The 54,779-nt window shown below is 71.3% G+C and carries 54 protein-coding genes, 1 tRNA gene and 1 pseudogene (1 of these 56 running past the window's edge); 27 read left to right on the forward strand and 29 right to left on the reverse strand.

Features of this window, described 5'->3' with window-relative positions; genetic code table 11:
- Positions 1 to 1,062: pseudogene (locus ABZ297_RS23300) on the forward strand (hypothetical protein); the annotation flags it as partial.
- Positions 1,063 to 1,139: 77 nt separating this feature from the next.
- On the opposite strand, the gene ABZ297_RS23305 reads toward ABZ297_RS23300, so the two are convergent.
- Positions 1,140 to 1,700 (reverse strand): TetR family transcriptional regulator C-terminal domain-containing protein, encoded by a 561-nt coding sequence (locus ABZ297_RS23305; protein WP_355349765.1) that lies wholly within the window; start codon positions 1,698 to 1,700, stop codon positions 1,140 to 1,142.
- Positions 1,701 to 1,887: 187 nt separating this feature from the next.
- Between ABZ297_RS23305 and ABZ297_RS23310 the strand changes: the two genes are divergently transcribed.
- Positions 1,888 to 3,048, forward strand: coding sequence for an FAD-dependent monooxygenase (locus ABZ297_RS23310; protein WP_355349768.1), 1,161 nt, complete (start codon positions 1,888 to 1,890; stop codon positions 3,046 to 3,048).
- Here ABZ297_RS23310 and ABZ297_RS23315 read toward each other — a convergent pair.
- Positions 2,951 to 3,835 (reverse strand): DMT family transporter, encoded by an 885-nt coding sequence (locus ABZ297_RS23315; protein ID WP_355349771.1) that lies wholly within the window; start codon positions 3,833 to 3,835, stop codon positions 2,951 to 2,953. The genes ABZ297_RS23310 and ABZ297_RS23315 overlap by 98 nt on opposite strands.
- Positions 3,836 to 3,962: 127 nt before the next feature.
- The gene (locus ABZ297_RS23320) at positions 3,963 to 4,337 is read right to left on the reverse strand and encodes a VOC family protein (RefSeq protein WP_355349774.1); all 375 of its coding nucleotides are present in this window, start codon (positions 4,335 to 4,337) and stop codon (positions 3,963 to 3,965) included.
- Between the two features lie 215 nt (positions 4,338 to 4,552).
- On the opposite strand from ABZ297_RS23320, the gene ABZ297_RS23325 reads away from it, so the two are divergent.
- Positions 4,553 to 5,482 carry an EamA family transporter gene (locus ABZ297_RS23325; RefSeq protein WP_355349777.1) on the forward strand — a complete coding sequence of 310 codons (930 nt, stop codon included), beginning with the start codon at positions 4,553 to 4,555 and terminating at the stop codon, positions 5,480 to 5,482.
- Positions 5,483 to 5,667: 185 nt separating this feature from the next.
- Positions 5,668 to 7,818 (forward strand): accessory Sec system translocase SecA2, encoded by a 2,151-nt coding sequence (secA2, locus tag ABZ297_RS23330; RefSeq protein WP_355349780.1) that lies wholly within the window; start codon positions 5,668 to 5,670, stop codon positions 7,816 to 7,818.
- Positions 7,819 to 7,916: 98 nt separating this feature from the next.
- Here the strand turns inward: secA2 and ABZ297_RS23335 are convergent, their stop codons facing one another.
- Positions 7,917 to 8,513 (reverse strand): nucleotidyltransferase, encoded by a 597-nt coding sequence (locus ABZ297_RS23335; RefSeq protein ID WP_355349783.1) that lies wholly within the window; start codon positions 8,511 to 8,513, stop codon positions 7,917 to 7,919.
- A gap of 231 nt (positions 8,514 to 8,744) precedes the next feature.
- On the opposite strand from ABZ297_RS23335, the gene ABZ297_RS23340 reads away from it, so the two are divergent.
- The 3 genes from ABZ297_RS23340 (at position 8,745) to ABZ297_RS23350 (ending at position 10,522) form a co-directional block, all read left to right on the forward strand.
- The gene (locus tag ABZ297_RS23340; RefSeq protein ID WP_355349786.1) at positions 8,745 to 8,969 is read left to right on the forward strand and encodes a type II toxin-antitoxin system VapB family antitoxin; all 225 of its coding nucleotides are present in this window, start codon (positions 8,745 to 8,747) and stop codon (positions 8,967 to 8,969) included.
- Complete coding sequence (locus tag ABZ297_RS23345) at positions 8,966 to 9,367, forward strand: PIN domain nuclease (protein WP_355349789.1); 402 nt, start codon at positions 8,966 to 8,968, stop codon at positions 9,365 to 9,367. Before ABZ297_RS23340 ends, ABZ297_RS23345 begins: the two co-directional genes overlap by 4 nt.
- A 135-nt stretch (positions 9,368 to 9,502) precedes the next feature.
- A complete protein-coding gene (locus ABZ297_RS23350; RefSeq protein WP_355349792.1) occupies positions 9,503 to 10,522 on the forward strand; it encodes an ABC transporter substrate-binding protein in 1,020 nt (339 codons plus the stop codon).
- Here the strand turns inward: ABZ297_RS23350 and ABZ297_RS23355 are convergent.
- On the reverse strand, positions 10,507 to 11,406 hold the full coding sequence (locus tag ABZ297_RS23355) for an NmrA/HSCARG family protein (RefSeq protein WP_355349795.1): 900 nt from the start codon (positions 11,404 to 11,406) through the stop codon (positions 10,507 to 10,509). The genes ABZ297_RS23350 and ABZ297_RS23355 overlap by 16 nt on opposite strands.
- Before the next feature lie 93 nt (positions 11,407 to 11,499).
- Between ABZ297_RS23355 and ABZ297_RS23360 the strand changes: the two genes are divergently transcribed.
- Complete coding sequence (locus tag ABZ297_RS23360) at positions 11,500 to 12,084, forward strand: helix-turn-helix domain-containing protein (protein ID WP_355349798.1); 585 nt, start codon at positions 11,500 to 11,502, stop codon at positions 12,082 to 12,084.
- A gap of 18 nt (positions 12,085 to 12,102) precedes the next feature.
- On the opposite strand, the gene ABZ297_RS23365 is transcribed toward ABZ297_RS23360, so the two are convergent.
- Together ABZ297_RS23365 and ABZ297_RS23370 are read right to left on the reverse strand one after the other, a co-directional pair.
- Positions 12,103 to 12,837 (reverse strand): metallophosphoesterase, encoded by a 735-nt coding sequence (locus tag ABZ297_RS23365; protein WP_355349801.1) that lies wholly within the window; start codon positions 12,835 to 12,837, stop codon positions 12,103 to 12,105.
- Positions 12,821 to 13,069, reverse strand: a complete 249-nt coding sequence (locus ABZ297_RS23370) for a BON domain-containing protein (protein ID WP_355349804.1) — start codon at positions 13,067 to 13,069, stop codon at positions 12,821 to 12,823. Before ABZ297_RS23370 ends, ABZ297_RS23365 begins: the two co-directional genes overlap by 17 nt.
- A gap of 111 nt (positions 13,070 to 13,180) precedes the next feature.
- Between ABZ297_RS23370 and ABZ297_RS23375 the strand changes: the two genes are divergently transcribed.
- Complete coding sequence (locus ABZ297_RS23375; protein WP_355349807.1) at positions 13,181 to 13,435, forward strand: hypothetical protein; 255 nt, start codon at positions 13,181 to 13,183, stop codon at positions 13,433 to 13,435.
- Positions 13,436 to 13,525: 90 nt separating this feature from the next.
- Positions 13,526 to 15,349: a transketolase gene (locus ABZ297_RS23380; RefSeq protein ID WP_355349810.1), complete on the forward strand. Its 1,824-nt coding sequence runs from the start codon at positions 13,526 to 13,528 to the stop codon at positions 15,347 to 15,349.
- A 9-nt stretch (positions 15,350 to 15,358) separates the two neighbouring features.
- Here the strand turns inward: ABZ297_RS23380 and ABZ297_RS23385 are convergent, their stop codons facing one another.
- Both ABZ297_RS23385 and ABZ297_RS23390 read right to left on the reverse strand, forming a co-directional pair.
- Complete coding sequence (locus ABZ297_RS23385; protein WP_355349813.1) at positions 15,359 to 15,745, reverse strand: ChaB family protein; 387 nt, start codon at positions 15,743 to 15,745, stop codon at positions 15,359 to 15,361.
- Between the two features lie 13 nt (positions 15,746 to 15,758).
- The gene (locus ABZ297_RS23390; RefSeq protein WP_355349815.1) at positions 15,759 to 16,040 is read right to left on the reverse strand and encodes a hypothetical protein; all 282 of its coding nucleotides are present in this window, start codon (positions 16,038 to 16,040) and stop codon (positions 15,759 to 15,761) included.
- A 117-nt stretch (positions 16,041 to 16,157) separates the two neighbouring features.
- Between ABZ297_RS23390 and ABZ297_RS23395 the strand changes: the two genes are divergently transcribed.
- From ABZ297_RS23395 to ABZ297_RS23415, 5 genes are all read left to right on the forward strand, one after another.
- A complete protein-coding gene (locus ABZ297_RS23395; RefSeq protein WP_355349818.1) occupies positions 16,158 to 16,712 on the forward strand; it encodes a GNAT family protein in 555 nt (184 codons plus the stop codon).
- A gap of 107 nt (positions 16,713 to 16,819) precedes the next feature.
- Positions 16,820 to 20,152 carry a WD40 repeat domain-containing serine/threonine-protein kinase gene (locus ABZ297_RS23400; RefSeq protein WP_355349821.1) on the forward strand — a complete coding sequence of 1,111 codons (3,333 nt, stop codon included), beginning with the start codon at positions 16,820 to 16,822 and terminating at the stop codon, positions 20,150 to 20,152.
- Positions 20,153 to 20,249: 97 nt separating this feature from the next.
- Positions 20,250 to 21,350 (forward strand): winged helix DNA-binding domain-containing protein, encoded by a 1,101-nt coding sequence (locus ABZ297_RS23405; RefSeq protein ID WP_355349824.1) that lies wholly within the window; start codon positions 20,250 to 20,252, stop codon positions 21,348 to 21,350.
- Positions 21,351 to 21,421: 71 nt separating this feature from the next.
- Positions 21,422 to 22,198 carry an IclR family transcriptional regulator gene (locus tag ABZ297_RS23410; RefSeq protein ID WP_355349827.1) on the forward strand — a complete coding sequence of 259 codons (777 nt, stop codon included), beginning with the start codon at positions 21,422 to 21,424 and terminating at the stop codon, positions 22,196 to 22,198.
- Positions 22,195 to 23,142: a sugar kinase gene (locus ABZ297_RS23415; RefSeq protein WP_355349830.1), complete on the forward strand. Its 948-nt coding sequence runs from the start codon at positions 22,195 to 22,197 to the stop codon at positions 23,140 to 23,142. The genes ABZ297_RS23410 and ABZ297_RS23415 overlap by 4 nt, the downstream gene beginning before the upstream one ends.
- Before the next feature lie 81 nt (positions 23,143 to 23,223).
- Here the strand turns inward: ABZ297_RS23415 and ABZ297_RS23420 are convergent, their stop codons facing one another.
- The 6 genes from ABZ297_RS23420 to ABZ297_RS23445 all read right to left on the reverse strand — a co-directional run bounded on the left by ABZ297_RS23420 (position 23,224) and on the right by ABZ297_RS23445 (position 30,230).
- Positions 23,224 to 23,697, reverse strand: coding sequence for a DUF4232 domain-containing protein (locus ABZ297_RS23420; RefSeq protein WP_355349833.1), 474 nt, complete (start codon positions 23,695 to 23,697; stop codon positions 23,224 to 23,226).
- Positions 23,698 to 23,835: 138 nt separating this feature from the next.
- Positions 23,836 to 24,741 carry a dihydrodipicolinate synthase family protein gene (locus tag ABZ297_RS23425; protein WP_355349836.1) on the reverse strand — a complete coding sequence of 302 codons (906 nt, stop codon included), beginning with the start codon at positions 24,739 to 24,741 and terminating at the stop codon, positions 23,836 to 23,838.
- A complete protein-coding gene (locus tag ABZ297_RS23430; protein ID WP_355349839.1) occupies positions 24,738 to 25,727 on the reverse strand; it encodes an ABC transporter ATP-binding protein in 990 nt (329 codons plus the stop codon). Before ABZ297_RS23430 ends, ABZ297_RS23425 begins: the two co-directional genes overlap by 4 nt.
- Positions 25,720 to 27,657: a dipeptide/oligopeptide/nickel ABC transporter permease/ATP-binding protein gene (locus ABZ297_RS23435; protein ID WP_355349842.1), complete on the reverse strand. Its 1,938-nt coding sequence runs from the start codon at positions 27,655 to 27,657 to the stop codon at positions 25,720 to 25,722. The genes ABZ297_RS23430 and ABZ297_RS23435 overlap by 8 nt, the downstream gene beginning before the upstream one ends.
- The gene (locus ABZ297_RS23440) at positions 27,657 to 28,616 is read right to left on the reverse strand and encodes an ABC transporter permease (protein WP_355349845.1); all 960 of its coding nucleotides are present in this window, start codon (positions 28,614 to 28,616) and stop codon (positions 27,657 to 27,659) included. The genes ABZ297_RS23435 and ABZ297_RS23440 overlap by 1 nt, the downstream gene beginning before the upstream one ends.
- A gap of 3 nt (positions 28,617 to 28,619) precedes the next feature.
- The gene (locus ABZ297_RS23445; RefSeq protein WP_355349848.1) at positions 28,620 to 30,230 is read right to left on the reverse strand and encodes an ABC transporter substrate-binding protein; all 1,611 of its coding nucleotides are present in this window, start codon (positions 30,228 to 30,230) and stop codon (positions 28,620 to 28,622) included.
- Between the two features lie 140 nt (positions 30,231 to 30,370).
- Here ABZ297_RS23445 and ABZ297_RS23450 point away from each other — a divergent pair, with 140 nt between their 5' ends.
- Positions 30,371 to 31,081 (forward strand): FadR/GntR family transcriptional regulator, encoded by a 711-nt coding sequence (locus tag ABZ297_RS23450; protein ID WP_355349851.1) that lies wholly within the window; start codon positions 30,371 to 30,373, stop codon positions 31,079 to 31,081.
- Between the two features lie 25 nt (positions 31,082 to 31,106).
- On the opposite strand, the gene ABZ297_RS23455 is transcribed toward ABZ297_RS23450, so the two are convergent.
- From ABZ297_RS23455 to fxsA, 4 genes are all read right to left on the reverse strand, one after another.
- Positions 31,107 to 33,611: an FxsB family cyclophane-forming radical SAM/SPASM peptide maturase gene (locus tag ABZ297_RS23455; RefSeq protein WP_355349854.1), complete on the reverse strand. Its 2,505-nt coding sequence runs from the start codon at positions 33,609 to 33,611 to the stop codon at positions 31,107 to 31,109.
- Positions 33,612 to 33,661: 50 nt separating this feature from the next.
- On the reverse strand, positions 33,662 to 35,311 hold the full coding sequence (locus tag ABZ297_RS23460; protein WP_355349857.1) for a hypothetical protein: 1,650 nt from the start codon (positions 35,309 to 35,311) through the stop codon (positions 33,662 to 33,664).
- 10 nt (positions 35,312 to 35,321) lie between these two features.
- On the reverse strand, positions 35,322 to 36,023 hold the full coding sequence (locus ABZ297_RS23465) for an SIR2 family protein (RefSeq protein ID WP_355349860.1): 702 nt from the start codon (positions 36,021 to 36,023) through the stop codon (positions 35,322 to 35,324).
- Between the two features lie 205 nt (positions 36,024 to 36,228).
- A complete protein-coding gene (gene fxsA / locus ABZ297_RS23470) occupies positions 36,229 to 36,393 on the reverse strand; it encodes an FxSxx-COOH cyclophane-containing RiPP peptide (protein WP_350808563.1) in 165 nt (54 codons plus the stop codon).
- Positions 36,394 to 36,580: 187 nt separating this feature from the next.
- On the opposite strand from fxsA, the gene fxsT reads away from it, so the two are divergent.
- From fxsT to ABZ297_RS23485, 3 genes are all read left to right on the forward strand, one after another.
- Positions 36,581 to 39,076 (forward strand): FxSxx-COOH system tetratricopeptide repeat protein, encoded by a 2,496-nt coding sequence (gene fxsT / locus ABZ297_RS23475; RefSeq protein ID WP_355349864.1) that lies wholly within the window; start codon positions 36,581 to 36,583, stop codon positions 39,074 to 39,076.
- Positions 39,077 to 39,097: 21 nt separating this feature from the next.
- A complete protein-coding gene (locus tag ABZ297_RS23480) occupies positions 39,098 to 39,613 on the forward strand; it encodes an N-acetyltransferase family protein (RefSeq protein WP_355349867.1) in 516 nt (171 codons plus the stop codon).
- A gap of 142 nt (positions 39,614 to 39,755) precedes the next feature.
- Entirely contained in the window at positions 39,756 to 40,517 is a 762-nt protein-coding gene (locus ABZ297_RS23485) for an alpha/beta hydrolase (protein ID WP_355349870.1), read from the forward strand.
- A gap of 14 nt (positions 40,518 to 40,531) precedes the next feature.
- Here the strand turns inward: ABZ297_RS23485 and ABZ297_RS23490 are convergent, their stop codons facing one another.
- From ABZ297_RS23490 to ABZ297_RS23510, 5 genes are all read right to left on the reverse strand, one after another.
- Entirely contained in the window at positions 40,532 to 41,449 is a 918-nt protein-coding gene (locus ABZ297_RS23490; RefSeq protein WP_355349873.1) for a 2'-5' RNA ligase family protein, read from the reverse strand.
- Between the two features lie 130 nt (positions 41,450 to 41,579).
- Positions 41,580 to 42,122 (reverse strand): RNA 2'-phosphotransferase, encoded by a 543-nt coding sequence (locus ABZ297_RS23495; RefSeq protein ID WP_355349876.1) that lies wholly within the window; start codon positions 42,120 to 42,122, stop codon positions 41,580 to 41,582.
- 291 nt (positions 42,123 to 42,413) lie between these two features.
- Positions 42,414 to 42,487: transfer RNA gene (locus ABZ297_RS23500), tRNA-Lys, on the reverse strand.
- A 46-nt stretch (positions 42,488 to 42,533) separates the two neighbouring features.
- Positions 42,534 to 43,454 carry a nucleoside hydrolase gene (locus tag ABZ297_RS23505; protein WP_355349879.1) on the reverse strand — a complete coding sequence of 307 codons (921 nt, stop codon included), beginning with the start codon at positions 43,452 to 43,454 and terminating at the stop codon, positions 42,534 to 42,536.
- Between the two features lie 341 nt (positions 43,455 to 43,795).
- Entirely contained in the window at positions 43,796 to 44,188 is a 393-nt protein-coding gene (locus ABZ297_RS23510; RefSeq protein ID WP_355349882.1) for an OsmC family protein, read from the reverse strand.
- Positions 44,189 to 44,240: 52 nt separating this feature from the next.
- Between ABZ297_RS23510 and ABZ297_RS23515 the strand changes: the two genes are divergently transcribed.
- Positions 44,241 to 44,939, forward strand: coding sequence for a hypothetical protein (locus ABZ297_RS23515; RefSeq protein WP_355349885.1), 699 nt, complete (start codon positions 44,241 to 44,243; stop codon positions 44,937 to 44,939).
- A gap of 106 nt (positions 44,940 to 45,045) precedes the next feature.
- Complete coding sequence (locus ABZ297_RS23520) at positions 45,046 to 45,813, forward strand: FAD:protein FMN transferase (RefSeq protein WP_355349888.1); 768 nt, start codon at positions 45,046 to 45,048, stop codon at positions 45,811 to 45,813.
- On the opposite strand, the gene ABZ297_RS23525 is transcribed toward ABZ297_RS23520, so the two are convergent.
- Entirely contained in the window at positions 45,810 to 46,085 is a 276-nt protein-coding gene (locus tag ABZ297_RS23525; protein ID WP_355349891.1) for a hypothetical protein, read from the reverse strand. The genes ABZ297_RS23520 and ABZ297_RS23525 overlap by 4 nt on opposite strands.
- Before the next feature lie 121 nt (positions 46,086 to 46,206).
- On the opposite strand from ABZ297_RS23525, the gene ABZ297_RS23530 reads away from it, so the two are divergent.
- Together ABZ297_RS23530 and ABZ297_RS23535 are read left to right on the forward strand one after the other, a co-directional pair.
- A complete protein-coding gene (locus ABZ297_RS23530) occupies positions 46,207 to 46,587 on the forward strand; it encodes a phage holin family protein (protein WP_355349894.1) in 381 nt (126 codons plus the stop codon).
- Positions 46,588 to 46,593: 6 nt separating this feature from the next.
- Entirely contained in the window at positions 46,594 to 47,925 is a 1,332-nt protein-coding gene (locus ABZ297_RS23535) for an aromatic amino acid ammonia-lyase (protein WP_355349897.1), read from the forward strand.
- Positions 47,926 to 47,932: 7 nt separating this feature from the next.
- On the opposite strand, the gene ABZ297_RS23540 is transcribed toward ABZ297_RS23535, so the two are convergent.
- Positions 47,933 to 48,775 (reverse strand): alpha/beta hydrolase, encoded by an 843-nt coding sequence (locus ABZ297_RS23540; protein WP_355349900.1) that lies wholly within the window; start codon positions 48,773 to 48,775, stop codon positions 47,933 to 47,935.
- 65 nt (positions 48,776 to 48,840) lie between these two features.
- Here ABZ297_RS23540 and ABZ297_RS23545 point away from each other — a divergent pair, with 65 nt between their 5' ends.
- A complete protein-coding gene (locus ABZ297_RS23545) occupies positions 48,841 to 49,437 on the forward strand; it encodes a TetR/AcrR family transcriptional regulator (RefSeq protein WP_355349903.1) in 597 nt (198 codons plus the stop codon).
- Here the strand turns inward: ABZ297_RS23545 and ABZ297_RS23550 are convergent.
- Positions 49,403 to 50,392: a LacI family DNA-binding transcriptional regulator gene (locus ABZ297_RS23550; protein WP_355349906.1), complete on the reverse strand. Its 990-nt coding sequence runs from the start codon at positions 50,390 to 50,392 to the stop codon at positions 49,403 to 49,405. The genes ABZ297_RS23545 and ABZ297_RS23550 overlap by 35 nt on opposite strands.
- A 169-nt stretch (positions 50,393 to 50,561) precedes the next feature.
- On the opposite strand from ABZ297_RS23550, the gene ABZ297_RS23555 reads away from it, so the two are divergent.
- Together ABZ297_RS23555 and ABZ297_RS23560 are read left to right on the forward strand one after the other, a co-directional pair.
- A complete protein-coding gene (locus ABZ297_RS23555; RefSeq protein WP_355349909.1) occupies positions 50,562 to 51,422 on the forward strand; it encodes an amidohydrolase in 861 nt (286 codons plus the stop codon).
- On the forward strand, positions 51,419 to 51,949 hold the full coding sequence (locus ABZ297_RS23560; RefSeq protein WP_355349912.1) for a cysteine dioxygenase family protein: 531 nt from the start codon (positions 51,419 to 51,421) through the stop codon (positions 51,947 to 51,949). Before ABZ297_RS23555 ends, ABZ297_RS23560 begins: the two co-directional genes overlap by 4 nt.
- On the opposite strand, the gene ABZ297_RS23565 is transcribed toward ABZ297_RS23560, so the two are convergent.
- Together ABZ297_RS23565 and ABZ297_RS23570 are read right to left on the reverse strand one after the other, a co-directional pair.
- Positions 51,927 to 52,574 (reverse strand): (2Fe-2S)-binding protein, encoded by a 648-nt coding sequence (locus tag ABZ297_RS23565; RefSeq protein WP_355349916.1) that lies wholly within the window; start codon positions 52,572 to 52,574, stop codon positions 51,927 to 51,929. The genes ABZ297_RS23560 and ABZ297_RS23565 overlap by 23 nt on opposite strands.
- 27 nt (positions 52,575 to 52,601) lie before the next feature.
- Positions 52,602 to 53,774: an MFS transporter gene (locus ABZ297_RS23570; protein ID WP_355349919.1), complete on the reverse strand. Its 1,173-nt coding sequence runs from the start codon at positions 53,772 to 53,774 to the stop codon at positions 52,602 to 52,604.
- Positions 53,775 to 53,855: 81 nt separating this feature from the next.
- Between ABZ297_RS23570 and ABZ297_RS23575 the strand changes: the two genes are divergently transcribed.
- Positions 53,856 to 54,779 carry the 5' portion of a LacI family DNA-binding transcriptional regulator gene (locus tag ABZ297_RS23575; RefSeq protein WP_355349922.1) on the forward strand. 45 nt of this gene lie beyond the right edge of the window, so only the first 924 of its 969 coding nucleotides appear in the window; its start codon is at positions 53,856 to 53,858; its stop codon lies off the right edge, out of view.

The raw sequence follows: 54,779 nt of genomic DNA on the forward strand, positions 1-54,779 counted from the left end.
GCCGACCCGGTGCTCGCGCGCAGGCTGGCCCTGGCGGCCTGGCGGCTGTCGCCCGTCCCGGAGGCTCGGCGCGCGCTGGCGGACACGGCGGGCGACCCGGCCGTGGACGTCTTCACCGACCCGTACGCGGGAGACCGCTCGGTCCACGCCCTCAGCGACGACGGCACCCGGCTCGCGTCCCTGACCGACGGGACGCTGCGCGTGTTCGACGTGGTCCGGCGACGGCAGCTCGCCCAGACGCCGGGGCCGGCGCAGAGCGTCCGGGCCATGGCCTGGGCACCGGACGGCCGGACGCTGGCCCTCGTCGGGGTCGACCGCTCGTACCTGTGGGACACGGCCTCGGGCGCCGGAGTCGGCCCGCCCTTCGGCAGGGGGCTCGGCGCGCCGGGCCAGCAGTCCGCCTGGTTCAGCCCCGGTGGCGGCCTGCTGTTCGCGGCGGCCAGGCAGTCGGGCGAGCGTTGGGCGTGGGACCTGCGGGCACGGCGGGCCGCCTTCGCGGGCGAGTACGCCGTCGTCGGGCCCGGCGACCGGGTGGCGCTGGTGTTCGCGGGCGCCCACTCGCAGGCCACAAGCGGCGGGACGAGCACCAGGAAACCCTGGCTGGACCGGATGCCCTGGGAGTACACCACCTTCAGCCCGGACGGCAGGCGGGTCGCGATCGCCGAGGAGACGGGCATCCAGATCTACGACCTCGACGGCGTCCCAACGCTGCCCTCGCGCCTGCGGCCGTCCCCGGGCAGCCTGCGTTTCAGCCCCGACGGCCGGCTCCTGACCAGCACGGACAGCGACCGCGTCCGCGTGTGGCGGGTCGCCGACGGCACGCTGCTCGCCGACCGCCAGGTTCCCTCGGCGGGGGGCGACCGCCCGGTCCGCGCCACGCTCGGCCAGGACGGCCGCTGGGTGCGCGTCCTGGCCGGGCGGGGCACCGTCCTGACGATCGACCTGGCGCACGCGGGTGCCCCGGCGGACCCGGCGACGTCCCTCTGCGGCCGGTACGGCGGGCTGTCCCGCGCGGAGTGGAACCGCCACCTCCCGGAGATCCCCTACCGCGACCTCTGCTGACCGAGCGCCCGCCGACCCCGCCGGGCCCAGGACCCGCCCGACCCCGCCGAGCCCCGCCAGGCCCTGGGCCCGCGCGGTCAGGCCAGCATGCCGCGGAGCATGTCGCCGAACGCCTGGCGCAGGTCGTCGAGGGTGGGCTCCTTGCCCGCTCCGGCGATCGCGTCGAACATGAGCCCCTCACTGAAGGCGACGAGCTGCCACGCGTGCCGTTCCGGGTCGCGCGACCCGGCGGCGGCCAGGATGGCGGCGGCGGGGTCGCGGAAGCGGCGGCCCGCCTCGTCGTAGATCGTGCGCAGCTCCGGCCGCCTGGTCGCCTCCAGGGCCAGCTCGTAGCGGGCCAGCGTGCGCCTGCGGTCTCCGAGCTGCGTGAGCACCGCCTCGGCCAGCTGCCCGGGCAGGTCGGCGTGCTCGGGCGGCAGCTCCCGGTAGGCGGGCGCCAGCGCCCGCTCCTCCAGCTCGGTCAACCGCGACAGCGCCAGTTCGAGCAGCGCCGCCCGGGTGCGGGCCAGGTTGGACGTGGACCCGGGAGGCAGTCCGGCGGCCTCGTCGACGGCGCGGTGCGTCAGCCCGCGCATGCCCCGCTCCACCAGCAGGCTGATCGCCGCGTCGGCGACGGCCTCGGATCGCTTCACGACCATCGAGACTACCTCCGTAGTGCAACCTTCCAGGCAGCCGGCCGCGGCGCAGCCCCATGCCGTCCCGCAGGTCAACCGGCGAGCCCCGCGGACTCGCCGGAGCGCCGACACAGAAAGACTACACCCGTAGTGCCACCGAACTACAGGCGTAGTACAGTGAAAACTACAGGCGTAGTAAAGGAGGCCGAACATGAGGAAGGCCGTGGTGATCGGCGGCGGCATCGGCGGGCTGACCGCCGGGATCGCGCTGGGCCGCGAGGGCTGGGACGTGACCGTGCTGGAGCGCACCGAACGGCTGGAGGCCGTCGGCTCCGGGCTCGCGATCGCGGCCAACGCACTGAAGGCGCTCGACACCCTCGACCTCGGCGACCAGGTGCGCGAGCTGTCCCGGATCCAGGGGCAGCTCGGAATCCGCAGGCCGGACGGGCGATGGCTGGTGCACACCACCGAGGACAATGCGCAGGCCCGGTACGGCGACTCGGTCGTCATCATGCTCCGCGCCACCCTGCTCGACGTGCTCGCCCAGGCCCTCGGCCACGGCCGGCTGCGCCTGGGAACCAAGGTGACCGGCGTGGACCCCGCGACCGGCGTGGTGCGTACGGACTCAGGCGACCTGGAGGCCGATCTGGTGGTGGCGGCCGACGGCATCCACTCGGCGACGCGGGCCGCGCTCTTCCCCGAGCACCCCAGCCCGGCCTACTCGGGGGTGACGGCGTGGCGGGGGCTCGTCCCGTGGCCGGGTCCGGCCGTCCAGAGCCAGGAGAGCTGGGGCCGGGGCAAGGTGTTCGGCGTCCACCAGCTCGCCGACGACATCGTCTACTTCTACGCCACGGACGTGCTGCCCGCCGGGGCCACACTCGGCGACGAGCGCGAGGAGCTGCTGCGCAGGTTCGGCGACTGGCACAGCCCGATCCCCGAGCTGCTGCGAGCCTCGGAGCCCGGGCGGATCCTGCGCAACGACGTCTACTACGTCGACACGCCGCTGCCGGCCTTTCACCAGGGCAGGGTGGCGCTGCTGGGAGACGCGGCCCACCCGATGACGCCGAACCTGGGGCAGGGCGCCTGCCAGGCGATCGAGGACGCCGTCGTGCTCGCGCACATCGCCGGAGGGGACCTGGCCGCCTACACCGAGGCCCGCCTGGAACGGACGTCGAAGATCGTGCGCAGGGGGATGTCGATCTGCAGGGCGACCAAGATCCGCAACCCGGTCGCGGTGCGGCTGCGCGACTTCGGGATGGCGATGGCCGGGAGGCTCAGTTCAGATCTGATGTTGCGGTCAATGGACGAGACGCTGAGCTGGCGTCCACCGGTGCGGCCCGGGAGTGGTCAGGGGCCAGCCGCCCGAGTGTGATCGTCCCGCCGATGGTCAGAGCGCCCGCGAGGACGGCGGGGATCGCGGTGGACGGGCTCGTCGGCAGCGCCTCGCCGAGCAGCAGCGCCCCAGCGAGGACGGATGTGATCGGGTCCACGACCTGCACGCCCGCGTAGGCGATGCCGAAGTACCCGACCGCGTACGAGTGTTGCAGCAGCACCACCGCGCAGACCAGGAGCACCGGCACGGCGAGGGTGAACCAGTGCAGCAACCGGCTCCAGTCGCCCTCCATGCCGCCGCCGACCACGCGGACGAACGTCGACACGCTCGCGGTCACCGCCCCCGCCCCCACCGACAGGAGCAGCGCCTTGGTCGGGCCGCCGGCCCGGTTCGCGAGGAGCCGCGTGACCAGCACCACGACCCCGATCACGGCGATGAACCCGATGGCGGCGCCGTTGCCGAGATGCGGGGTCACCTTGTGCTCCGGCACCAGGAGCGTGAGCCAGAGCAGCCCCACGGCCACCGCGATCGAGCCGAAGATCTCACCCTTGTGCGGCCTGCGCCCGTGCATCAGCGCGGCCAGCGGCACCGCGAACACCAGCGTGGCGACGCTGATCGGCTGCACCGCGACGAGCGGCGCGAAGCTGAGCGCCACGGCGTGCAGGCACGCCCCGGTGAACCCGATGATGCCCCCGATCCACCATCGGGGGCGTCTCACCAGTCTGAGCGAGGCTCCCTCGGCCACGGCCTCGTACTGCTGCAGTGCCGCGCCGAGCGCGTATCCGAACGCCCCCGCCAGTGCGATCAGGAGGCCGAACCAGGTCATCGTGGCCCGCGCAGGGGCGTGGATCCTTCCAAGAGCATTGCTCAAGCTTATGGGGGAACGATTGCCGTCGAATCATCCTTTCGGCTCATCAATCCCCCACGACTTTGGAGCTACATCACCTCGACGCTCACGACTTCTCGGGGCAGACGCAGAACACGTGGCCTTCCGGGTCCTGCAGGACGACCCAGCCGACGCGGCCGTCCGTGATGCCCGGCTGGAAGTCGGGCCGGGTCGCGCCGAGCGCGATGTACTCCTCGACGGCCTTCTCCACGTCCGGCACCCGGAAGTCGAGGTGGAACTGCTTGTCGTCGCTCGGCCACACGACGGGCTTCCTGCCGGGCAGGCGGCCGAAGTAGATGTTCGTGGTGCCGTCGCCCACGGCGGCGTACTCGTCCTCGGAGTACTGGATGTCCAGGCCGGTGACCTGGTGGTAGAACTCGGCCAGCTTCTTGGGCTCCGCGCAGTCGATGGTGACGGCCAGGAGCTTCGCCTTCGTTGTCATGACACAGAGCCTTCCACGCATACCTGCCATCCTCTGTCAGGTACGGCGCGGCCGTTTCGACTAGGCTGACCGGGTGACGCGACGTCTGATCTGCTCCCCGCCGCCCGCCCACTAGCGGGCGGCATTCCCTGAAATTTCCGGGTCTGACAGATCCGGGGGTGGTCGCTGCCCGCGTACGGGCCCATTCCGACCACTCCACTCCGGAGAGATCTGTCATGACCCACGTTTCCGCGCGGCGCGGCGCGCTCTACGTCTGCGTGGCCGCTGCCGCCTGGGGCACCGGGGGCGCCGCGGGCGCGCTCCTGTTCCAGTCCGGGGGCCTCGGCCCCGTCGGCGTGTCCCTCTGGCGCTACCTCCTGGGCGCCGTCTTCCTCCTCGCCATCAGCCGCCTGGCGGCCTGGCGGCGTCCGGCCGCCGACTCGGTGAACCGGCCCGGCGCGGCCATCAGCCGCTGGGCGCCGGCCGCGCTCCCCCGCCTTCTCCTCCTCGGAGTCGGCATGGCCGTCTACCAGACCGCCTACTTCGTCGCCATCGCGCGCTCGGGGGTGGCGATCGCGACCGTGGTGACGATGGGCGCCACCCCGGTGCTCACGGCGCTCGGCAGCCGCTTCCTGCTGCGCGAGCGGCTGGAGCGGCTCGGGCTGGCCGCGCTCGTCACGGCGCTGGCCGGGCTGCTGCTGCTCACCGGCGAGTCCGCGCTGGGCGGCGTGCGGCAGGGCCAGCTGGCGGGCGTCGGGTTCGCGTTGCTCTCCGCCGCCGGGTACGCGGGCGTGACGCTGCACTCGCGGCGGCACCGGGACGATCCCGAAGGCACGGCCATCGGCGGATTCGTCGTGGGCGCGTGCTGCCTGGCGCCGTTCGCGCTGGCCGACGGGGTGCTGCCCGCGGTGAACCTGCCGTCGCTGGCCCTGCTGGTCTATCTCGGCGCGGTGCCGACCGCGCTGGCGTACGGGCTGTTCTTCCGCGCGCTGACGGCGCTCAGCGCCACCACCGTCTCGATCATCTCGCTGGGCGAGGCGGTGGGGGCGGCCGTGCTCGGCGTCACGCTCCTGGGCGAGCGGCTGACCCCGCTCGCGTGGTCCGGGTGTGCGCTGCTGCTCGCCGCCGTGACGGTGCTGGCCAGCGCTGGCCGCGAACGCCCGTAACACCTGACGGGAGCGGAGTGGCGGTTCGGGACGTCGTATGGGTTAGGGTCCGGTACGGCGACGCTTGCCGTACCGTCGCTCCGCCCCTCGCCCCGGGCGGGAACGGTGCAGACAGAGCGCGCGTTGGAGGAACTGTGGCCTCGATTTCCGGAATCTTCAGGAACCTGCTGGATCGTCCAGGAGGCGTGAGCCTGAGTCCGTACCAGAAGGTCGTCAAGGCGGCGAACAGCCGCGCGGACCGGATCGGCGCGCTCGACGAGCTGCCGACCCCGGGCATGGACGACCTGGCCGAGTTCTGCGCCATCGCCCGCGAGGCCGCCGACAGGACCCTCGGGCTCCGCCCGTACGACGTGCAGCTGCTCGGCACGCTGGCGCTGCTCGACGGGCAGGTGGCGGAGATGGCCACCGGCGAGGGCAAGACGCTGGCCGGCGCGATGGCCGCGGCGGGGTACGCGTTGCAGGGCAAGCGGGTCCACGTGATGTCCGTCAACGACTACCTGGCCAGGCGCGACGCGGAGTGGATGGGCCCGTTCTACGACGCGATGGGCGTCAGCGTGGGGTGGATCGGGCAGAACTCCACGCCCGACGAGCGGCGCGAGGCGTACGCGAAGGACGTCACGTACGGGCCGGTCAGCGAGATCGGGTTCGACGTGCTGCGCGACCGGCTGCGCACCGGCCCGGGCGAGATCATCGTCCCGGCGCCCGAGGTGGCGCTGATCGACGAGGCCGACTCGGTCCTCGTCGACGAGGCCAGGGTGCCGCTGGTCATGGCCGGGGCGGCCGACGCGGGCAGCGCGGTGCCGGAGATGGCGGCGCTGGTCAGGCAGCTCGTCAGGGGCTACCACTACGAGATCGACGAGCAGGCGCGCAACGTCTACCTGACCCCCAAGGGCGCCGACAGCGTGGAGAGCCTGCTCGGCGTCGAGCTCTACGACGAGCAGGAGCCCAACACGCTGATCGAGCTGAACCTGGCGCTGCACGCGCACGCCCTGCTCACCCGCGACGTCGACTACATCGTGCGCGACGGCGCCGTCCAGCTGATCAACCCCTCGCGCGGCCGGGTGGCGCTGCTGCAGCGCTGGCCCGACGGCCTGCAGGCGGCCGTGGAGGCCAAGGAGGCGCTGCCGCCGAGCGAGAAGGGCGAGATCCTGGACTCGATCACCATCCAGGGCCTCATCCGCCGCTATCCGCAGATTTCCGGCATGACCGGTACGGCCGTCGCCGTCAGCGAGCAGCTCGGCGAGTTCTACAGCCTGAAGGTCGCGGTGATCCCGTCCAACAGGCCCTGCGTGCGGGAGGACGAGCCGGACCGGATCTACCCCACGGTCCCCGACAAGGACGCCGCCCTGGTCGAGGAGATCCAGGCGGTCCACGAGACCGGCAGACCCATCCTGATCGGCACCCTGGACGTCGCCGAGTCGGAGAACCTGGCCATGCTCCTCCAGCGTCGCGGCCTGGAGCCGGTGGTGCTGAACGCCAAGAACGACGCCGAGGAGGCCGCCATCATCGCCAGGGCGGGCGAGCGCGGCGCGATCACCGTCTCCACCCAGATGGCGGGCCGCGGCACCGACATCCGCCTCGGCGACGGCGTGGCCGAGCTGGGCGGCCTGTACGTGATCGGCTCGGGCCGCCACGCGAGCAGCCGCCTCGACGACCAGCTCCGCGGCCGGGCGGGCCGCCAGGGCGACCCCGGCGGCTCGGTCTTCTTCGTCAGCACGCAGGACGACCTCATCACCCAGTTCGTCCCGGACGAGCGCCCCCCTGCGGCCGACGCCGACGGCGTGGTGCGCCACCGCCGCGGCGCCTACCTGGTGGGCCACGCCCAGCGCGTCGCCGAGGGCGTCAACTTGGAGATCCACCGCAACACCTGGCGCTACACGCGGCTGCTGGAGCACCAGCGCGAGCTCATCCTGGAGTGGCGCGACAAGGTCCTGCACGGCGACGCGGCGGCCAAGGCGCTGGCCGAGGCCGACCCCGAGCGCTGGAACGCGCTGCCGGAGGACACCAGGGACGAGACGGCCAGGCAGATCGTGCTGCACGCGATCGACCGGTGCTGGACCGAGCACCTGGCGTTCCTGACGGACCTGCGCGAGGGCATCCACTTGCGGGCGCTCGGCCGGATGAGCCCGATCGACGAGTTCCACCGGGAGGCGGTGGCCGAGTACAAGACGTTGCAGGCCGAGATCGAGCGCCGCGCCGTCGAGTCGTTCGAGGCCCCCGAGCCCGACCTGAGCCGTCCCACGGCGACCTGGACCTACCTCGTCCAGGACAACCCGTTCGGCACCGAGTGGGACCGCATCCTCAAGCGCGTCAGCTCGGCGACCCGCCGAGGCTAGTCACCGCTGGTCACCGCTTGCGGGCGACCCCGCCGAGCAGCAGCTCCTCCCAGGTGTCGGGCGCCCGCGCGAGCGATCACTCAGTGTGACGTCGAACGTCACGGCCACCTCGGGTCGCCGCTGGGCTTGACCGGTGACTCCAGCACGGCCAGCCGTTCGAGCAGCGTCAGGAAGGTGGTCGCGTACGGCGAGTCGGCGGTCACCGCGGCCACCCTCGGCCAGTTGACCTGCTCGCGCAGCGCCCGCACCTGCGACAGCAGCGCCCCGTAGTCGCAGGCGTGCTCCGACAGCGGCATCAGCCACGAGATGACCAGGTCGGTCGCCTCCAGCACGGGCACGATCACGGACGCCGCCTTCATCGGCTCGGCCCTGCCCAGCAGCTCGTCGGAGACCGGGCTGTCGGAGACCCGGAAGATCAGGTCCACCAGGCGTCCGTCGTCGTACGCCTTGACCAGCCAGTCCTCCGGCGGCTTGGCGGTCTTGAAGCCGATCGCGCGCAGCGCCTCCAGCGCGGCGGGCACGTCTTGCTCGGAGAGCACGAAGTCCACGTCGTGCAGCGACGGGGCGGCGCCTCTGGCGTAGGCGGCGCACCCCCCGGCAAGCGCGAACTTCACCCCGGCGTCCTTCAGCGCGGAGCTGGCCCTCGTGAGCGTGTCGAGGATCGCGTCGGTGACTTCGTGCCCGTGGCTGCTCATGGGATCGGGCTACCCGCACGATCGCCGAATAGGCGTCGTACGACGCCTACGAGAGGGAGCAGCGCGGGGTTGTCGTTGCCCGCCCGCCAGGCCAGGTCCAGCTCGACGAGGTGCGCCAGCCGACGGCGAATACGCTTGGCCGCTCACTCACCGACCCCAGGCAGTTCTGAGAACGGGCGCAGGCTCTCGTATATACTGACCCGGATTCATATATACAGATGGGGCGACATCATGACCAAGACATTGATCGACCTCGATGACGAAGCCCTGGCCGAGGCGGCGAAGTTGCTCGGCACCTCGTCCAAGAAGGACACAGTCAACGCCGCCCTACGGGAGATCGTCGACCGACGCCGACGGGCAGCGGCTGTGGCTCGCATGCGCGAGATGGTGGCCGAAGGAGAGATCGACTTCTCAATCCTCGAGAAGGGCGACGGCGGTCAGCAGGCTGTGGCGTGACAGAGCTCTATCTCATCGATACCAGCGCTCTCGTCCGCTTCTACCGTGGCCAAGTCGGCGCGGAATGGGATCAGACAGTCTCCGCTGGGCTTGTCGGAATCTGCGAGCCGGTCCGTCAGGAGTACCTCCGCGCCGTCGGCGGCCGCCCGGCCTTCTACGAAGCCGACAATCTCCTCCATGAGACTTTTCCCTGTTACGTCATCCCCGAGCCGGCTTGGGATGAGACAAGCGCGTTGCAGCGCGAACTCGCCGACAAAGGGTGGCATCAGAGCGCCTCACCCGTCGCCCTCCTCTTGGCGGTGACGGCGCAACATCACAAGCTGACCTTGCTGCATGCGGACGGTGACTTCGAGACCATCGCACGCCTGACCGGCCAGCCGGCGCGCTGGATCAGCTGACAGAACCCCTACTACCACGCAGCCGGGACAAGACACTCACGCTGGGCACACCGAAGAAGGTCTGCTCGGTTCGGAGGCCCGGCGGCCGACCGCGTCTATGAGCTGTCATTTCACCAGGTGACACAATGAGATGCGATGACCGACGGCATCGAGCGGCTCCGGGTTGGAGCCTGTCTCTCCCTGTCCGGCGAGTATGCGCGCTTCGGCAGGCAGGCTCGGCTGGGGCTCGACGTCTGGCGGGAGTGGCACGGCGCCGTCGAAGTGATCATCGAGGACGACCGGAGCGACCCCGTGGTGCTGGAGGCGGCGCTTCGCCGGTTGGCCAGCCGGTGCGACGTGCTGCTCGGCCCGTACTCGACGCGGCTCATGAGGAGGGCGGGCAGGGTCGCGGCGGCTCTCGACCGGCTCGTGTGGAACCACGGCGGATCGGGTGACGACGTGCAGGCGGCCCACCCCGGGTACGTCGTGTCGGTGCCCACGCCAGCGAGCCGGTACGCGGAGCCGTTCGTCCGGCACATCACCGCTGTCGCCGGGGTGCGGCTCCTCGTGATCGTCCAGGGCAAGGGCAGTTTCGGACGGCAGGTCGCCGCGGGGGCCGAGGGGGTCGCGCGTTCTCTCGGCGTTCCCACTGTCCGGCTCGGCCCGGGTGATGACCTTTCGGGAGAGGGAAGCTGGAACCTGTTCTGCGCCGGCTCGTTCGAGGAGGACGTCGAGGTGGTCAGGCGCAGCCTGGCCGCGCCGAACCCGCCGGGGGCGAGGTGTGCCGTGGCCGCGGGTGTGCGGGAGTTCGGCCAGGCCGTCGATCACCCCGCCGGGATCTACGGCGTGGGCCAGTGGTTCCCCGGTGGCGGCGGCGAGGCCGAGATCGGGATCGGCGAGTCCGACTTCGTCGCCGCGTACCAGGCGCGCTCCGGGCAGATTCCGGACTATCTGGCGACTCAGGCGGTCGCCGCGGCGGCGATCGCCGTCGACTGCGCCGAGCTCGCCGGCAGCACCGAACGCTCACGGCTGTGGTCGGCGGCGTGCTCGCTCGAGACCACCACGCTGTTCGGCGCTTTCAGCATCGATGCGCGCAGCGGCGCCCAGGCCGGCCACGTCGGCACCCTGGTCAGGTGGGGCGCCGACGGGCCGGCGGCGGTTCAGCCGAGAGCCTGAACGCGCGGCCTGCCGGTGAGCATGGCCCGGATCATCTCGACGCCGCCCTGGTGGAGCCAGGACGGGAAGTCCAGCAGGCCGGGATGGCGTTCTCGCAACGCGGCGATGTCCGCTCGCCAGAGACCGCGCTCGTCCGTGAACACACGTTGGGCGTCCGGGCCCAGGCCGGCACCGTCGACGGAGACCTGCCGGTAGGTGATCTCGCGTCCGAGGCTGCGGCTGATGAGTTCCACTGTCCGGCTGGGGGTCAGCTCGTCGCCTGCGATCTCGATCGCCTGGCCGACATGGTCCTGTGGGTGGGCGAAGGCGAGGTGGGCGAAGGCGCCGATGTCTGTGACGGCGATCAGCTGCACCGGGGTTTCCGGGTCGAAGAGGTGCCTGAGCTCGCCGTCGACGATTCCGCCGAGGGGCAGTCCGGGGATGGTGTGGTTTTCCATGAATCGGACCGGCCGCAGGATCGTGGCGGGCAGGCCGAGCGCACGTATGTGCTGCTCGATCTGCCATTTGCTCTCCCAGTAGGGGATGCCGGTTCCTCTGTCGGCGCCGCCGACCGAGGCGAACACGAAGTGGGAGATGCCGGCGGCCGCGCCGGCGTCGGCGAGGTTGCGGCCGCGGCGGACCTCACGGTCGAGGTCGTGGTCGTCCGGTGTGACGCCGAAGATGCCGTGAGCGCCGGCGGCGGCCGCAGCGAGCGAGCCGGGATCGTCGAGGTCTCCGACGCGGAGTTCGGCGCCCCGCTCCTTGAGTGCCCGGGCGGACGGAGCGTGAGGATCGCGGACGAGGGCACGCACCGGCCAGCCGTTGGCCAGGAGCTGGACGGCGGTGGCGCCGCCTTGGCGTCCGGTCACACCGGTGACGAGGATGGGGTTGTCGGCGATGGTCACAAGGGTCCCTTCGTCGGACGGCGACAGTAAGCTGAGACAGTCTCAAGAAATATATTGAGACAGTCTCAACTTAGCAACCCGGGGAGCGCCCGAATGACGACCACCGGCCCGGCGCCGCAGCGGCGGATGCGCGCCGACGCGCGCCGCAACTACGAACGACTGCTCGCCGAAGCGGCGACGGTCTTCACCGCGCACGGCGTGGAGGCCTCGCTGGAGGACATCGCCCGGCGGGCGGGAGTGGCCAACGGCACGCTCTACAGCCACTTCCCCAACCGGCAGGCTCTGCTGGAGGCGTTGATGCGCGACCGCATGCAGGCGCTGTCCGGCACGGCCCGCGATCTCCTCGACCATCCGTCCGCGCACGAGGCGCTGGTCATCTGGGCACGGGCGGCGGTAGCGCACACCACGATGTATCGAGGGCTCGCCGCGTCGCTGCTGCGCAGCATCGAAGATGAGACCTCGGAGCTGCACGCCGCCTGCCAAGCGGTGCTCACAGCCGGCGAGCAACTGCTCGAGCGCGCGCAGGCCGCCGGAACGGTACGCGGCGACGCCACCGCCTCAGACCTGTACGCCCTGATCAACGCCGTCGCGTGGGCCGGGGAACAGACATCCGCCGCACAGGGCGAGCGCCTGCTGTCCTTCAGCATCGACGGGCTGCGCCCCTCCAGCCGGCGGTAGCCGTCCGCGTGGCGGCTGTCAGTCGACGCCGTCGAGGCAGTACATGCCGTACGCCCGGCCGAGGACGGGCAGGGCGACGTTGCGCACCCTGATGCCGCCCGGGGTCATGCCCTTCTCGGTGCCCTTGTGCGCGTGCCCGTGCAGGAACAGGTCGGCGCCGATGGTGTCGACCGCCTCGGCCAGCAGGTAGCTGCCGAGGAACGGGTAGATCTCCAGCGGCTCGCCCTCCAGCGTCTCCTTGATCGGGGAGTAGTGCGACAGCACGACCCGCCGCTCGGTCTGGAGGTTCTTCAGCGCCAGCTTCCACGATTCGGCGATGGCCCTGGTGTGCGCGACGAAGTTCTTGATCTCCCGCTCGCCGAACTCGCTCGCGGACTTGCCGGCGAACCCGCCGCCGAAGCCCTTGCCGCCGGCCACGCCGAGCTTGGTGTCGCCGCAGCTGATGACGGTCCCCTCGTCGTCGAGGACGGTGACCCCGGCGTCGCGCAGCGCGGCGGCCATGTCGTCCTGCCGGTCGGAGTGGTAGTCGTGGTTGCCGAGGACGGCGACGACGGGCACGGGCAGGTCGCGGAACTCGTCCGCGACCAGGTGGCACTCTTCCAACGTGCCGTGCCGGGTCAGGTCACCCGCCAGCATCAGCACGTCGGCGCGGTGCTCGATGCCTTTCAGCCGTTCCCGGTACCTGCCCCTGACCTCCTCACCCAGGTGGATGTCGCCCACTGCCGCGATGTGCAGGTCAGTCAAGATGCTCATCCTCTCCCGGCTCGGTGACGTCCACGATCCTGATCTCGTTGTGCAGGCGCAGGCCGGGGGCGACCTCGTGCGCCACTTCTCCCAGCCGGTCGCGGTGCTCGGCCCCGCTCACCTGGCCGCGCAGGAAGAGCTGGTCTCCCCTGATGTCCACGCGGATGCCGAGCTCGCACGTACGCTCGTCCTCGGCCAGCGCCTGCTGGACGCGGGCCGCGACGTACTGCGGAGCTTCCATCGTCGCCTCCTTCTCCAGTCGCCGCATGCCCGGGGACGAATCACCCAAACGGCATGTCGCCTGCCGGTACCCCCGACGTTAGGGGCCAAACCTCAGGGGCAGGTGAGGCTCATGACCGAAGATGACGATTGGGAGCAGCGCTCGGCCACAGGCAAGCCCATGGTTCCGGCGACACCGCGTGACGTCGTCCACATCCTGGTGGGCGCGTTCATGCTGATCTTCCTGTTCGCGTTCGCGGTTCTCGGCCTCATCGCGGGAGCCTGGGTGATGACGGGGATCGCCGTGATCCTGGCCGTGGTCGTCGGCGTGGACATCGTGCTGGCCGTGCGACGGCAGAAGGAACGCGGCATCGGAGAGGCGGGTTGACACCGGACATCACCGCGGCGCTGCGCCCGCCCCGGCAGCGTTAGGCGGCCCACCTCGGGGTAGGCGGCGGGGAACCACGAGGAGGACCTGATGTCTGAACGCGACCTACAGTTCCTGACCGACCTGGCCGCCCAGCTCCGCGTCGACTCGGTGCGGAGTTCCGCCGCCGCCGGATCCGGCCATCCGACCTCGTCCATGTCCGCCGCTGATCTCATGGCCGTGCTGTTCGCCCACCATCTGCGCTACGACTTCGACCATCCGGACAACCCGGCCAACGACCACCTGATCTTCTCCAAGGGGCACGCCTCGCCGCTGCTGTACGCGCTCTACAAGGCGGCCGGCGCCATCACCGACGAGGAACTGCTGACCTTCAGGAAGCGGGGCAGCCGCCTGGAGGGCCACCCCACCCCGCGGCTGCCGTGGGTGGACGTCGCCACCGGCTCGCTCGGCCAGGGGCTGCCCGTCGGCGTGGGTGAGGCGCTGGCCGGCAGGTTGGAGCGGCTGCCGTACCGGGTGTGGGTGCTGTGCGGCGACAGCGAGCTGGCCGAGGGCTCCATCTGGGAGGCCGCCGAGCACGCGGGCTGCGAGGGCCTGGCCAACCTCACCGCGATCGTGGACGTCAACAGGCTGGGCCAGCACGGCCCCACCCGGCACGGCTGGGACACCGGTGCGTACGCCCGCAGGTTCGGCGCGTTCGGCTGGCACACGATCGAGATCGACGGCCACGACCCCGGCCAGATCGACTACGCGCTGAACGACGCCCAGAACACGCGCAGGCGGCCGACGGTGATCCTGGCCAAGACCCGCAAGGGCGAGGGCGTCCTGGAGGTGGAGAACAGGGAGGGCGCGCACGGCAAGCCGCTCAAGGACCCCGGCAAGGCCGTCGACGAGCTGGGCGGCGTCAGGGACCTCACAGTTGAGGTGCAGCCGCCGCCCAAGGCCACGCCGCTCCGGTACCCGTCCGGGACGCTGACGCTGCCCGAGTACAAGGTCGGCGACGCGGTCGCCACCAGGTCGGCGTTCGGCGACGCGCTGGCGGCGCTGGGCGCGGCCCGCGGCGACGTCGTGGCGCTCGACGGCGAGGTGGCCGACTCGACCAGGACCGAGGAGTTCGCCAAGGCCTTCCCCGAGCGGTTCTTCGAGATGTACATCGCCGAGCAGCAGCTCGTCGCCGCCGCGATCGGCATGCAGGTGCGCGGCTGGGTGCCGTACGCCGTCACCTTCGCCGCCTTCCTGACCAGGGCCTACGACTTCATCAGGATGGCCGGGGTGAGCGGGGCGTCGATCAGGCTCGTCGGCTCGCACGCCGGGGTGTCGATCGGCGAGGACGGCCCGTCCCAGATGGGGCTGGAGGACCTGGCCATGCTCAGGGCGGTGTACGGCAGCACCGTGCTGTATCCGTGCGACGCCAACCAGGCCGCCGCGCTGACGACCGAGATGGCCGAGTTGTCCGGAGTGTCGTACCTACGGACCACGCGCGGCGCCACCCCCGTGATCTACCAGCCCGGCGAGCGGTTCCCCGTAGGCGGCTCGCGCGTGCTGCGCCAGTCGCCGGACGACCGGGCGACCATCCTGGCCGCCGGAGTGAGCGTGCACGAGGCGCTCGCGGCGGCCGACGAGCTGGCCGACTCGGGTGTCCCGGTCGGCGTGGTGGACATGTACTCGGTCAAGCCCATAGACGCGGCGGTCCTGGCGGAGGCGGCCACCACCACGGGCAACCTGATCATCGTCGAGGACCACCGGCCCGAGGGCGGGCTGGGCGACGCGGTGAGCGACGCCGTCAGCGAGCTCGGGCCGCGGATGGTGAAGCTGGCCGTACGCGACCTGCCGGGATCCGCGACGCCCGAGCAGCAGCTCGCGGACGCCCGCATTGACCGCCAGGCGATCGCCGAGGCGGTCAAGCGGCTGCTGTGAGCGAGCGGGTCAGCGGCGGGCCTTGGCGCTCGCCCGCCGGTTGGCCTTCTTGATGGCGTTGACCAGCTCCTCCTTGGTCATCTTGGACCGGCCGTGCACGTCGAGGCCGGCGGCCACCTTCATCAGATGCTCCTTGCTGGCGGTCGCGCTGACGCCCTCGGCCGTACCGCGCGGGCGAGGGACCGTGGCCTTGGCGGGCGGGCCCTTCTTGGGCTTGGGCTCCCAGTGGTCGCCGACCTTCTCGAAGGAGTGCTTCATGGCGGCGAACGCCGTCATGTGGGCACGGCGCCCCTCGCCGTACGTCTCGACGGCGGAGTCGTGCGCCTTGACCCACGTGTCGCGCGCCTTCTTCGGCGAGCGCCTGATGGTTTCCGGCAGTTCCTGGATCCCCGGCATGTGGGTACACCTCCTACAGCGGCGGTTCGTCGTAGCGGCGACGCTCCTCGTAGACCGTGGTCCTGCGCGTCTCCGGCTCCTCGTAGATCTCGCGACGGTGCACCGGCTCGTCGATGGGGCCGACGGCCCGGCGGGTCACGCTGATCCGGAAGATGCCGAACAGCAGGCCCATCACTCCGCCGAGCATGAGGATGACGCCGACGACGTTGATGTCGAGGCCGGCGAGATCGAACTCGACGGCCCGGGTGAGGATCGCGCCGAGCATGATGAGGATGATGCTTCCGGCGAAGGTCATCTCTTTTACCTCCTTGGCGTGAAGAACCTCTATCCACACCTCGAGAAACAAACCCGCCGCCGCCTGGCGCGCGAAATGCGGTTGCCCGCGTCCGATCACGACTGATAGCCAGGGACGATGTTCGATCACAAACCCACGCTCACCGGCGAGCGCGTGACGCTCCTCCCGGCCGGCCCCGAGCACACCGAAGGCCTGTACGAGCTGGTCAGCGACAGCGAGGTGCAACGGCTGACCGGCTCGCACGGCGAGCCTGACGCGGAGGTCTGCCGTGCGTGGTACGCCACCAGGGGCGAGCACGCCGACCGGCTCGACCTGGCGATCATCGCGGACGACGGGTACGTAGGCGAGATCGTCCTGAACGAGCTCGACGAGGGCAACCTGGCGTGCAACCTGCGCATCGCGCTGATCGGGCCACGGGCGTTCGGCAAGGGGTACGGCACGGAGGCGATCACGCTGGTGCTGGACCACGTCTTCGCCGCCACCCCACTGCACCGCGTCAGCCTGGAGGTGTACGCCTTCAACGAGCGGGCCAGGCACGTGTACAAGAAGATCGGCTTCGTCGAGGAGGGCGTGCATCGCGACGCGCTGCTCTGGGACGGCGAGTGGCACGACGCGGTCAGCATGGCGGTGCTGCGCACCGAGTGGCTCTCAAGATCGGAGAGCCTGGCATAATGATCATGACGCCGCGGGTCCCCCGAGGCGCGCGGGGGGCCTGTGGCGTTTGGCCCAGGCATGGTACCGGGCAGAACCGATCCACTGTTTCGCGCATCTAAGCATCAGTGACGACGCGTCTGGTGCCCGGAGATCCGGAGCAGCTTGGCGGCTACTGGCTGGCCGGTCGGCTCGGCGCGGGCGGCCGGAGCGTCGTCTACGAGGCCTACGACGACGACGGCGACCGGTACGCGGTCAAGGTGCCGCGCGGCGAGATCACGCTCACCGAGGCGGCCGGGTGGGTGACGTCCCCGCATCTGGCGCGGGTGCTGGCGTCCGGGCGCGACGAGGGCGTGCCGTACGTCGTGAGCGAGTTCATCGAGGGGTTCGACCTGCGGCACGCGGTGGCGCGGCGCGGCCCGTACCCCGGGGACGAACTGACCGCCCTGGCGGGCGCGCTGGCGTCGGCGCTCGCCGCGCTGCACGAAGCGGGCCTGTCGCACCGCGACCTGAAACCGGAGAACGTCCTGCTGGCCGCCGACGGCGCCAAGGTGGTCGACTGCGGCGCCACGGGCAGCGTCGACGGCACGCGCACCTACGTCGCTCCCGAAGTGTTCACGGGCCAGCAGCCGGGGCCCGCGGCCGACGTGTTCGCCTGGGGCGCGGTCGTCCTGTACGCGGCGACCGGCCGCGACCCGTTCACCGGCGAGAGCCTGGGCGGCCTCATGCACCGCCTCCTGACCGCCGAACCGGACCTGGACCCGCTGCCGCCCGCACTCCGCCCCCTGGTCGCCCAGGCCCTGGCCAAGGCCCCGGCGGACCGTCCCACGAGCGACGCCCTGTCTCAACAGATCTCTCCGGCTCCCGCCCTACCGATCGACGGGCTCTGCTGTCCGCGCCCGCTCGGGGAGGTGGCGGAGGCGGCCTACGCGACACTCACGCCACGCCAGCAGGAAGAGCTGCCCGGCCTGCTGCTGCGCATGTACGGCGGCGAGACCCCGCACGACGACGAGCACGGCGTGCTCGCCCGCCTCACCGAAGCCGGCCTGCTGGTACGGCGGAGCGTACGGGTCGCGCCCACGCAGACGGAGATCGGCAAGCTGGTGGCGGTCAGCGACGACGGCATCGCCCCTGCCAGCGCCGCGCTCTTCCGCGCCTGGCCCCGGCTGCGCGGCTGGGTCGCCGACGAGCGCGAGGGCCTGGCCGTGTACCGCGAACTACGCGAAGCCGCCCACCGCTGGGCCGCCCACCGCGCCGACCACCGCACCGACCATCTGGGCCCGGCACCGCACGCCCCCGCACGGCGCTGGACGCCGCGCGCGCTCGGGCGCCGCTGGACGGCACGCCGCCGAGAGAGGGCGCTGCTGTACCGGGGGCGCACGCTGGAGACGGCGGTCGGCTGGGCCGCGACCCGGCGCCGCCACCTGCGGCTCGACCCGCTGGAGCGCGACTTCCTCGACGCCGGCGCCGCCCTGGTCGCCCGCCGCCCGGCCCGCGCCCCGGTCGTGGCCCTGATCGCGGCGCTGGTCGCGGTGGCGGTCACGATGTCGGCGGTCGCCTTCCGGGGGCACGGAGACCTGGGCGACCAGCTCACCCGGACCAACGCCCGCCTGGTGGCGGCCCGTGCGGAGGCCCTGCGCACGAAGGACCCGCAGGCCGCGATGCGCCTCAGCGTGGCGGCCTGGAAGCTCTCACCGGTGTTCGAGGCCAGGGCGGCGCTGCAGGCGTCGCTGGTCCAGCCGGAGCTGGGCGTGTTCACCGACTCCGCCGCGACCCCGCAGGCCGACTACCGGCTCACCGACGACACCCTGACCAGATGGGTGGACGGCACGATCACCACCTGGGACGTCAGAACCGGACGCCAGACCTCCACCCGCCCCCTCCCGCAGGGCACCACGGCCCTCAGCGACGACGCCAAGCACGCCGAGACCCAGGACGGCAGGCAGGTGACGGTCACGACGGCGCAACCCGCCACCGATGCCGCCTTCCTCCTCACCAGCGGCAACAGGACCACCCTGTACGCGGCGGGCAGGCAGGTGTTCCAGGTGACCGACAGCAGGGCCGCCCTGTCCCGCGACGGTCGCAGGGCCGCGACCTCGGACCTGACCGGGCGGGTCGAGGTGTGGGACGTCCGCGCCCGCGCCAAGGTCCGCACCGTACGCGTCGCGCCGCCTTCCGGCGAGGACGCCGCCGCCCCGGCCCTGGCCTTCACCTCCGACGGCGGCGTGCTGGCGATCGGGGGTCGCGACGGCACCACACTGGTCACCGAGCCGGTCACCGAGGGAGCCGTCAAGCGGATCGACACGAAGGGGCCGGCTGACACGCCGGTCTTCAGCCCCGACGGCCGCCTCCTGGCCGTACCCGCGGCCGGCACCGTCGGCCTGTGGCAGGTCGCCGATCAGCGGCTGCTCGGCACCTTCCCGCTCCGCGACCCCGCGCACGGCTACGCGTTCTCCTCCGACGGCCGGGCGTTCCGGTACCTGAGCGGCCACGGCTCCGTCGTCTCGCTCGACGTCTCGAAACTGTCCACCGGCCTGCCCACCAGCCCGTCCACCGGCCTGCCCACCGGGCAGGAGGAAGAGACCAGGGCCGCCGCGCTCTCCACCGACGGGCGGGTGGTCGCGGACGAGGTCGGCGGCGCGATCAGGCTCACCGACGCGGTGCGCCGCCGGCCGCTCGGCCGCATCGCCGCGACGGGCGAGCTGGCCATGAACCGGACGGGCACGCTCGTCGCGGTCGCGGGCGATCCGGTGACCATCTGGGACGTCGCCACCGGCAGGCGGCTGGCCGTCATCGACGCGGGCGGAGACGTCCCGGCCGTCGCCCTCTCCCCCGACGGCGGCACGCTGGCGACCGCTCGGGGCAGGACACTGGAGACGTGGGACGTCGCCCGCGCCCGCCGCATCAGGTCCTACGAAGGGATGGGGGACCTGGCCATGGCGTTCAGCCCCGACGGCCGGACCCTCGCGGTCGGGGCCAAGCTGCTCGACCTGGCCACCGGCTCGTCCACCCCGCTGAACGCCCCCGGGCCGACCGCGCTCGCCTTCGCGCCCGACGGCCGCACGCTCGCGTCCGGGCTGACCGACGGCGGCGTCCAGCTCTGGAACGTCGCCGAGCAGACCCGGCGCGGCTCGTTCACGGCGGGCTCCGAGCCGGTGCGCGAGCTGCGCTTCTCCCCCGACGGCCGCACGCTGGCGGTCGACGGCGAGCGGATCGCGCTCTGGGACACCGCCACGCTCCGCGAAGTCGGCCAGGTGCCGGTCGGCCCGCACACCGCCGGGCTGGCCTTCAGCGAGGACGGCACCCGGCTGCGCGGGGTCGAACGCGACGGCACCCTGCGGGAGAGCCCGGTGGACCCGTCCCTGGCGGCGGCGGAGGTGTGCGCCCGCGCGGGCGGCCCGCTGAGCCAGGACGAATGGGACCGCCTGATCCCCGAAACCGGCTACCGCAAGGTGTGCTGACGAAGCCATCCGATCGCGGCCACCCGATCGCAGCCATTCGATCGCGGCCATTCGATCGCGGCCAAAGGTCGGCCGCAATACCCCCTACCTTTGACCCATGGACCCCCTCATCACCCGCCGGGCCCTCAACCGGGCCACCCTCGACCGGCAGTTCCTGCTCCGCCGTGCCGACCTGCCCGTCCTGGACGTCGTCGAGCGTCTGGCCGGGTTGCAGGCGCAGACCCCGCACACCTGGTACACCGGGCTGTGGAACCGCATCGAGGGCTTCAAGGCCGCCGACGCCTCGGAGCTGCTCGAGAACCGGCAGGTCGTCCGCGTGGCGTTGCAGCGGTCCACGATTCACCTGGTGAGCGGGCGCGACTGCCTGGCGATGCGGCCGCTGCTGCAGGTGGTCACCGAGCGGAGCACCAAAGGTGCCTTCGGCAGGCGGCTGGAGGGCGTCGACCTGGACGAGCTGGCCGCGCTCGGGCGGTCGCTGCTGGAGGAACGTCCGATGACCTTCGCGGAGCTGGGGCGGGCGCTCGGCGAGCACTGGCCGTCCCACGATCCGCACGCGCTGGGGCAGGGCGTGCGCTGGCTGGTGTCGCTCGTGCAGGTGCCGCCCCGCGGCCTGTGGGGGCGCAGCGGGCCCGTGGCGCACACCAGCGCGGAGTCGTGGCTGGGCGTCGAGGCGCCGCCGATGACGGCGGCCGAGCTGGTGGTGCGCTACCTGGCCGCCTTCGGCCCTGCCACGGTGCGGGACGTGCAGACCTGGTCGGGGCTGACGCGGCTGGCCGAGGTGGTGGAGGGCCTGGAGCTGGTCCGCTTCCGCGACGAAGACGGCCGGACTCACTACGACTTGCCCGACGCTTCCCGCCCGTCCGCCGAGATTTCGGCGCCCGTCCGATTGATGTATGACTTCGACAACCTCTTCTTGTCCCACGCCGACCGGTCGCGTGTGATCAGCGAGACCGGCGCCACCGCGCTGCGGGGGTTCATGGGCACCAACGTGATGCCCCGGATCATCCTGGTCGACGGCTTCACCGCGGGCGACTGGACCGTGACCCGCGCCAAGGGCACCTCGACCCTCAACATCCACCAGTGGGAGCCGATCGCCGACCTGGACGCGGTGGCCGAGGAGGGGACGAGGCTGCTGGAGTTCCTCGCCCCGCGCGACAAGCACGAGATAGCGGTGTTCGGCCACCCGTCCAGGAGCTGAGGCTGTTGTGCAGTGCACAATGATGTGCTGCAGAATGTGACATCACGCGTCGCGGGCCGTATTTTTCCCTCGTGTCCAAACGCAACCAGTCCGCCTCGCTCCGCCGGGCCCTGACCGTGCTCGAACACGTCCGCGACCACGCCGGACACGAGGGCGGGCTGACGCTCACCCAGCTCGCCGAGGCGGTGGGGGTGTCCAAGAGCACCGTGCTCAGGCTGACCGTCCCGCTCGTCGAGACCAGGCTGCTCGAACGCGACAGGAAGAGCGGGGCCTACCGGCTCGGCCACGGCACGCTCCAGCTCGGCCAGGCCTACCTCGCCACGCTCGACCTGCGGGCGGTCGCCGCCGAGGAGTCGCACCGGCTGATGAGCGAGGTCCGCGAGACCGTCCACCTGGTCGTCTACGACCCGCCGCACGTCGTCTACATCGACAAGGTGGAGAACGAGACGAACGTCCGCATGGCCTCACGCATCGGCAGCCGCGGCCCCGTCCACTGCACCGCGGTCGGCAAGGCGATCCTGGCCTGGCAGCCGGACGAGGACGTCGAAGAGGTGATCAGTGCCGGGCTGCCCGAGCTGACCCGGCACACCATCACCGACCCGCGACGGTTCAGAGCCGAACTGGCGGCCGTCCGGCGGCGCGGCTACGCGGTCGACGACCGCGAGAACGAACCCGAGGTGCGCTGCGTCGGCGCGCCGATCTTCAACCACAACGACGCCGTCGTCGCCGCCATCTCGGTCTCCGGCCTCACCTCGCGGGTTCCGGCCGCGCGGGTGCGGGAACTGGGGCCGCTCGTGGCCGGCGCGGCGGCCCGCGTCTCCAGAAAGCTGGGAAGCCCGAGCCGATGACCGAGCTGGTGACCTTCGGTGAGACCATGGCGCTGTTCGCCGCCCGCCGTACCGGGCCGATGCGTTTCGCCCGCGACTTCGACCTGGGGCTCGGCGGCGCCGAGTCCAACGTCGCCATCGGCGTCGCCCGCCTCGGCGGCAGCTGCGCCTGGATCGGCCGGGTGGGGGCCGACGAGTTCGGCGACCTGATCCGCTCGGCGCTCCTGGGCGAGGGCGTGGACGTGCGCGCCATCCCCGACCCCGACGCGCCGACCGGGCTGATGATCAAGGGCAGGCGCACGGCCGACCTCGTGGACGTCCGCTACTACCGCAAGGGCAGCGCCGGCTCCCGGCTCTCGCCCGACGACCTCGACGCCGGCCTGATCAGGGCTGCCCGGGTGCTGCACGTGTCCGCGATCACGCCCGCCCTGTCCGGCTCCGCCCGCGAAGCCGTCCGATACGCGATCGCCGAGGCGCGGGCGGCCGGGGTGCTCGTGTCGCTCGACGTCAACTACCGCAAGGCCCTGTGGACGCCGCAAGAGGCGGGCGCGTGGCTGCGCGACACCATCGGCGAGGTGGACGTGCTCTTCGCGACCGAGCAGGAGGGCCGCCTGATCACCGACACGGCGGGCACCGCCGACGACCTGGCCGAGGCCCTCGCCGCGCACGGGCCGCGCCACGTCCTGGTCAAGTTCGGCGCCGAGGGCGCCCTGGAACTGTCGGACGGCCAGGCCCGCCGCGCGCGCCCGTACCAGGTGACGGAGGTCGACCCGGTGGGCGCAGGGGACGCCTTCGCGGCCGGCTGGCTCGCCGACTGGCTCGCCGGAGCCGACCCCGCGCAGCGCCTGGACACGGCCTGCGCGGCGGGCGCGTTCGCGGTCACCTCGCAGGGCGACTGGGAAAGCCTCCCCCGCCGCTCCGACCTCCGCCTCCTCCAACGCCCAGCGGACGGCGTAAGCCGCTGACCTCGCAGCGCCCAGGGGCTTCAAGGCCATCCAGACCATCCCGTTCCTCACCCTGACCGCACCTTAGGATCCGCGAACTCTCTAGGAGAGCGGCGTCACGTCGAGGCGGCCGTCGTCGCAGACTCGTCCCGCGGGGAAGCCGATCGCCAGGTACGACCGCTCGTCCGGGGGGATCACCAGGAGGCGCGTCGCGGTCGGGCAGGTCTTCTCGGCGCCGGTCTCGACGGCGGTCCAGTGCAGGGTGGCGCGGGCGCTCGCCCCGGGCTTGAGCGTCAGCCCCCGCTCCGCCTCGGCCTCCCTGCGGACGCGGGTGCGCAGCGCGTCGCCCTTGCCGTCGATCATGACCAGGCCGGGGTAGCCGTACAGCGTGCAGCTCGCGCCGGACTGGTTGGTGAACACGAGCGGCGCGTACCTGTTGCCCGCCCCCGGGTCCACCCTGTCCAGTCGTACCTGGAGCCGACTCGCCGTGCAGCGTTCCGGGGTCTGCTGCGCCAGCGCGGGCGCGGCGCCGCCCGCCAGCAGCAGGCCACCCATCACCAGGACGGCAATCCGCATCGTTCTCATACATATATGGACGCCTGGAACGCCCAAATGGTTATACCGAAAAAGCCTCTATCTTCACCAGCTCCAGCAGACGGTGGCGCGGCGGGCGGCGGGGCGGGCCAACCGTCGGACCCGCCCAGAGGGCTCGCGTTACAGCAGGCCGGCGGCGGCCAGGTGTTTGCCGACGGCGGCGATCTCGTCGGCGTTCAGCGGCACCTGCGGAAGGGCCGTGGTCGGGTGGGCGATGACGCCGCGCAGGTGAAGGGCCGCCTTGAAGGCGCCGAGCCCGGAGGAGCTGCCGCCCATGCGACCGCCCCCCACCCGGACGATCTCGAAGAGCCTGACCAGGCGCTCCTGCTCCGCCCTGGCGGCCTCCCAGTCGCCCTGCCGCGCCGATCTCACCAGGTTGACGTACCCATGAGGGTCGACGTTGCCCAGTCCGGGCACCACACCGTCGGCGCCCATCCACAGCGCGCAGTCGACGGTCACCTCCGAGCCGGTGAGCACGCTGAACGGCGCCCGGCGGCCGAGGATGACCTGGCGCAGGCCGCCGTCGTCGCCGCTGGAGTCCTTCACGCCTGCCAGCACCCCGTCGGCGGCCAGTTCGAGCAGCAGGTCGGCGCTCAGCTTGGTGTGGACGGACACCGGCAGGTCATAGGCGTAGACCGGCAGTCCACTCTCGGCGGCAAGGGTCCGGAAATGCGTGCCGATCTCGGTGGGGTGGGTGCGGGTGTAGAACGGCGCGGTCGCCACCAGGGCCGACACACCCGCCGCCACCGCCACCCGGGCGTGTTCCAGCACCCGGGGAGTCGTCATGTCGATCACCCCGGCGAGCACCGGCACCTGCCCGGCCACATGTCCCACCACGGTGTCGAGCACGATCCGGCGCTGGGTGTCGGCCAGGTAGGCGACCTCCGACGACGAGCCGAGCACGAACAGCGCGTCCACGCCGCCTTCCAGCAGGTGGTCGACCAGCCGGGTGAGTGACGCGGTGTCCACCTGGTAGTCGGGGGTCATCGGGGTGCACACCGGAGGGATCACACCGGTCAACGTCATGCGCGCTCCTGGATCAGTTCGAGGTCGGTCGCTCCCGCCGCCACCGGGTGGTAGCAGTGGAAGAGGTGGTCGTCGGTGGTCTGGGCGGCAGGCCAGGCGGCCGCGCACTCGTCGTCCGCGCGCCAGCAGCGGGTACGGAACGGGCAGCCGCTCGGCGGCCTGGTGGCCGAGGGCACGGAGCCCACGAGCGGGATCGGGTTGATCGGCGAGATCAGGCCGGGCGTGGCGGAGAACAGCGCCCGCGTGTAGGGGTGGCGGGCCTGGTGCGGGACTGCGTGCGCGGGTGTCTGCTCGACGATCCTGCCCAGGTACATGGTCACCACCCGATCGCTCATCCGGCGCACTGTCTGGATGTCGTGGGAGACGAACACCAGCGCCAGCCCGAGCCGCTCCTTCAGATCCAACAGCAGGTTGAGGATCTGCGCCCGCACCGACACGTCCAGGGCGCTGGTCGGCTCGTCGGCGATGAGCAGCGCGGGTTCGAGCGCGAGCGCCCTGGCCACGGCGACGCGCTGGCGCTGGCCGCCGGAGAGCTGGCTGGGCAGCAGGTCGGCGACGCTGGTGGGCAGGCCGACGAGGTCGAGCAGTTCGCGCACGCGGGCGTCACGCTGCTCGGCGGTGCCCCACCTGTGGACGGTGAGCGGGTCGCGCAGCACCTGCCTGATCGGCAGCCGCCGGTTCAACGCGGTGGACGGGTCCTGGAACACCATCCCGACGCTGGAGCCGATCAGCTCGCGCCGTTCCCGCTCCGACAGCGCCCACAGGTCCTTGCCCCGGAACAGCACCGTCCCCGAGGTTGGCCGCTGCAGCCCGACCAGCACCTTGGCCAGGGTGGACTTGCCGCACCCCGACTCGCCCACGACCCCGACCGTCTCGCCGGGGCTGATGGCCAGGTCGGCGGCGGTCAGGGCGTGGACGCGGTCGCGCGAGAACAGCCCGCCCGAGCGCGCCTTGTGCACGACGTGCACGTCTTTCAGCTCAAGCACGTTGATCACTTCCCACGAGGGCGACCGCCGGGTGATGGCAGGCCACGGCGTGCCGGTGCGTGTCGCCTTCCAGCGGCGGGGCGTCGGTCCGGCAGAGGTCGGTGGCCATCGGGCAGCGGTCGGCGAACCGGCACCCGGCGGGGAAGTCGGCGGGCGACGGCACCACGCCGCGGATCTGGGTGAGCCGCTCGGCCCCCGACTCCAGCGACAGCACCGAGCCGAGCAGCCCGCGGGCGTAGTGGTGGGCCGGGGCTCCGACCAGGGTGGCGGTGACCCCGGCCTCGACGATCTGCCCGCCGTACATGACCACGACCCGGTCGGTGACGTCCGCGACCAGCGCGAGGTCGTGCGAGACGAGGATGAGCGCGAAGCCCAGTTCCTCGCGCAGCCGCAGCAGCAGCTCGATGACCTGCGCCTGGACGGTCACGTCCAGCGCGGTGGTGGGCTCGTCGGCGACGATCAGCTTGGGGTCGCGCGACAGCGCCATCGCGATGAGCACCCGCTGCCGCTGGCCGCCGGACAGCTCGTGCGGGTAGGACGACAGGGTGCGTTCGGCGTCGAGCCCCACCAGTTCGAGGAGTTCCTCGGGCGAGCGCCGGCCGCCGCGCCGGGTGACCTGCTTGAGCTGGGCCTTGATGGTCATGGCGGGGTTCAGGGACGACAGCGCGTCCTGGTAGATCATCGCCATCTCGTGGCCGAGCAGGCGGCGGCGGGCCCGGCGCGGCAGGGAGAGCAGCTCTTTCTGGTCGAAACGGATGTGGCCGCTGACGCGGGCACCACGGGGCTGCAGGCCCATGATGGTGAGCGCCGTGAGCGACTTGCCGCAGCCGGACTCGCCCACGAGCCCGAGCACCTCGCCCGGACGTACCTCGAAGGCGATGCCGTCGACGATGTCCACGCCCTCGGCGAAGCCGATCCGCAGCCTTTCCACCGCGAGGATCGGCGGGCCCGAGGGCAGCGGGCGGGCCCGTTCCGCCAGCCTGGCGGCGGCCTCGGCCAGGCCGGGCAGCTCGACGACCTCGCCGGAGCCCGGCCGGGCCTGCTCGAACGCGTCGTCCTTCTTCGCGGCGGGCGCCCGGCGGGCGGCGGGGGCGGCCCAGGCGTCGGAGATGCCCTCCGACAGGATGTTCAGCGCCAGCACGGTGATCAGGATGAGCAGGCCGGGGAAGACGGTGGCCCACCAGCCGCCCACCAGCACCATGTTCTTGCCGTCGGCGATGACGCTGCCCCACGACGGGTTCGGCGGGCGCACCCCGGCGCCGATGAACGACAGCGACGCCTCGAAGACGATCACGTCCGCCACCATGACGGTGCAGAACACCAGCACGGGCGCGGCGCAGTTGGCGGCCACGTGCCTGAGCAGGATGTACGGGGTGCGGGCGCCGATGATCCGTTCGGCCGCGACGTAGTCCTCGCCGTACTGGGCGAGCACGTTGGCGCGGACGACCCTGGCCACGGGCGGCATGTTGAGGAAGGCCATCGCCATCACGAGCACCGGGATGCTGCCGCCGAACACCGCCACCAGCACCGCGGCCAGCGCGATACCGGGGAAGGCCATGAACACGTCGAGCACCCGCATGATGACCTCGTCCACGGGCCTGCGGGAGGTGGCGGCGACCGCGCCGACGACCGCGCCCGCGACCAGGGCCAGCCCGGTCGCGCCGAGGCCGATGAGCAGCGACCAGCGGGCGCCGTACAGCAGCCTGGACAGGATGTCGCGGTTGGCGCTGTCGAGGCCCATCCAGTGCGAGGCGGACGGGCCGCCGCCGGTGACCTCCTGGAAATACGGCGAGTGCGGCGCGATCAGCGGCGCGAACAGCGCCGCCAGCACGACCACCGCGAGGATGCCCACGGCCAGCCATGACAGCGGGCGCAGCCTCCTGAAGCCGATGCCCGGCCTGGAAAGGCGTTCCGTCAGTCTGCGTCTCATCAGGCGGCGCTCCTGAGCCGGGGGTTGACCAGCAGGTAGAGGATGTCGACCACGAGGTTGACGATGATGAAGCCGACCGCGACCGTCAGCACCACGCCCTGCACCACCGCGGGGTCGCCGTCACGCACCGCGTTGATCATGAGCTGGCCCATGCCGGGCAGGCTGTAGATCTGCTCGATGACGACCGCGCCGCCGAGCAGGTAGCCGATGCGCAGGCCGAGCACGGTCAGCGGGTTGACCAGCGCGTTGCGCAGCACGTTGCGTCCGACGACCACGACGGGCGGCAGGCCGCTGCCGATCGCGGTGCGCACGTAGTCACGGTCCAGCTCCTCCACCATCGAGGTGCGGACGATGCGGGTGAGCTGGGCCGCCACCGGCAGCGACAGCGACAGGGCGGGCAGCGTCATCGAGCGCAGCCAGCCGGAGGTCGAGTCGGCCGGGTTGATGTAGCCGCCGGTCGGGAACAGGCCCTGGCCCACCGCCAGCCACTGGATCATCAGCAGCGCCAGCCAGAACGCCGGTGCGGCCACCCCGACCAGGGAGACCACTCTGATCACCTGGTCGGGCCAGCGGTCGCGGAACAGCGCCGCGGTGACGCCGAAGACCAGCGCCAGCACCACCGCCACGACCAGGCCGAGGAGGGTGAGCTGGAGGGTGAGCGGCAGCGCGGTCGTCACCGACTCGATCACCGGCTTCTTGGTGAGCACGCTGGTGCCCATGTCGCCCCGCGCCAGGTCCGCGACGAAGCGGACGTAGCGCAGGGGCAGCGGGTCCAGCAGGCCGTTCTCCACCTGGAACTGGTGGATCTGCTCGGGGGTCGGGTTGGCGCCCTGGAAGTAGGCGTACTCCGGCTTGCTGTTGGAGAAGCGCATCACGATGAACACGAACGCGACGACCCCGAGCACCAGCGGGACCAGGATGAGGACCCGCCGGAGCAGCATTCTGGCGATCAGGACCATGACCTACTGGGTTCTCTGGGCCTGGAGCAGGTTGATGCCCGGGTACGGCTGCGCGCGGACGCCCGACAGCTTCTTCGGATCCCAGGCGGTCATCAGCTCGGTGTGGACGACCGGGTACATCACCGCCTTCTCGGCGATGAGGTCGATGTACTTGTGGACGAGCTCGCTCTTCTTGGCCTTGTCCGCTTCCTTGGTGGCCTCGTCCATCATGGTGAAGAGCTGTTCGGCGTCCTTGGTGCCGTCCCAGTGGCTGTACTTCATCCACAGGCCGCCGGGGACGAAGTTGTAGCGCATGATCAGGTCGGCGTCCATGCCGAACTGGTTGGGGTTGGAGGCTGCGACTACGGCCTGGTAGTCCTGCATCTGGTCCATCTTGGCGAACAGCGCGGCCGTGTCCTGCGGCTCCAGCGTGGTCTTGACGCCGATGGCCTCCCAGGAGGCGGCGATGGTCGGCAGGCAGTCGGCCACCCAGCTCACGTTGACGGCCATCAGGTTGATCGTCAGGTTGGTCACGCCCGCCTCTTTGAGCAGCGCCTTGGCCTTTTCCGGGTCGTAGTCGTAGACGACCGAGGCGCGCTTGTGGTCGGGGTGCCCCTCGTTGAGGAAGGAGCTGGAGGCGGTGCCGTGACCCTTGAGCGCCACCTCGATCATCTTCTTGGTGTCGATCGCGTAGTGCAGGGCCTGCCTGACGCGGATGTCGTCGAACGGCTTGGTGCTGGTGTTGAACATCAGGAACATGTGGTTCATGCCCTTGCCGCCCTCGACGCTCAACCCCTGCTGCTTGAGCTGCTCCACGTTGGCGTAGGGGATGTTGTCGGCGATCTGCGCCTCGGCGGAGCCGCCGGAGATCTTGGCGACGCGGGCCGCGGCGTCCACGATGGTCAGCCAGTTCATCTTCTTGACGACGGGCTTGCGCGGGCCGTTGTAGCCGTCGAACGCCTCGAAGGTGGTGTTCGACTTGGGGTTGTGCGCCGTCTGCTTGTACGGGCCCGAGCCGACGGCCTTGCCGGTCTTGGCCTGGTCCCAGGCGCCGGGCTGGCTGAACACGTGCTTGGGCATGATCTTGGCGATGGTCAGCCTGGGGGCCGCGTCCGGGAAGGGGAACTTGAAGACCAGCTCGACGTTGCGGTCGTCGACCTTCTTGACCTCCTGCAGCCACGACTTGAAGAAGTTGCCGGTGAGCACGTTGGCCTGCGTGTCGAGGATGCGCTCGAAGGTGAAGACGACGTCGTCGGCGGTGACCGGCTGGCCGTCGTGCCACTTGGCGCCCTCGCGCAGGGTGAACTTCCACGAGGTGGCGTTCGGGTCGGCGGGCAGCGCGGTGGCCAGCGCGGGGTAGGGCTCGCGGGTGATGGGGTCGGTGTCGAGCAGCCCCTCGTAGATGTGCTGGATGCCGGCCATCGCGAAGGCCGAGGCGGTCTGCGTCGGGTCCCAGCTCTGGTCGTTGCCGTAGCCGATGACGGCGGTGATGAGGTCTTTGTTCGATCCTGCCCCGACCGAGCCGGTCGAGGCCGGCCCGCCCGAGCAGGCGGACAGAGTGGCCGCGATCATCGCGGCCGCACCCGTCGCTCCGCTGTAGCGCAGGAAGTCGCGGCGGCTGAACTCAGGGCTCACGGATGCCTCCCAGGGGGTAGAACGTGGGACATCCCATGTCCTATCTTTTGCGTAACGTGGACGCTAGAGGCCATAGGCGCTTGTGGTCAACAGGAGATTTCCGGAATGTTACACAAGTGCTTACCAGAGAGGGATCATTCATGAGCACTGCCCCGCGCCCTCGGCCCAGCCGAGCCGTCGAGGCCCAGGAGGGCGTCAAGGAGCTCATCCTTCGGCGCGGGTTGGTGGCAGGCGACCCGCTGCCCACCGAGTCGGAGCTGATGGAAGAGCTGGGCATCAGCCGCAACTCGGTCAGAGAGGCGCTGAAGGCGCTGCAGGCCGTCGGCATCGTCGACATCCGCCACGGCTTCGGCATGTTCGTCGGACGGATGTCGCTCGCAGGACTGGTGGACGAGCTGGCCTTCCACAGCCGCATCACCCTGCAGGGCGGCGTGAACCACCTCGCGCACCTCACCGAGATCCGCGAGCTCCTGGAGAGCAGCCTCGTCCAGCGCCTCATCGACCTCGGCGACGAGGCGGACCTGTCACCGGCGGCCGAGGTGATCGCCCGCATGGAGGCCGAGGCACAGCTCGGCCAGGTCTCCCCCGAGATCGACCGGCTCTTCCACGACCTGCTCTACCGCCCCGTCGGCAACCCTCTGGTCAGCCAGCTCCTCGGCGCCTTCTGGGACGTCTTCGACCAGTTGCGCGACCACCTCGGCGCACCCGACGAGTCACCGGCCGACGTGGCCAGGCGGCACCGCGACATCCTCGACGCCGTCACAGCGGGTGATCGGACGGCCGCGATAAAAGCCGTTTACGCGCACTTCAACGGCGTGCGGAACCGGCTGGCCCGGCTCGGCCCTGACTAAACATGATCTCTAGTCGGCGCCCCGGTCAGGACAGGTCGGCCGCGCTCCTGTTGTTGCGGGCCTGCCAGAGCGCGTGGTGACGCTCCGCCGCCTGCCTGGCCATGGCCGTCGCCTCGTCGGGGACCGGCTCGCCCGCCCAGGAGTCGAGCTGCTCGATCATCCGCCCGACGAACACCTCCCCCGGCTCCGTCAGGCCGCCGCTGCGCAGGATGGTGCCGCTGACCATGCGGGCGGCCTGCCGCCAGCGGGTGAACTCGCTGGACGCCCTGATCAGCGCGGCGCCGTCCTCGTGGCGCCGCTGCCGGCGCCAGAAGTCGGTGACGCCGAGATAGGCGTAGGCGCCCTGGAGCAGGCCGGGCACCGGACGCGGGTCGTCGCGCCACGGCGCGTAGTAGCGGGAGCCGTCGTCGGGCCTGGTCAGCGGGACGATGTCGAGCAGCGCCGACAGCTTGGCGTGCTGGGTCTCGTGCGCGAGCGTGACCGCCATCTCGTGCGCGTCGGGCGGCGTGGACAGCGCGATGCAGCCGAACGTCTCGCGCGAGGTGGCGCTCGACAGCCCCTGCGGCGGCGCGGCCAGCGGCGTGAGCACCCTGATGGCGGCGGCCACCTCCTGCGCGACCGTGCTGTGGTTGGCGACCAGCATGCCCCACGCCTCGTCGAGGAGGCCCTGCCAGACGTCGGCCTCCTCGCGGGTGAGCCGCCCGCGCAGGTTGGCCGAGCCGGGCATGCGGTGTGGGTCGAGGTCGTCGATGAGCACCCCGAAGCGCAGCCCGCCCGCCTCGGCCGTCAGCGACCGCAGCCCCTGCCACCCCGGCAGCTCGCTCGCCAGAACGTCGCCGACCTGCAGGAAGATCCCGTTCGCACTGACCTCGACGGCGTCGCCCGAGCAGTGGACGGTGGCCGTCGAGACCGTGGCGGGCAGCGTGATCTGCCCCAGCGAGGGCAGCGTGATCACGCCGTCGGCGGCCGGCACGTCCACCTCGCAGGTGAAACCCGCGCGGATGGCCGCCGCCGCGGCCAGCGCCGCCAGCTGCTCCGGCGCTTCCAGCGTGCGCACCGCGTGGCGGGCCCAGGCCCCGACCGACGGGTGGCGGACGACGGTGTCGACGGCCTCCGGGTGCCGGGACTCGATCGTGGCCAGCAGGTCGTAGGCGCGGCGCACCTCGGCCCAGCGCGGATGGCCGGCCCGGTGGGCGGCGTCGAGCACGCCCCTGACGAGCAGCAGGTGCTTGCTGCGTTCCGCGGCGACCAGCCGCTCCACCGCCTGCGCCCCTCCGCCGCCCGTGGCGAGCGCGGCGAACACGTCCGCCGGGACGCGGTGCTCGGTCAGGTTCATGCCCGGCTCCTTCACTCGGACCGCCAGATCGGCCTGGACGGCGCTGCCGATGTGCCTGATCAGGCGCAGCAGGTCAGGGCAGTAGACCGATGGGTTGCGGAACCCGGTCGCGGGGCGGTACCGGTGCGCGTACTGGCCCCCACCACAGATCATGCCGACAGGGCATACCGTACACGTCGGGGCCAGCGCGAGCGGGCCGATTTGCCGAGCGGCGGTCGACGGAAGGTGAAGCAGCTCATCGAAGCTGTCGTGCGTGACGTGCAGCCCGGTGCGGCCGGCGCCGTCGAAGGCCGACTTCAGGATGTCGGACTGCTCGATCTCGCCGTCGGTCTCGATCACCGCCATGGCGACCGGCGACAGGCCGACCTGCTCGCTGGCGGAGCTGCCGCCCAGCAGCAGGTGGATGATCTCGTCGAACAGCCGGACTCCGGCGGGCCTCGGGTCGGTGGCGTACCAGCGGTCGAAGATCGCGATCAGCCAGTCGGCGTACGGGGTGCCCTCCGCCCCCGCCTCGCGCCCCGGCGGCGGGGCCGCCCAGTTGCCGTGCGGGAGCAGGAAGTCGACGGTCGGCGGGGCGAAGGCGAGCAGCGCCTCGTAGGTCTCCAGCGGGTCGTTGCGCAGGTCGACGGTGCAGAGCAGGCCGCGGAACAGGTGCCGGTAGGCGGGCGCGGTGAGCCGTTCGAGCGCCGCGGCGACCTTCGCGTAGCTGCCGCGCCCGTCGGCGGTGCGCCTGGCCCGGTCGTGCGCGTCGCGCGCGCCGTCGAGGCTGACGCCCACGCCGACGCCGAGCCGGGCGAACAGCCGCAGGAACGCGTCGTCGAGCAGGGTCGCGTTGGTCTGCACCACGAAGTCGACGGGGACGGCGACGGCGGACCTGATCAGTTCCACGATCGCGCCCAGCTCGCCGGCCCCGGCCAGCAGCGGCTCACCGCCGTGCAGGACGACCTGGACGCCCGGGAGGCCGTGGGTGCGCGCGTGCTCGGCGATCCGGGCGGCGGTGGCCTCGGCCGTGGCGCGGGCCATCCGCTTGGGACGCGACCGCCAGCTCTGGTCGGCCATCTCGTACACGTAGCAGTACGAGCAGGCGAGATCACAGCGGCTGTGGACCTTCAGAACGAACTGTCTCAGCGGGGTCGGCTGCCAACCCCCGGCGAGCAAAGCATCGACGTCGAGGGTCGATGGCCACTCAGGCACCACGGAACAGCCTCCACGTTGAGACTCGTGACGGCCCAAGCATAGACCCGCTAATCGGTCTCCAGAAGCAGCTCCCTGGCCTGTCTCAGCAGGTGGGCCGGGAGCCTTTCGGCCACTCCTCTGACCACGGCGGCCGCCGCCCGCGGCGTGCCCGACCTGCGCAGCGCCTCGGCCAGCGCGAGCTGGGCGGTCATGTCGTTCGGCGCCCAGCTGAGCGCGGCGCTGATGCGCCGGATCGCCATGCTGTGGTCGCCCTGCGACAGCCACAGCTGCCCCTCCATGGTGAGCACCCTGGCCACCCCATCGAAGCGCCGCCACTTGGCGTACAGGTCGGCCGCCTGGGTGCAGTGGAGCAGCGCCGCCTCCACGTCGCCCTGGGCGGTGGCCACCTCGGCGAAGACCTCGGCCGCCTCGGCGCGCACCCACTCGTCGCCGTACGCGGAGGCCCGTACCGCCTCGTCGGCCAGCCGCTGCGCGGAGTCCCAGGCCCGCCTGGCCAGCGCCGCCCTGGCCTCGCGCAGGTAGACGGCGGGCGACTCGGAGCGCCTGACGGGGCTGATCAACCGGTCGTGCGCCAGCTCGTACCACCGGATGCCCAGCCGATGTTCGCCGCGCAGGACACGCCGGTCCTCCAACGCGCGGGCCACCGCGTTCGGCATGCCCTGCGTCAGCTCGAGCCCCTCGTAGACGGTGTTGCGGGTGCCGTGCTCGGTGATGAACGTGTTCCGCAGCCAGAACTGGATCTCCACGGACGACATCGCGAACTCCTCGGCCACGTCGTCGATCGCGCGCCTGCAGAACCCGGACAGCGCCTCCTCGATGTCGGAGTACTGGCGGGCGTGGTCGACGGTGATCTCGTGGACCTCCGGCGGCAGCGACTCCCAGAGCGCGGAGCAGACCACCTGGAGCTGCACCGGCTCCACGGTGTCGAGCTCGATCTTCGAGCTGACCCCGGCCTCGTCGGAGACCACGACGGTCCGCAGCCCGTCGACGATCAGCTCGGCGGCCTCGTGGCTGATCGTGCGCTCGGTGTGCTCCAACGGCTCGGTGACGGCCTCCAGGGCCGCGTCGCGGCTGAGCGGCTGCAGGTGGAACCTGGTCCGCGCGCCCTGCCCGAACGGCCGCTCGTAGGGCAGGATCATGAACAGGTACTCCTCGCGCATCGACAGCAGCAGGTGCAGCCCGGTGTGCTGCCGCACCGCGGTGGCGAGCTGGTCGAGGAAGTCGCGCCGCTCCTTCTCCCTGGCCGGGACGGTCTGGAACATCTCTTCCGCCTGGTCGATCGCGGCCAGGACGGGCACCGGGTCGTCGTACTCGTCCGTGCGCTCGGGGCGTCCTTCGAGGAACTCCGCGAGCGTCAGTTTCGCGAGGTCGCGCTCGTCGCGCTCGGGGGCCCACGCGGTCAGCAGCGCCATGACGTACGGGTTGCCGCGCCCGGTCGGGACGCGCATCCGCGGCGCGATCCGCGCGATCGGCAGCAGGTCGACCCGCCCGGGGTCGAGCCGGGGCAGCACGCCCGCGTTCAGCAGCGAGGTCTTGCCCACCCCCGAGGCGCCGTACAGGACCGTCAGCCCCACGGCCTGCCAGAGCGTGGCGATCTCCCTGGCCTCGTCGTCACGGCCGCGGAACAGCTCGCTCTCGTCGCGGTTGTAGGGGCGCAGCCCGACATAGGGGTGGGTGTGCGCACCGCTGACGGTCATGGCCAGGACCTCACATTCTGTCGAGAAGCTCCCTGAAGAAGTCCTCGGTGGTGCCTATGAAGATCGAGATGTTCCAGCCGTCGAGGTAGCGCTCCATGTAGTGCTGGGCCTTGGCCTGGGCATCGGGAACCTTCCCGTCGAGGTCGGGCATGAGCTGGACGCTCACGTGCCGTCGCTTCATGTTGGGCGGGATGGCCCGGATCAGGCCGTGGAACAGCACCCGGAAGTTCCAGTCCTGCAGGCTGTAGCCGACGAAGAGGAGTGGGCTGGCCGTCATCGCGCCGAGCACGCAGGTGGGCAGCGGCCGCCTGCTCTGCGAGGCCTGCCAGTCGACCATGTTGACCAGGTAGTTCAGGTAGTCGTCCTCGGTCAGGACGAGCGAGGCGGGGTCGTCCCAGCTGCCGTGTAAGTGGTAGACGAGCGGCTCGTCAGGAGTGGGGTCGAGGATCCGCGGCTCGTCGGCGTTGCCGTCCCACCAGGTGGAGGTGCTGGCGCGGGGGGACTTCTGCCCGCCTTGTGCACGGTTCAGCGCCTGCAGCATGAAGTTGTCATAGTTCGTGGTGAGAAATGTACTTATGGGGAATTCGGCTAAGATCTCATGCGGATCCGGCGCCGCCTCGGGCTTGGCGACGTACTGCTTCAGGTACGTACAGATCTCGTGTTTGAGATCTACCGAATCCTGTTCACCGACGGACGCGGCATATTGCGTCACTCGGGCGAGATTGTCGCGGTCGGCGAACGGGTAGTCATACAGGTCGGCGAAATGCCGGCTCAGCTGCCTGCCATTCGGAAGGCGGCCGAAACACGCACCGGCCCCGAGAAGCGGCGTGCAATCACCCCGACCGAGCTGCCTGACAAGTCGGTTCCAGTCCCCGTTGTTCACAGATCATCCCGGCGGTTCACCCAATAAGCCGTCCTTACATCGCGGATTGGAACCCGGCGACCGGACCGGAGTCCGTCTCGAGTACCCGCCGCAAAGCCGCGGCGAGCACGGACTCGCCGATCCCGTCGAGCGCGCGCAGGTCGAGATCCTGCACATCGACAAGACCACCACCGTACTCGGTCACTGAGTCCTCGCCCATAACTCTCTCCCTGGAGCCGTATGACCTGGAGACTTCCATCTTGGCATGATGCCCGATCAACGGCGACAGCAGTCTGCCTGGTTTGTTTATTCAACAGAAGGTCCTGAGGAGTCTAAGATGCTGCGAAAGACGACTGAGCTGGGGCGGTAGCGTGTCTGTGACGAGCTCTTCCCAGGATTCTGGGCGAGTGCCCTCAATATGGGGCAAAGTCCCGCAGCAGAACAAGAACTTCACCGGTCGCGAAGACCTCCTCGACAAGTTGCATTCCGGCCTCAGATCTGACGTCACCGCCGTCGTCCCGCACGCCCTGCACGGGCTGGGCGGTGTCGGCAAGACGCAGCTCGCCATCGAATACGCGCACCGCTTCAGGCACGAATACGACGTGGTGTGGTGGATTCCCGCCGACCAGTCGGTGCTCGTGAAGTCCTCGCTGGCCGGGCTCGCGCGCGAGCTGAACCTGCCCATCGCGGCCTCGGCGGGCGTCGACGAGGCGGTCGACGCCGTGCTCGACGCGCTGCGGCGCGGCGAGCCGTACAAGCGCTGGCTGCTCATCTTCGACAACGCCAACGAGCCGGAGGACGTCAACGCCGTCATCCCCCGCGGCTCCGGGCACGTCCTGCTCACCTCGCGCGACCAGGGCTGGCAGAGCGTCGTCGACACGATCGTCGTCGACGTGTTCCGGCGCGAGGAGAGCGTCGCGTTCCTGATGAAACGCGTCCCCAGGGGCATCACGGAGCCCGACGCGCACCGCCTCGCCGAGGCGCTCGGCGACCTGCCGCTGGCGCTCGAACACGCGGGCGCGCTCCAGGTCGAGACCGGCATGCCCGTCGACCAGTACCTGCGGCTGCTGGAGAACGAGACCACCCGGCTGCTGGGCACGAGCAAGCCGTCCGACTACCCGATGTCCATGACGGCGGCGTGGGCGCTGTCGGTGTCGCAGCTCATGGAGCGCTCGCCCGACGCGGTCGAGCTGCTGCGCTGCTGCGCGTTCTTCGGCCCCGAGCCGATTCCGCGCGACCTGCTCGACCGGCTCCCCGAAGACTTCGCGGGCGGGTCGAGGCTGGCCGGCATGCTGGGCGACCCGATCCGGATGATCCCCGCCATCCGCGAGCTCGGCCGGTACGCGCTCGTCCGCATCGACTCCGAGACGCGCACGATCACCGTGCACCGGCTCGTCCAGGCGCTGCTGCGCGACGAGCTGCCGGAGCCCGAGCGGGCCGCGTTCCGGCGCGAGGTGCACACCCTGCTCGCCGCCGCCGTGGCCGAGGAGAATCCCGACGACAACGCCGCATGGCCGCGCTACCAGGCGCTGCTCGGGCACATCAGCCCGTCTCGGGTCGTGCAGAGCGCCGACCCGCGCATCAGGCACTTCGCGCTGAACGTCGTCCGCTACCTGTACTCGTCCGGCGACTTCAGGTCCGCCCGGCAGCTGGTCGAGCAGTTCATCGAGCGCTGGCAGGCGGTCAGCGGCGACGACGACCAGTACGTCCTGTCGGCCCAGCGGCACCAGGCGATCGTCATCCGCGAGCTGGGCGAGATCCAGGAGTCGTACGAGCTGAACCAGCGCACCGCCGCCCGGATGCGGCAGGTCCTCGGCGAGGACCACGAGGAGACCCTGCTGCTCATCAACAGCCACGGCGCCGACCTGCGTTTCCGCGGCGAGTTCGCACTGGCCTTCGAGCACGACCAGGACTCCTTGCGCAGGCACCAGGCCAAGTTCGGCCCCACCCACCGGCGGACTCTCCGGGCGATGAACAACCTGGCCCTCGACTACCTGCTGCTCGGCGACTACGCCAAGGCCCGCGAGCTGCAGGCCGAGACGTTCATGTACCAGCGGCAGGCCGGGTCGGGGTCGAGCGCGCAGAACGTGCTGTCGTCCTGGAACGGGCTGGCCCGGATCGTCCGGCTCAACGGCGACTACCGCAGGGCCTGCGACATCGGCGAGGACGCCTTCGAGTACGGCGTGGAGCAGCTCAACTCCGAGCATCCGTGGACCCTCCGCGTCGCCAAGGACCTCTCGATCGCCCGCCGCCGCAACGGCCAGCTCGAGGAGGCGCTCGATCTGGCCGACCACACCTTCGACGCGCAGAAGCGGAACGGCGGCGTCAGCCACCCCGACACCCTCGCCGCCGCCCTCTGCCTGGCCAACGCCCAGCGCGCCGCCGGCCAGGTGACCGAGGCCCTCGAACTCCTGGAGGACATGACCCCCCGCTACCCGCAGATGTACGGCGACGACCACCCCTTCAAGTACGGCTGCGACACCAACCTGGCCCTGCTCCTGCGGGTGAACGGCCAGCTGGAGCGGGCCCTGGAGATCGACAGGCGGGCCCTGCGCGGCCTCGACGGCAGGCTGACCCGCGAGCACCACTACACGCTCACCTGCGCCATCAACCTGGCGAGCGACCTGGCGGCGCTCGGCGACACCGAGGAGGCCCGCGAGCTGGGCGCCAGCACGCTCGAAAGCCTGCGCAACGTCCTCGGCGCCGACCACCCGCTGACCCTGGCCGGGGCCGCCAACCTGGTGGTCGACCTCCTGGCGCTGGGCCGGGAGGAGGAGGCGCACCGGCTCCAGGCCGACACGCTCACCCGCTACGAACGCCAGCTCGGCACCGACCACCCCGACGTCAAGGTCGCCCGCGAGGCCCGTCGCCTCGACTTCGACTTCGACCCGCCGGTGCTCTGAGCGCGGCGCAAGGAGCCGTCCATGTCGTCTCCCGAGACGGTGGTCCGTCCCGTGACGGCCGCTGACCTGCCGGCCGTGGCCGCGATCTACGAGCACTATGTCGTCCACAGCGTCGCCACCTTCGAGGAGATCCCGCCCACCGTCGGCGACTGGCGGCGGCGGCTGGACGAGCTGACCGGCCGGGGCCTGCCGTTCCTGGTCGCGGCGGAGGGCGACGAGGTGGCCGGGTACGCGTACGCCGGGCCGTGGCGTCCCAGACCGGCCTACCGGCACACTGTCGAGGACACCATCTACCTCGCGCCCGGCCGCACCGGCCGCGGGCTGGGCAGGCTCCTGCTCGGCGCACTGCTGACCGACCTGGGGAAGACGGACGCGCGGCAGGTCATCGCGGTGATCGCCGACACCGGCAGCGGCGCCTCGGAGGCCCTGCACCGTCACTTCGGCTTCACCCCGGCAGGCCGCCTCACGGGTGTGGGGCACAAGCACGACCGGTGGATCGACACGTCCCTGATGCAACGCGACCTGACGACCACCTGATGGACCGGTGTGCCCGCGCCGATGCCGGTTCGGGTCTGATGCGCGGCCCCTTCAGCAGATATGGGCAGCCACGCGATTGCCCGCGAACCCCCTGGAGGTAGGGTGAGCGCCGTTTCCTGATCGCCAGGACCGGAGGGAAGAGATGACCGAGCACCAGTTGTGGCACGTGCCGACTCCGGCGACGCTTACCGCCTACCCGGTGGAGGGGGGCGGGCCCGCGATCGTGGTGCTGCCCGGCGGCGGGTACGCCAGGCAGGCCGACCACGAAGGGGAGTCGGTCGCCCGCTGGCTCAACACGCTCGGCATCGCCGCGTTCGTCCTGCGTTACCGGGTCGCGCCGCACCGCCATCCGCTGCCGCTGCTGGACGCCGCCAGGGCGATGCGGTTCGTCCGGCACCACGCGTCCGAGTGGGGAGTGGACCCGCTTCGCGTAGGCGTGCTCGGCTTCTCCGCCGGCGGCCACCTGGCCGGGCTGCTCGCCACCGAGACCGCCGCCATGCTGCCCGAAGGCCCCCACGACGACATCGACCGCCAGGACGCGCGGCCCGGTGTGGCCGTCCTGTGCTACCCGGTGGTCACGCTCAGCGGTGCGCCCGCCCACCAGGGGTCCGTCACGAACCTCCTCGGCCCGGAACCGGCGGGGGCGCAACTCGCGGAGCTGTCGCTCCAGCACCGGGCCGGCCCGGCCACCCCGCCCGTGTTCCTCTGGCACACCGCCGACGACGCCGTGGTCCCTGTCGACAACTCACTGCTCCTGGCCTCGGCACTGGCGGCCCACCAGGTCCCGGTCGAGCTGCACGTGTATCCGAACGGCAGGCACGGGCTGGGCCTGGCCGAGGCCGATCCAGCCGTCGGCGAGTGGACCACCGCCTGCGCCAGATTCCTCCGCACCCAGGGCTGGTGACCAGCTCCACGCTGCTAGAACTGTTCGAGGACGCGGAAGCGCTCCGTCACCACGAGCGTGTCGTCGTCGATCACCGGAGTGTGGCCGAGAAAGGCGGTCATCTCGGGGCCCTGCCAGAACCGCTCGTGCCCGGCCCGCCACTCGGCGGCCGTGGCGTATCCCTCGCCTTCGGCCTGGGCGAACGCGTCGTCGACGGCCCTGATGGGCAGCACCCGCACCTCGACCGACTCGATCAGCGCGACGGGCCGGCCGTTCGAGTCGAGGACCGCGGACCACTGCCCGGCCGACGGCAGCGGATCGCCGGAGTGCTCGTAGTCGGCCAGCAACCCCGTGGTCGCCGTCTTCTCGCCGCTCAGGATCGCCGCTACCAGCTTGTCGCGGAGCGGGCCGGGGAAGGCGAACTCCGTGGGCGGCAGTTCACCGAGTGGGAAGAACGCCTCCGCCCGCCAGGCCGTACCGTCGAAGACCAGCAGGGTCACGCCGGACACGCGTGCGGTGACCGGGAGCGTCAGGGCGGCCTCGATCGCCGCCAGTGTGTCCGCGTCGTCGGTGTCGGCGACCGTCAGGTGCGGGACGACCTCGTCGTACTTCCCGCCGTACGGCGGGGCTTCCGGCCAGCGCCGCACCACCATGTCGGTGAGCTCCCGTAGCGGGGTGTCGGGCTGGGGCGCGAGGTAGAGCAGGCCCGGGAACCGGGCGGTCCGCTCGAACCTGACGTCGAACGGTTCCCGTGCGGCGAACAGCTCTCGCAGGTCGGCCATGACCGCGTCGTCGAGCCGGTCGCGGTGCAGGAACGGGACGAGCACGGTGACATGGGCGCAGACGCCGTACGCGGCCGAGCGGTCGTAGCGCTCGCGCCACGACGCCACCACCGGCTCGGCGGCGGGAACGTTGACCACCAGCGCGGTCTCACCTACTGGATATGCACTCATCGAGACTCCTCGAGCGTGGAAACCCCGTCTTCAGGCGGGGAGGAGGTCAGGCGCCGACATTCCGCGCGACCACCCGGGTTCGGGCACAGGCGAGCGTTCCCAGCGGGTGAACGGCGCCTCGGGGCGCGGGTCAGCCCGGGAAGCGGATGTAGGCGGGCGGGACGTGGTCGGCCAGCCAGACGCCGTTGGCGCTGAGGTGGAACCGGTGCCCGGCCCGGTGCATCTCCCCGGCGTGCACCGCCAGGACGACCGGGGTGCCGCGGCGGGCTCCGACCCGGGTGGCGGTCTCGCGGTCCGGCGACAGGTGGACGTGGTGGCGGTTCATCGGCCGCAGCCCCTCCGCCCGGATCGCGGCCAGGCTTCTGGGCACGGTCCCGTGGTACAGATACTCCGGCGGGTCGGCGGGCGGCAACTCCAGGTCGACGCGGACCGAATGGCCCTGGCTGGCCCTGATCATCCCGTCCTCGATGACGTACCGGCGCTTGTCGTTGCCGGCGACGACCTGGTCCAGTTCGGCGCGGGAGATCGTGAACCCGTGCTCGGCCGCCGCCGCGAGCAGCGCCTCCACCTCCACCCAGCCGTGGGCGTCGAGGGTGATGCCGATCCGTTCCGGCTGGTGCCGCAGGTGCTTGGCCAGGTACTTGGAGATCCGCACCATCCGCCGCTCGTCCATCACACCCGCTCCACCGGAGATGCCAGCCCTTGGAGTAAGGGTAGCGCGGCCCCATAGGAATGCATCAGGATTTATCGCGAAACCTGCCTTGAGCTGCGCAGACACCATAGAGCCCGCATTCTTTCGGGCCGAACTTTCATGGACAACAGCTCGGATCAGTTATCGATAATGTCCACGTGAATGGAGCGCGTTGCGGAGACTGCGACCACACCTTTCCCGACGCCAACTGCTCTCCCGCAGCCGAAATAGAGAAAGCCCGGGCCGGGAGTACCGGCCTGGGCTTTCTGTCTGTGCGCCGCCAGGGACTCGAACCCCGGACCCGCTGATTAAGAGTCAGCTGCTCTAACCAACTGAGCTAGCGGCGCTTGCGACAGGAATAACTGTAGCAGCCACCGCACACTCCCTTGCACATCAGCCGAGACGCTCAGCCAGCTTCTCGTACGCCCCCAACACCAGCTCCCAGAAGCGTTCAACGTCCACGGAGGTCGCCACCAGGGCGTTCGGCCGGCCGCCGGGCACCTTGAAGTCCGTGACCGTCATGCCGGACGTGTACGTGCCGGTCGTCTCCACGTTGACCACCGCCGGGGCGCAGCCGAACAGCGTCGGGTCCATCACGTACGCCACCGCGCAGGCGTCGTGGATGGCCGGGCCGCTGTCCTCCGTGATCGTCCCGTAGAAGCCCGCCGCCGGGACCAGGAAGTCGGCGAGGCGGCCCAGCGGGCGCATGCGGTCCAGGACGGCGCGGGTGACCACGGCCTTCAGGGTCACGTCCAGGCCGAGCATCTTGACCGTCCAGCCGGCGTCGAAGGCGACCGCGGCCGCCTCGGGGTCGGCCAGCATGTTGAACTCGGCCGCCGGGTTGTGGTTGCCGCGGGTGTACGAGCCGCCCATGATGACGAAGTCGCGGGCCCACTCGACGATGCGGGGCTCGCGGCGCACGGCGAGGGCGATGTTCGTCAGCGGGCCCGTGGCCACGAGCGTGATCTCGCCGGGCGCGGCTCTGAGCGTGTTCACGATGAAGTCCACGGCGTGCCCGTCCGCGACGGGACGGACGGCGGGCGGCAGGACGGCCTCGCCGAGGCCGGAGACGCCGTGCACGTGCGCCGCCCGGACGGTCTGCCGGACCAGAGCGCCGGCGCTGCCGGGAGTGACCGGGACGTCGCCGAGGTCGAGGAACTCCCTGAGCGACAGCGCGTTCGCGGTGGTCAGCGCGAGGTCGACGTTGCCGCCGACGGTGGTGATGCCGACCAGCTCCAGGGAGGACCCGGCCAGGAGCGCCAGAGCCAGCGCGTCGTCGATGCCCGGATCGCAATCAATAAGGACCTTTGTCACGTAACCGAACAATACGCATGATTTGGAGCGAGAGTCCCCAGAACGGGTGAAAGCAGGGCTCACCCGAAGCGCCCCCGCGCCACCCCCACGAGAAGGTCCGGCGGTCTGGCGGTGGACATGAGTCAGGGCCGGGCAGTTCCCCCAAACCTGCCCGGCCCCGACCGACGGCGGTCCAGGCCGATGTCTTCCCCCAAAAACATCGGCGGCCCCGCACTGCAGACGACGGTCCCCCTCCGCGTCCGCTTCGACAAAGAGCTCATCGGTCTCTTGACCTGCTTCGACACTACCGAGAGGAATGCAACGGACGCGTCATAACCGGGTCGAATGTCGGCCTAATCCGGCTACGGAACCTCCAAACGGACCTCCGTCCCTTCCTGAAGGGACCGGCTGACCGTGCAGTACTTCTCATGGACGCGCTCCGCCACCGCCCTGAAGACCTCGTCGGCCTCCTCGGACGGGACCTCCACGTCGTAGGTCACGGTGACAGGCCCGAGCAGGTTCGGCTCGACCTTCTCCGACGCGACGGTCATCGCCAGGCGGACGAGCTGATGCCCGCGCTTTGCCGTGAGGGGTTCGACGGTCACGATGTTGCACCCGCCCACCGCCGCCAGCAACAGCTCGACCGGGGTGAAGACGCCGTCCTGGTCGCCGCCCCCGATCTGCACCTCCGCACCTCGGGCGTTGGTCGCCCGGAATCCGCCGTCTTCGGTCCGCTCAACACGCACGTTAGCCATGTTTCAGACCTTACTCAGACGGCTCTCATGTTCGGCACGCATCGTCGAAGGCATGGCTAGCGAGGCGAAGACGAATCAGTGGCCCATCCTCTTCTGGTGCGGCGTCGCGGTCGCGGAGTTCGGGGCGATCCAGCCGGGATTCGGTTACCCGTGGCGTCCCACGGCGTACGCCGTCGCGGCGCTGCTCGTCGTGCTCGGCCTGCTGTTGGTCAGGGCGGCGGACCTGTTCAGGTCCGAGCAGGCCAGGCAGCGGCTGCGGCTCGGCGGTTACCTCGCAGGCGGGCTGCTGCTCGCACACCAGTTCAGCTCGACCGCGTACGTGACCAGCCTCAGCCGCACCGGCTCCCTCCTTCTGTACGGCATGGCGGCCGTGATGGCCGTCTGGAGCCACACCGTCCCCGCCACGAGCGGCGCCCTGCTCGTCGCGACGGGCCTGGCCCCTGCGAGACTGCGGGAGCTGCTCGTCTCGCGCGAGGACCTGGTGGTCGTCTACCGCACCGACGCCGCCACCCCCGAGCTGCGCGAGCTGGCGGCCAGGCACGGTCTGGTGCTGGTCGTCGGCCAGGAGCACGACCCTCGGGCCAAGGAACGGCTGAGCGCGTCGGGCCTGCGCAGGCAGGTTCCCGACATCGCCCGGCGCGAGGTGCTGGTCGCGGGGCCGCGGCCGTTCCGGCGGTACGTCCGTGGAGCCTTGTCGCGACTCTCCGTGCCCGCCACGCAGATTCATACCAAACCTGTACAAAAACTTTAACCTATCGTTACCTTAGTCTCCTGTTCCATGACAACCCAGGACAAAGGGTTTAACCCGCCATTACGCGGCCCGTGGGACGGTGGCTGCGGAAGAGGAGGCAAAGGTGATGACTTTCCCCGGAAGCGCCCGTGTGGAGATGGTCATGGGCAGGCCCGTAAGCGTGGACATCCGCACGGCCCTGCCGCCCCGGGAGCTGACCCCCCTGCTCGACAACGCCTTCGCCTGGCTGCGCTGGGTGGACGCCACCTTCAACCCGAGCAGGGAGAACAGCCAGATCGCACGCCTCAACCGGGGCCAGACCATCGAGCAGATCCCCGAGCTCATCGAGGTGCTGCACCGCTGCGACGAGCTGAGCGTCGCCACGGGCGGCTGGTTCGAGGCGCGGATCGGCGGCGTCATCGATCCGTCGGGCTACATCAAGGGGTGGGCGCTGGAACGGCTGTCGCGCGCGCTCACCCAAGCCGGGGCCGTCGACCACCGGATCAACGCAGGCGGCGACATCAGGGTGCGCGGCTCGGCCACTCCGGGCAAGCGCTGGCGGGTCGGCGTCCGCGACCCGCGCACCGGCCTGGTGCGCAAGGTCGTCTTCGGCCACGACCTGGGCATCGCCACCTCGGGTGACGCGAAGATCGTGGACCCGCGCACCGGCGAGCTCCAGGACGCGCTGAGCTCGGTCACCGTGATCGGCCCCGACCTGGGCATCGCCGACGCCTACGCGACAGCCGTCTACGCCATGGGCCCGGCCCTGGGCAGGCGCTTCGCCATGGAGTTGACGGAACCGTACGAGACACTGATCGTCGGCCGGGACGGACAGGAGTTCAGCACGCCAGGTTTCGCGATGTACGGCGGGGCGGAGGCCCGCCTGGCGGGTTAGGCGTCAGGGTGCTTGCTCAGATACTCGATGTAGATGGGGCGCAGGGCCTCACCGAGATCGCCCTCGCCGGCGGCGATGGCGTCGCTGAGCAGCGCGGACACGCGGGTCAGGTCGTTCGCCGTCTCTGTGTCGTGACCGCTCGCGGCCTCGGCGGCCGGGATCACCTTCAGCAGATTCCACAGGAACCCGAAGTCCCCGTGGTGCACGGCGTAGCGCACCGCCCGGTCGTGCAGTTCGCTCGCCGGCAGCGACTCGAACTCCTTGGCGTCCATCGCACTTCCTCCTTGCACCCCTGTTCCCTCAATACCGCCCCAGATAACGCCAGAACGATCCCTCTTCCCGGGCACCGCACCCCTACCGGAACCCCGAGCGGTAATGGGAGTATCAAGCAGCGTGAGATTCATCATCAGATTGCTGGCGGCTGCGGTCGCCCTGTGGGTGGCCATCCAGTTCGTCCCCGGCATCGCCGTCAACACCGCCCAGAACTCCCCCAAGTACTGGGGCACGCTGCTCATCGTGGCGCTGATCTTCGGTGTCATCAACGCCATCGTGAAGCCGATCGTCAAGACCCTCGGCTGTGCGCTCATCGTCCTCACGCTCGGCCTGTTCCTCCTTGTGATCAACGCGGCCATGCTGCTGTTGACGAGCTGGATCGCCGGCCAGTTCAGCGTCCCCTTCCGTGTCGACAACTTCTACCCTGCCGCCTTCTGGGGCGCGATCATCATCAGCGTGGTGAGCTGGCTGCTGGGCCTGTTCATCCCCGACAACGACTGAACACTCATGAAGCTCGACGGCGCCGGCCTGACATGCGCGCAGATCCACGAGGTCGGTTACGACGATGCCCGGGTCACGATCTCGTCCCTGGATCGGGCCCGGGCGGCGTGGGGCGCGGCCCAGGAGCTGAGGGGCCCCGTGTACGGGCAGAGCACCGGGGTCGGCGCCAACAAGGACACCGACGTCGAGGACGGCGGGTTCGATCTGCTGCGCAGCCACGCGGGCGGCGCGGGCGCGCCGGTCGAACCCGGGCGCGCCAGGGCGATGCTGGTCGTCCGGCTGAACCAGCTCCTCGCGGGCGGCTCCGGCGTGGACCCGGGCGTGCTGCCCGTCCTCGCCGACGCCATCAACGGCGGCTTCACCCCGCCGATCAGGACGTACGGCGCGATCGGCACAGGCGACCTCACCGCCCTGGCCACCACGGCGCTGTGCCTGCTCGGCGAGCTGCCCTGGAACGCGCCGTCGCCGGGTGCGGCCGGGCCGCGGTACCCGCTGGCCTCCCGCGACGCGCTGCCCTTCATCAGCTCGGGCGCCGCGACGCTGGCCGACTCGGCGCTGGCCTGCCACCGGCTGCGCAGGTTGCTGGAGGCGGCGGTGGACGTCGCCGCGTTCAGCTTCGCGGCCGTCGACGCGTCAGCGGAGCCGCTGGCCGCGGTCGTCCAGGAGGCGCGTCCGCACTCCGGGCAGGCTGCCACGGCGGCCCGGCTGCGCGGCCTGATCGCGCACGAGCCGTCCCCGCGCGTCCAGGACCCGTACGGCTACCGCGCGTTCGCCCAGGTGCACGGCGCGGCGCTGGACACCCTCGACCGGGCGCGCGACGTGGTCGAGACCGACGTGAACGCCGCCACCGAGAACCCGCTCATCGCCGATGGGCTGGCCTGGCACAACGGCAACTTCCACGCGGCGCCGGTGGCGCTCGCACTCGACGCGCTGCGTGCGGCGCTGGCGCAGACGGCCCAGCTCAGCACGGCCCGGCTGGCCACGCTCATGGAGCCGTCGTACACCGGGCTGCTGCCGTTCCTGGCGGCCAGTCCTGGCGGGTCGGGGGCGATGATCCTGGAGTACGTCGCCCAGGACGCGCTCGCCGAGCTGCGCCACCTCGCCGCGCCGGTCACGACCGGTACGGCCGTGATCTCCCGGGGCACCGAGGACCACGCGAGCTTCGCCACCCAGGCCGCCAGGTACGCGCTGCGCTGCCTGGAGCCGCTGGAGATCGTGCTGGCCTGCGAGCGGGTGGCCGCCACCCGCGCCCTGTACCACCGCCGCCAGATCTCGACCCCGGACCGGGTGCTCACGTCCGACATCGAGGACGCCCGCCGCGCCCTCACCTCTTCCTGAGAGGGGGTCACCGCGGCGGGGTCTGCATGAACGTGCGGATGGCCGCCGCCAGCGCCTCGGGCCGGTCCTCCGGGATCAGCGTGTAGCTGTCGTCGATCTCCACCAGCCTGGCGTCGGGGAACAGCTCGGCGAGCCTGCGACCGTGGTCGCGGGGCATCAGCCGGTCCTCGGTCGCCCAGGCGACCAGGACGGGGCCGTCGAACGTGCGCATCCGTTCCGCCCAGTCGAGCAGCACGGCCTTCGGCGGGGTGGAGCGGGCGTACTTGCCCAGGTCCCGGCGGATCGCCCGCTGGGTCGTCGCCGGCCGGAACCAGCCGTCCATGACGTCGTCGGGGACGGGCCGCTTGCTCATCCACCCCCAACTGCCCGGCGCGCGGCGCATGGCGCGCAGGCGGAGCAGCTGCATGGTCAGCCAGAGCCCGCCCGGGATGCTCGCGGCCGCGGCAATGGCCCGCCCCGACAACCCCGGCGGGTAGTTGTCGAACGCCTCGCAGGCGGTGAGCACCAGGCGGCTCACCCGCTCGGCCCCGCCCTCGGCGATGAGCACCTGCCCGCCGCCCCAGTCGTTGAGCACCAGGGTCACCTCGCGCAGGTCGAGCCGCTCCAGGAACTCCCCCATGAGCAGCGCGAGCCCGCGCAGCGACAGGTCCGCGTCGGCGCGCATGGGACGCCGGTGGCTGCCCAGCGGCAGCGTCGGCAGCACGCACCGGTACGCGCCCGACAGCTCGGGCAGCACCTTCCGCCACACCGTGGAGTCGATGGTCAGCCCGTGCAGGAAGACGAGGACGGGCCCGTCGCCTCCGGTGTCCTGGTACTCGACGACCCCCGCGCTCAGCTCGATCTCGGGCACGCCCGCCTCCACTCTTGATAGATCGCTCTAGCGATAGAGTAGCGGCCACCAACGAAGGGGGACGGATGCCACCGACCAAGGACCGCATCATGGACGCCAGCGCCGGGCTGTTCAGGCGACAGGGGTACACCGGCACCGGGCTCAAGCAGATCGTGGCCGAGGCGGGCGCCCCCTTCGGCTCGATCTACCACTTCTTCCCCGGCGGCAAGGAGCAGCTCGGCGCGGAGGTCGTCCGCCGCTCGGGCGCCCTGTACGGGCAGCTGTTCGCCGCCGTCATGGACGCGGCCCCCGACCCCGTGACGGGGGTCCGCGACTTCTTCGCCGGAGCGGCCCGGACCCTCGTGGAGACCGGCTACGCCGACGCCTGCCCGATCGCCACCGTGGCCCTGGAGGTGGCGAGCACCAACGAGCCGCTGCGCCAGGCCACGGCGGAGGTCTTCACCGACTGGATCACCACCGGCACCGCCTTCTTCGCCAGGGCCGGGGCCCCGCAGCGGGAGGCGCGCGAGCTGGTGGTCGCGATGCTGGCCGCGCTGGAGGGCGCGTTCGTGCTGAGCAGGGCGCTGCGCAGCACCGAGCCCCTGGAGATCGCCGGAGAGACGATCGCCGCCAGGGCCGCCGGGCTGCTCACCTCAGATCGGCGACCGAACCGCGCTCCCTGAGGGTCGGCTGCTGGACGACCCGGCGGCGCCGGGCGCCCCCGTCGGCGGCGGCCGACACCAGCCGGACCGCGGCCTTGACGATGCCGTCGATGTTCCAGTCGACCGTGGTCAGCCCGGGAGTGAGCAGGCCGGACATGGGGTGGTCGTCGTACCCCATGACCGAGATGTCGCCGGGGATCGACAGGCCGAGCTCGCGGGCCGCCGCGTAGACCCCGTAGGCGATCGAGTCGGCGAAGCAGAACACCGCCGTGGGCGCGCCCTCGCGCAGCACGTGGTGCGCGGCGTCGGTGGCGACGGTCAGGTCGTGCAGGGCGGTGACCACCTCGATGTCGAGCCCCAGCCGGTCGGCCTCGGCCGTGACGTGCACGTCGGCCGGGCGGTCGGGGGTGCTGACCATGGTCGGGGTCAGCACGGTGACGCGGCGGTGGCCGAGGTCGCGCAGATGCTCGAGGGCGAGGGTGACGCCGCGCCGGTTGTCGAAGACGACCTCGCCCGCCGTGCCCGCCAGCGAGTCGCCGATGGACACCACCGGCAGCGACTCGCACAGCTCCGGCCAGAACGGCGCGGCGGGGTCGACCGGCTGCACGATCATGCCGTCGACCCGCTGGTCGCGCAGCTGCTGGGCCAGGGCGCGCTCACGGGCGGGATCGCCGACCGCGTCGAGGATCAGCGCGTAACGGTCCTTCTCCCGCAGGCCCCTGCTGATGCCGACGGCCAGCGACTGCTGCCACAGGTCTTCCAGCGAGCCGCAGAGCAGGCCGATCATGCCGGTGCGCCCGCTGGCCAGGGCCCTGGCGATGGGGTCGGCCTCGTACCCCAGCTCGGCCGCCGCGGCGCGGACCCGTTCCATCGTCTCCTCCGACACCTGCAGGCCGCGCAGCGCGTAGGAGACGGCGGCTGGCGACAGGCCGGTCGCCTGGGCCACTTCCCGGATGGTCGCTCTCTTGCGAGGCATCCTGCCAGCTTATTGCGTGCCACCGACAGAAGGCCGCAGCTCCATTGACAACATGGAGGTGAAGCGGTTCACTGAACCGTATCACTGAATCGCTTCACCAACGGTCCGAGCGTTTCAGGCGATCTGTTAACCTATTATGCCAGTAGGAAATACAGGGAGGTGAGCGGCCGTGACGATCGATGTCCATCAGCATCTGTGGACGTCCGGGTTCGTGAACGCGTTGCGCGGCCGCACGTCCCCGCCCCGCCTCGACGGCTGGACGCTGATCCTCGACGGGGAGCCGCCCTACCAGGTGAACCCGGCCGACCACGACGAGCGCGACACCACCGGCCTCGAACTGGCGCTGGTCTCGCTGTCGAGCCCGCTCGGCATCGAGTTCCTGCCACCGGAGGAGTCCTGGCCGCTGCTCGACGCGTACCACGAGGGCGCGCTCGGCCTGCCTGAACCGTTCCGGGCGTGGGCCTCGACCTGCCACAGCGAGGTCGACCCCGACCGGCTGGCCAAGGACCTCGACCGGGGCTTCGCCGGCCTGCAGATCCCGGCGACCGCGGTGCCCGACGACCGGCTCCTGGAGGTGCTCACCGACAGGGACCTGCCGCTGTTCGTCCACCCGGGGCCGGCCGCGAGCGCGCCCGGCACTCCCGCCTGGTGGCCCGCGCTGGTGCCGTACGTCCAGCAGATGCACGCCTCCTGGCACTACTTCCACGCCGTCGTCAGGCCCAGGCACCCGAGGCTGCGCGTGTGCTTCGCGCTGCTCGCCGGGCTGGCTCCGCTGCACTCGGAGCGGCTGATCGCCAGGGGCGGCACCGGCCGCGGCCTGGTCGACCCCGGCTTCTACGTGGAGACCTCCTCCTACGGCCCGCGGGCGATCGACGCGATCGTCCGCGAACTCGGCATCGACGTCGTCGTCAACGGCTCCGACGCCCCTTACGCCGTCGCACCCGACCCGGGGCTGGGCGAGGCCGCCGGCCACGCCATCCGGGTCACCAACCCCCGTCGTCTACTCAGCAGAAAGGAGACTCGTACATGAGCGCCACCCACATCCAGGACGGGGGCACCTGCGCCCGGCTCCCCGAGCGCACGCTCGACCGCCGCGAGCTGCGCGCCCTGGTGAACGATCTGGCCGCCAACCCGGCGGAGTGGCAGAACCAGGTGGACTTCCCCGCCGAGGGGGGCCGCCACTACGCCTCGCTCTACCGTGACGCGTACGTGGACGTGTGGCTGCTCTGCTGGCGTCCCGAGGACGACACGGGCTGGCACGACCACGACATCTCCTCGGGCGCCGTCCACGTGGTGCAGGGCGCGCTGCGGGAGTGCAACCCGCGCATCGGCGGCGAGCATCTGGAGACCGTGGTCTCGGAGGGCCAGTCGTTCTCGTTCGGCCCCGACCACATCCACCGGCTCACCGGCGCCGTGGACAGCAGCGTCTCGATCCACGCCTACTCGCCGCCGCTGTGGCGGCTCGGCCAGTACTCCATCGACGACACGGGCGTGATGCGCCGCGTCTCGGTGAGCTACGCCGACGAGCTGCGCCCTATGGACGACGCGGTGGCCTGAGGACGCAGCAGGTTCCGCACGGCTCCACGCCGGGCAGCGTGATCCACAGGCAGCAGGTCCTGCGGAAGAACCCGTCGGGTGCGGGCTCGATCAGCCCGTCGACGGGCGGGCCGAGCTCGCGCAGCAGCGCCATGTAGTCGGCGGGCACGATGTGGGTCAGCGGGTGGGCGAACGCCTCGGCCGTCGAGCCCCAGAGGATCCGCTCGCCCACCTTGGCCAGCCGGCTGATCGCCGTGACCAGCGGCTGCTGCGACTCGGCCAGCGCGCCCCTGATCGCCGCGGCGCCGGACGCCCAGCTCACGCCGGACGCGCCGATCGTCACTCCGGCCTCCGACTCCTTGAAGTACGTCTCGGCCGGCCGCATCAGCGGGACGCGGCCGTCGAGGGCCCAGCCGAGCGCCAGCGGCATCGTGTGCCAGTACCCGTAGGTCTTCCAGAACAGCGCCGCGCCGACGTGGCGCGGCGCGTTCCACCGCGCCGCCGTCTTGTCGACCAGCTCGGTCAGCAGCCCTGACGGCTCCCGCAGCAGCTCGGACGCGGGAGTCCAGCTCTCGTCGGGCTCGATGACCAGGCGCGGCACGATCCCGAGCACCCCGCCACGTGCGGCGGCCAAGCGTTCGAGCACCTCGGTCAGCACACCGGAAGCCCTTCTCTATAGGTTAGCCTTACCTAAAGTAGCAGGGCGTCCAGCGAACCAGCCAGCCACGAGCTGCACGCCCAGCACGGCCATCCCGGCCACCAGCGGCGCCGTCCAACCGCCGGAGATCTGCCGGAGGAGCCCGAACAGCAGCGGCCCCAGCGCCGCCACCACGTACCCGACCGACTGGGCCACGGCCGACAGCGCGGTCACCGAGGCCGGGTCGGGCGCGCGCAGCGCGATCAGCAGCAGCGCCAGCGCGAACGACGCCCCCTGCCCTACCCCCAATACCACCATCCACAGCCAGGGCGCGCTCGCCGGGGCCAGCAGCACGCCCAGGTACCCGGCGACGGTCAGCGCCCCCGCGCCCATCAGGTACGGGACCTGCGACGCGCGCCGCCCGGCCAGCACCGGCACCGCCAGGGTGGCGCCCACCTGGACCAGGTTCGTCAGGCTGAGCAGGTAGCCCGCCTGGTCGGCGGGCAGGCCCGCGTCCAGGAAGATCGTCGGCAGCCAGGCCAGCATGACGTAGAAGGTGAACGACTGCAGGCCCATCAGCGCGGTGACGTACCAGGTCACGCGGCTGCGCAGGACGGCGCCGAAGGGGCGCGGCCCGTTCGGCGGCCCGCCCTGTTTCCCGAGCGCCTGCGGCAGCCACAGCAGTGCGGCCGCCAGCGCCGGGACGGCCATCAGCGCCGACATGCCCCGCCACCCGTACCCGGTGACCCGCTCCAGCGGGATGACCAGCGCGGACGCCGTCGCCGCCCCCGCCACCACGGCCGAGCTGTAGACGCCGGTCATCAGGTTCACCCGTGACGGGAAGTGCTGCTTGACGATGCCGGGCATGGCGACGTTCATCACCGCGATGGCCGTGGCGGCGATCGCGGAGCCCGCGTAGAGCGCGGGCGCGCCGTCGAGGGCGCGCAGCACCACGCCGAGGGCCACCACGAGCAGCCCGGCCAGCAGCGTGCGGTCGAGCCCGACACGGCGCGCGAGCAGCGGCGCGAGCGGCCCGAACACGCCCAGGCAGACCACCATGACGGTGGTGATCGCGCCGCCGGCGGCGGGGGTGAGGCCGGCGTCCTGCATGATCTCGTCGAGCAGCGGGGAGACGCCCGCGATCGCCGGGCGCAGGTTCAGCGCCGCCAGCACGAAACCGGCGACGAGCAAGGCGGATCTCAGCGACATAGGTCACCCACTCTCGCACAACGTGCTGACAACGTTGTCCACGCGTCCTACTTGGGAAATGATCCAGGAGTGAGACCGACGATGAAGGACGTCGCCTCGGCCGCGGGAGTGGCGCTCAAGACCGTCTCCCGGGTCGTCAACGGCGAACCCGGCGTCAACCCGGCGACCGCCGAACGGGTGCGCGTCGCGATCGAGCGCCTCGGCTACAGCCGCAACGAGAGCGCCCGCGTGCTGCGCAGAGGCACGACCTCGACTGTCGGCCTGGTCATCGAGGACGTCGCCGACCCGTTCTACTCCAGCCTCAGCCGCGCCGTCGAGGACGTCGTGGTGGGCCACGGCTGCCTGCTGCTCAGCGGGTCGTCGGGCGAGGAGCCCGCCAGGGAGCGGGAGCTGGTACGCACCTTCTGCGCCCGCCGGGTGGACGGGCTCATCGTGGTGCCCGCCGGTGACGACCACTCCTACCTGCGCCCCGAGCTGGACGCGGGCACGCCCGCGGTCTTCGCCGACCGCCCGCCCGGCCCCGGCCTGGACGTCGACACCGTCCTCAGCGACAACGCGGGCGGCGCGGCGCTCGCCACCCGCCACCTCCTCGCCCACGGCCACCGCCGGATCGCCCTTCTGGCGGACCAGCCCTCGATCTTCACCGCCGCCCAGCGGCTCGAAGGCTACCGGCGCGCCCTCGGCGTCCTGTACGACGATCGGCTGGTGGCCATGCGAGCCCCTTCACCGGAGGCCGTCCGCGCGGACCTGGAGCGCATGCTCGCCCTCGACGACCCGCCCACCGCCCTGTTCACCGGCAACGGCCGCCTCACGGTGACGGCCCTGCGCGCCCTGGCGGGACATCGGATGGCCCTGGTCGGGTTCGACGACTTCGAGCTTGCCGACCTGCTGTCGCCGGGTGTCACGGTGGTGGCGCAGGACCCGGCCGGCATGGGCCGGACGGCGGCGGAGATCCTCTTCCGCCGGCTGTCGGGCGACACCGGACCGGCGAGCCACGTCCGGCTT

The organism is Nonomuraea sp. NPDC005983, assembly GCF_040614375.1.
Taxonomy (GTDB): domain Bacteria; phylum Actinomycetota; class Actinomycetes; order Streptosporangiales; family Streptosporangiaceae; genus Nonomuraea.

What these genes read in the sequence shown, in the direction of transcription:
- ABZ297_RS23320 (WP_355349774.1), bottom strand. Translation starts at nt 4,337, where the DNA reads ATGACAACGAAGGCGAAGCTCCTGGCCGTCACCATCGACTGCGCGGAG.
- fxsA (WP_350808563.1), bottom strand. Translation starts at nt 36,393, where the DNA reads ATGGGCGAGGACTCAGTGACCGAGTACGGTGGTGGTCTTGTCGATGTG.
- ABZ297_RS23485 (WP_355349870.1), top strand. Translation starts at nt 39,756, where the DNA reads ATGACCGAGCACCAGTTGTGGCACGTGCCGACTCCGGCGACGCTTACC.
- ABZ297_RS23335 (WP_355349783.1), bottom strand. Translation starts at nt 8,513, where the DNA reads ATGAGCAGCCACGGGCACGAAGTCACCGACGCGATCCTCGACACGCTC.
- ABZ297_RS23405 (WP_355349824.1), top strand. Translation starts at nt 20,250, where the DNA reads ATGGACCCCCTCATCACCCGCCGGGCCCTCAACCGGGCCACCCTCGAC.
- ABZ297_RS23550 (WP_355349906.1), bottom strand. Translation starts at nt 50,392, where the DNA reads ATGCCTCGCAAGAGAGCGACCATCCGGGAAGTGGCCCAGGCGACCGGC.
- ABZ297_RS23450 (WP_355349851.1), top strand. Translation starts at nt 30,371, where the DNA reads ATGAGCACTGCCCCGCGCCCTCGGCCCAGCCGAGCCGTCGAGGCCCAG.
- ABZ297_RS23520 (WP_355349888.1), top strand. Translation starts at nt 45,046, where the DNA reads ATGACTTTCCCCGGAAGCGCCCGTGTGGAGATGGTCATGGGCAGGCCC.
- ABZ297_RS23495 (WP_355349876.1), bottom strand. Translation starts at nt 42,122, where the DNA reads ATGGACGAGCGGCGGATGGTGCGGATCTCCAAGTACCTGGCCAAGCAC.
- ABZ297_RS23460 (WP_355349857.1), bottom strand. Translation starts at nt 35,311, where the DNA reads ATGACCGTCAGCGGTGCGCACACCCACCCCTATGTCGGGCTGCGCCCC.
- ABZ297_RS23535 (WP_355349897.1), top strand. Translation starts at nt 46,594, where the DNA reads ATGAAGCTCGACGGCGCCGGCCTGACATGCGCGCAGATCCACGAGGTC.
- ABZ297_RS23435 (WP_355349842.1), bottom strand. Translation starts at nt 27,657, where the DNA reads ATGAGACGCAGACTGACGGAACGCCTTTCCAGGCCGGGCATCGGCTTC.
- ABZ297_RS23490 (WP_355349873.1), bottom strand. Translation starts at nt 41,449, where the DNA reads ATGAGTGCATATCCAGTAGGTGAGACCGCGCTGGTGGTCAACGTTCCC.
- ABZ297_RS23415 (WP_355349830.1), top strand. Translation starts at nt 22,195, where the DNA reads ATGACCGAGCTGGTGACCTTCGGTGAGACCATGGCGCTGTTCGCCGCC.
- ABZ297_RS23545 (WP_355349903.1), top strand. Translation starts at nt 48,841, where the DNA reads ATGCCACCGACCAAGGACCGCATCATGGACGCCAGCGCCGGGCTGTTC.
- ABZ297_RS23305 (WP_355349765.1), bottom strand. Translation starts at nt 1,700, where the DNA reads ATGGTCGTGAAGCGATCCGAGGCCGTCGCCGACGCGGCGATCAGCCTG.
- ABZ297_RS23570 (WP_355349919.1), bottom strand. Translation starts at nt 53,774, where the DNA reads ATGTCGCTGAGATCCGCCTTGCTCGTCGCCGGTTTCGTGCTGGCGGCG.
- ABZ297_RS23360 (WP_355349798.1), top strand. Translation starts at nt 11,500, where the DNA reads ATGACGACCACCGGCCCGGCGCCGCAGCGGCGGATGCGCGCCGACGCG.
- ABZ297_RS23510 (WP_355349882.1), bottom strand. Translation starts at nt 44,188, where the DNA reads ATGGCTAACGTGCGTGTTGAGCGGACCGAAGACGGCGGATTCCGGGCG.
- ABZ297_RS23385 (WP_355349813.1), bottom strand. Translation starts at nt 15,745, where the DNA reads ATGCCGGGGATCCAGGAACTGCCGGAAACCATCAGGCGCTCGCCGAAG.
- ABZ297_RS23315 (WP_355349771.1), bottom strand. Translation starts at nt 3,835, where the DNA reads ATGACCTGGTTCGGCCTCCTGATCGCACTGGCGGGGGCGTTCGGATAC.
- ABZ297_RS23515 (WP_355349885.1), top strand. Translation starts at nt 44,241, where the DNA reads ATGGCTAGCGAGGCGAAGACGAATCAGTGGCCCATCCTCTTCTGGTGC.
- ABZ297_RS23350 (WP_355349792.1), top strand. Translation starts at nt 9,503, where the DNA reads ATGACCGACGGCATCGAGCGGCTCCGGGTTGGAGCCTGTCTCTCCCTG.
- ABZ297_RS23390 (WP_355349815.1), bottom strand. Translation starts at nt 16,040, where the DNA reads ATGACCTTCGCCGGAAGCATCATCCTCATCATGCTCGGCGCGATCCTC.
- ABZ297_RS23440 (WP_355349845.1), bottom strand. Translation starts at nt 28,616, where the DNA reads ATGGTCCTGATCGCCAGAATGCTGCTCCGGCGGGTCCTCATCCTGGTC.
- ABZ297_RS23425 (WP_355349836.1), bottom strand. Translation starts at nt 24,741, where the DNA reads ATGACGTTGACCGGTGTGATCCCTCCGGTGTGCACCCCGATGACCCCC.
- ABZ297_RS23310 (WP_355349768.1), top strand. Translation starts at nt 1,888, where the DNA reads ATGAGGAAGGCCGTGGTGATCGGCGGCGGCATCGGCGGGCTGACCGCC.
- ABZ297_RS23525 (WP_355349891.1), bottom strand. Translation starts at nt 46,085, where the DNA reads ATGGACGCCAAGGAGTTCGAGTCGCTGCCGGCGAGCGAACTGCACGAC.
- ABZ297_RS23325 (WP_355349777.1), top strand. Translation starts at nt 4,553, where the DNA reads ATGACCCACGTTTCCGCGCGGCGCGGCGCGCTCTACGTCTGCGTGGCC.
- ABZ297_RS23420 (WP_355349833.1), bottom strand. Translation starts at nt 23,697, where the DNA reads ATGCGGATTGCCGTCCTGGTGATGGGTGGCCTGCTGCTGGCGGGCGGC.
- ABZ297_RS23370 (WP_355349804.1), bottom strand. Translation starts at nt 13,069, where the DNA reads ATGGAAGCTCCGCAGTACGTCGCGGCCCGCGTCCAGCAGGCGCTGGCC.
- ABZ297_RS23365 (WP_355349801.1), bottom strand. Translation starts at nt 12,837, where the DNA reads ATGAGCATCTTGACTGACCTGCACATCGCGGCAGTGGGCGACATCCAC.
- ABZ297_RS23375 (WP_355349807.1), top strand. Translation starts at nt 13,181, where the DNA reads ATGACCGAAGATGACGATTGGGAGCAGCGCTCGGCCACAGGCAAGCCC.
- ABZ297_RS23480 (WP_355349867.1), top strand. Translation starts at nt 39,098, where the DNA reads ATGTCGTCTCCCGAGACGGTGGTCCGTCCCGTGACGGCCGCTGACCTG.
- ABZ297_RS23340 (WP_355349786.1), top strand. Translation starts at nt 8,745, where the DNA reads ATGACCAAGACATTGATCGACCTCGATGACGAAGCCCTGGCCGAGGCG.
- ABZ297_RS23560 (WP_355349912.1), top strand. Translation starts at nt 51,419, where the DNA reads ATGAGCGCCACCCACATCCAGGACGGGGGCACCTGCGCCCGGCTCCCC.
- ABZ297_RS23380 (WP_355349810.1), top strand. Translation starts at nt 13,526, where the DNA reads ATGTCTGAACGCGACCTACAGTTCCTGACCGACCTGGCCGCCCAGCTC.
- ABZ297_RS23395 (WP_355349818.1), top strand. Translation starts at nt 16,158, where the DNA reads ATGTTCGATCACAAACCCACGCTCACCGGCGAGCGCGTGACGCTCCTC.